Annotated in this window: 50 protein-coding genes and 2 tRNA genes (1 of these 52 cut by a window edge); 33 read left to right on the top strand and 19 right to left on the bottom strand. The window is 71.5% G+C overall.

What is annotated here, in order from left to right; translation table 11 throughout:
- The 3 genes from ACF062_RS13840 to ACF062_RS13830 all read right to left on the bottom strand — a co-directional run.
- On the bottom strand, positions 1-155 hold the 5' end (the start) of the coding sequence (locus ACF062_RS13840) for an alpha/beta hydrolase (protein WP_392137959.1). Its footprint begins 1,384 nt before the window's first position; 155 of the gene's 1,539 nt are visible here — the first part of the coding sequence; its start codon is at positions 153-155; the stop codon falls past the left edge of the window.
- 81 nt (positions 156-236) lie between these two features.
- Complete coding sequence (locus ACF062_RS13835) at positions 237-1,793, bottom strand: alpha/beta hydrolase (protein ID WP_392137957.1); 1,557 nt, start codon at positions 1,791-1,793, stop codon at positions 237-239.
- A 109-nt stretch (positions 1,794-1,902) separates the two neighbouring features.
- On the bottom strand, positions 1,903-4,662 hold the full coding sequence (locus tag ACF062_RS13830; RefSeq protein WP_392137955.1) for a lysylphosphatidylglycerol synthase domain-containing protein: 2,760 nt from the start codon (positions 4,660-4,662) through the stop codon (positions 1,903-1,905).
- A 173-nt stretch (positions 4,663-4,835) separates the two neighbouring features.
- Between ACF062_RS13830 and ACF062_RS13825 the strand changes: the two genes are divergently transcribed.
- The 6 genes from ACF062_RS13825 (at position 4,836) to nudC (ending at position 15,959) form a co-directional block, all read left to right on the top strand.
- Positions 4,836-5,270: an MGMT family protein gene (locus ACF062_RS13825; RefSeq protein WP_392137953.1), complete on the top strand. Its 435-nt coding sequence runs from the start codon at positions 4,836-4,838 to the stop codon at positions 5,268-5,270.
- 167 nt (positions 5,271-5,437) lie between these two features.
- A complete protein-coding gene (locus ACF062_RS13820) occupies positions 5,438-8,968 on the top strand; it encodes an ATP-dependent helicase (protein ID WP_392137951.1) in 3,531 nt (1,176 codons plus the stop codon).
- 96 nt (positions 8,969-9,064) lie between these two features.
- On the top strand, positions 9,065-9,763 hold the full coding sequence (locus tag ACF062_RS13815) for a hypothetical protein (RefSeq protein WP_320590021.1): 699 nt from the start codon (positions 9,065-9,067) through the stop codon (positions 9,761-9,763).
- Positions 9,764-9,846: 83 nt separating this feature from the next.
- On the top strand, positions 9,847-13,509 hold the full coding sequence (locus ACF062_RS13810; RefSeq protein ID WP_392137949.1) for an ATP-dependent DNA helicase: 3,663 nt from the start codon (positions 9,847-9,849) through the stop codon (positions 13,507-13,509).
- Positions 13,510-13,519: 10 nt separating this feature from the next.
- Entirely contained in the window at positions 13,520-14,929 is a 1,410-nt protein-coding gene (locus ACF062_RS13805; protein ID WP_392137948.1) for a dipeptidase, read from the top strand.
- 82 nt (positions 14,930-15,011) lie between these two features.
- Positions 15,012-15,959 carry an NAD(+) diphosphatase gene (gene nudC, locus ACF062_RS13800; RefSeq protein WP_223776640.1) on the top strand — a complete coding sequence of 316 codons (948 nt, stop codon included), beginning with the start codon at positions 15,012-15,014 and terminating at the stop codon, positions 15,957-15,959.
- Between the two features lie 5 nt (positions 15,960-15,964).
- Here the strand turns inward: nudC and ACF062_RS13795 are convergent, their stop codons facing one another.
- Positions 15,965-16,207 carry a mycoredoxin gene (locus ACF062_RS13795; RefSeq protein WP_223776641.1) on the bottom strand — a complete coding sequence of 81 codons (243 nt, stop codon included), beginning with the start codon at positions 16,205-16,207 and terminating at the stop codon, positions 15,965-15,967.
- A gap of 96 nt (positions 16,208-16,303) precedes the next feature.
- Between ACF062_RS13795 and ACF062_RS13790 the strand changes: the two genes are divergently transcribed.
- From ACF062_RS13790 to ACF062_RS13770, 5 genes are all read left to right on the top strand, one after another.
- On the top strand, positions 16,304-18,595 hold the full coding sequence (locus tag ACF062_RS13790) for an ATP-dependent DNA helicase UvrD2 (RefSeq protein WP_392138851.1): 2,292 nt from the start codon (positions 16,304-16,306) through the stop codon (positions 18,593-18,595).
- Between the two features lie 162 nt (positions 18,596-18,757).
- On the top strand, positions 18,758-19,099 hold the full coding sequence (locus tag ACF062_RS13785; RefSeq protein WP_223776642.1) for a hypothetical protein: 342 nt from the start codon (positions 18,758-18,760) through the stop codon (positions 19,097-19,099).
- 167 nt (positions 19,100-19,266) lie between these two features.
- A complete protein-coding gene (locus ACF062_RS13780) occupies positions 19,267-19,635 on the top strand; it encodes a WhiB family transcriptional regulator (protein WP_223776643.1) in 369 nt (122 codons plus the stop codon).
- Entirely contained in the window at positions 19,632-19,955 is a 324-nt protein-coding gene (locus ACF062_RS13775; RefSeq protein ID WP_223776644.1) for a hypothetical protein, read from the top strand. Before ACF062_RS13780 ends, ACF062_RS13775 begins: the two co-directional genes overlap by 4 nt.
- Positions 19,956-20,045: 90 nt before the next feature.
- Positions 20,046-20,237, top strand: a complete 192-nt coding sequence (locus ACF062_RS13770; protein WP_392137945.1) for a hypothetical protein — start codon at positions 20,046-20,048, stop codon at positions 20,235-20,237.
- 85 nt (positions 20,238-20,322) lie between these two features.
- Here the strand turns inward: ACF062_RS13770 and ACF062_RS13765 are convergent, their stop codons facing one another.
- Both ACF062_RS13765 and ACF062_RS13760 read right to left on the bottom strand, forming a co-directional pair.
- Positions 20,323-21,672, bottom strand: coding sequence for an AarF/ABC1/UbiB kinase family protein (locus ACF062_RS13765; protein ID WP_320590017.1), 1,350 nt, complete (start codon positions 21,670-21,672; stop codon positions 20,323-20,325).
- Between the two features lie 41 nt (positions 21,673-21,713).
- Positions 21,714-22,898, bottom strand: a complete 1,185-nt coding sequence (locus ACF062_RS13760) for a TOMM precursor leader peptide-binding protein (RefSeq protein WP_392137943.1) — start codon at positions 22,896-22,898, stop codon at positions 21,714-21,716.
- A gap of 280 nt (positions 22,899-23,178) precedes the next feature.
- Between ACF062_RS13760 and ACF062_RS13755 the strand changes: the two genes are divergently transcribed.
- The 4 genes from ACF062_RS13755 (at position 23,179) to ACF062_RS13740 (ending at position 27,126) form a co-directional block, all read left to right on the top strand.
- Entirely contained in the window at positions 23,179-23,802 is a 624-nt protein-coding gene (locus ACF062_RS13755) for a M48 family metallopeptidase (protein WP_392137941.1), read from the top strand.
- 117 nt (positions 23,803-23,919) lie between these two features.
- Positions 23,920-25,650: a TerD family protein gene (locus ACF062_RS13750; protein ID WP_392137939.1), complete on the top strand. Its 1,731-nt coding sequence runs from the start codon at positions 23,920-23,922 to the stop codon at positions 25,648-25,650.
- A 23-nt stretch (positions 25,651-25,673) separates the two neighbouring features.
- Positions 25,674-26,354: an AIM24 family protein gene (locus ACF062_RS13745; protein ID WP_223779183.1), complete on the top strand. Its 681-nt coding sequence runs from the start codon at positions 25,674-25,676 to the stop codon at positions 26,352-26,354.
- 16 nt (positions 26,355-26,370) lie between these two features.
- Entirely contained in the window at positions 26,371-27,126 is a 756-nt protein-coding gene (locus ACF062_RS13740; protein WP_223776649.1) for an AIM24 family protein, read from the top strand.
- Positions 27,127-27,212: 86 nt separating this feature from the next.
- Here ACF062_RS13740 and ACF062_RS13735 read toward each other — a convergent pair whose 3' ends face one another.
- A complete protein-coding gene (locus ACF062_RS13735; RefSeq protein ID WP_392137937.1) occupies positions 27,213-27,746 on the bottom strand; it encodes an NUDIX hydrolase in 534 nt (177 codons plus the stop codon).
- Positions 27,743-29,206: a zinc-dependent metalloprotease gene (locus ACF062_RS13730; protein WP_392137935.1), complete on the bottom strand. Its 1,464-nt coding sequence runs from the start codon at positions 29,204-29,206 to the stop codon at positions 27,743-27,745. Before ACF062_RS13730 ends, ACF062_RS13735 begins: the two co-directional genes overlap by 4 nt.
- 191 nt (positions 29,207-29,397) lie before the next feature.
- On the opposite strand from ACF062_RS13730, the gene ACF062_RS13725 reads away from it, so the two are divergent.
- The 4 genes from ACF062_RS13725 to ACF062_RS13710 all read left to right on the top strand — a co-directional run bounded on the left by ACF062_RS13725 (position 29,398) and on the right by ACF062_RS13710 (position 32,587).
- Positions 29,398-30,510, top strand: a complete 1,113-nt coding sequence (locus ACF062_RS13725; protein WP_223776652.1) for an SDR family oxidoreductase — start codon at positions 29,398-29,400, stop codon at positions 30,508-30,510.
- Between the two features lie 140 nt (positions 30,511-30,650).
- Complete coding sequence (locus ACF062_RS13720; protein WP_392137933.1) at positions 30,651-31,115, top strand: molybdenum cofactor biosynthesis protein MoaE; 465 nt, start codon at positions 30,651-30,653, stop codon at positions 31,113-31,115.
- A gap of 152 nt (positions 31,116-31,267) precedes the next feature.
- A complete protein-coding gene (locus tag ACF062_RS13715; RefSeq protein ID WP_223776654.1) occupies positions 31,268-31,438 on the top strand; it encodes a hypothetical protein in 171 nt (56 codons plus the stop codon).
- 60 nt (positions 31,439-31,498) lie between these two features.
- Positions 31,499-32,587 carry a PDZ domain-containing protein gene (locus ACF062_RS13710; protein WP_392137931.1) on the top strand — a complete coding sequence of 363 codons (1,089 nt, stop codon included), beginning with the start codon at positions 31,499-31,501 and terminating at the stop codon, positions 32,585-32,587.
- Positions 32,588-32,673: 86 nt separating this feature from the next.
- Here ACF062_RS13710 and ACF062_RS13705 read toward each other — a convergent pair whose 3' ends face one another.
- Positions 32,674-33,213, bottom strand: coding sequence for a PPA1309 family protein (locus ACF062_RS13705; protein ID WP_030780960.1), 540 nt, complete (start codon positions 33,211-33,213; stop codon positions 32,674-32,676).
- A gap of 137 nt (positions 33,214-33,350) precedes the next feature.
- Here ACF062_RS13705 and ACF062_RS13700 point away from each other — a divergent pair, with 137 nt between their 5' ends.
- The 4 genes from ACF062_RS13700 to ACF062_RS13685 all read left to right on the top strand — a co-directional run bounded on the left by ACF062_RS13700 (position 33,351) and on the right by ACF062_RS13685 (position 38,884).
- Positions 33,351-36,359, top strand: coding sequence for a UPF0182 family protein (locus ACF062_RS13700; protein WP_392138849.1), 3,009 nt, complete (start codon positions 33,351-33,353; stop codon positions 36,357-36,359).
- A gap of 51 nt (positions 36,360-36,410) precedes the next feature.
- Positions 36,411-36,484 (top strand) — tRNA-Met (locus ACF062_RS13695).
- A 230-nt stretch (positions 36,485-36,714) separates the two neighbouring features.
- Positions 36,715-38,565 carry a sel1 repeat family protein gene (locus ACF062_RS13690; protein ID WP_392137929.1) on the top strand — a complete coding sequence of 617 codons (1,851 nt, stop codon included), beginning with the start codon at positions 36,715-36,717 and terminating at the stop codon, positions 38,563-38,565.
- Between the two features lie 245 nt (positions 38,566-38,810).
- Positions 38,811-38,884: transfer RNA gene (locus tag ACF062_RS13685), tRNA-Met, on the top strand.
- Between the two features lie 53 nt (positions 38,885-38,937).
- On the opposite strand, the gene ACF062_RS13680 is transcribed toward ACF062_RS13685, so the two are convergent.
- From ACF062_RS13680 to ACF062_RS13665, 4 genes are all read right to left on the bottom strand, one after another.
- Entirely contained in the window at positions 38,938-40,071 is a 1,134-nt protein-coding gene (locus ACF062_RS13680) for an ABC transporter substrate-binding protein (protein WP_392137928.1), read from the bottom strand.
- Between the two features lie 112 nt (positions 40,072-40,183).
- Entirely contained in the window at positions 40,184-41,095 is a 912-nt protein-coding gene (locus ACF062_RS13675; protein ID WP_392137926.1) for an ABC transporter permease, read from the bottom strand.
- Complete coding sequence (locus tag ACF062_RS13670) at positions 41,092-41,868, bottom strand: ABC transporter ATP-binding protein (RefSeq protein WP_392138847.1); 777 nt, start codon at positions 41,866-41,868, stop codon at positions 41,092-41,094. Before ACF062_RS13670 ends, ACF062_RS13675 begins: the two co-directional genes overlap by 4 nt.
- Before the next feature lie 174 nt (positions 41,869-42,042).
- Positions 42,043-42,459: a Fur family transcriptional regulator gene (locus ACF062_RS13665; RefSeq protein WP_392137924.1), complete on the bottom strand. Its 417-nt coding sequence runs from the start codon at positions 42,457-42,459 to the stop codon at positions 42,043-42,045.
- Between the two features lie 93 nt (positions 42,460-42,552).
- Between ACF062_RS13665 and ACF062_RS13660 the strand changes: the two genes are divergently transcribed.
- Positions 42,553-44,058: a catalase gene (locus ACF062_RS13660; protein WP_392137922.1), complete on the top strand. Its 1,506-nt coding sequence runs from the start codon at positions 42,553-42,555 to the stop codon at positions 44,056-44,058.
- 76 nt (positions 44,059-44,134) lie between these two features.
- On the opposite strand, the gene ACF062_RS13655 is transcribed toward ACF062_RS13660, so the two are convergent.
- Both ACF062_RS13655 and hisN read right to left on the bottom strand, forming a co-directional pair.
- Entirely contained in the window at positions 44,135-44,539 is a 405-nt protein-coding gene (locus ACF062_RS13655) for a cyclic nucleotide-binding/CBS domain-containing protein (RefSeq protein ID WP_392137920.1), read from the bottom strand.
- Between the two features lie 163 nt (positions 44,540-44,702).
- Complete coding sequence (gene hisN, locus ACF062_RS13650; RefSeq protein ID WP_392137918.1) at positions 44,703-45,503, bottom strand: histidinol-phosphatase; 801 nt, start codon at positions 45,501-45,503, stop codon at positions 44,703-44,705.
- A 144-nt stretch (positions 45,504-45,647) separates the two neighbouring features.
- On the opposite strand from hisN, the gene ACF062_RS13645 reads away from it, so the two are divergent.
- Positions 45,648-46,253 (top strand): TetR/AcrR family transcriptional regulator, encoded by a 606-nt coding sequence (locus ACF062_RS13645; RefSeq protein ID WP_392137917.1) that lies wholly within the window; start codon positions 45,648-45,650, stop codon positions 46,251-46,253.
- Between the two features lie 20 nt (positions 46,254-46,273).
- Here ACF062_RS13645 and ACF062_RS13640 read toward each other — a convergent pair whose 3' ends face one another.
- The 4 genes from ACF062_RS13640 to ACF062_RS13625 form a co-directional block, all read right to left on the bottom strand.
- Positions 46,274-46,597, bottom strand: a complete 324-nt coding sequence (locus ACF062_RS13640) for a multidrug efflux SMR transporter (protein WP_127911081.1) — start codon at positions 46,595-46,597, stop codon at positions 46,274-46,276.
- 132 nt (positions 46,598-46,729) lie between these two features.
- A complete protein-coding gene (rsgA, locus tag ACF062_RS13635) occupies positions 46,730-47,740 on the bottom strand; it encodes a ribosome small subunit-dependent GTPase A (RefSeq protein ID WP_392137915.1) in 1,011 nt (336 codons plus the stop codon).
- Positions 47,741-47,756: 16 nt separating this feature from the next.
- Positions 47,757-49,106 carry a 3-phosphoshikimate 1-carboxyvinyltransferase gene (aroA, locus tag ACF062_RS13630; RefSeq protein ID WP_392137914.1) on the bottom strand — a complete coding sequence of 450 codons (1,350 nt, stop codon included), beginning with the start codon at positions 49,104-49,106 and terminating at the stop codon, positions 47,757-47,759.
- Positions 49,107-49,138: 32 nt separating this feature from the next.
- Entirely contained in the window at positions 49,139-49,861 is a 723-nt protein-coding gene (locus ACF062_RS13625) for a M50 family metallopeptidase (RefSeq protein WP_392137913.1), read from the bottom strand.
- Between the two features lie 49 nt (positions 49,862-49,910).
- On the opposite strand from ACF062_RS13625, the gene ACF062_RS13620 reads away from it, so the two are divergent.
- The 8 genes from ACF062_RS13620 (at position 49,911) to def (ending at position 57,321) form a co-directional block, all read left to right on the top strand.
- The gene (locus ACF062_RS13620; RefSeq protein ID WP_392137912.1) at positions 49,911-50,726 is read left to right on the top strand and encodes an SOS response-associated peptidase; all 816 of its coding nucleotides are present in this window, start codon (positions 49,911-49,913) and stop codon (positions 50,724-50,726) included.
- Between the two features lies 1 nt (position 50,727).
- On the top strand, positions 50,728-51,393 hold the full coding sequence (locus tag ACF062_RS13615) for an alpha/beta family hydrolase (protein ID WP_392137911.1): 666 nt from the start codon (positions 50,728-50,730) through the stop codon (positions 51,391-51,393).
- Between the two features lie 232 nt (positions 51,394-51,625).
- Complete coding sequence (gene sigR / locus ACF062_RS13610) at positions 51,626-52,300, top strand: RNA polymerase sigma factor SigR (protein ID WP_030780923.1); 675 nt, start codon at positions 51,626-51,628, stop codon at positions 52,298-52,300.
- Entirely contained in the window at positions 52,297-52,617 is a 321-nt protein-coding gene (gene rsrA, locus ACF062_RS13605; protein ID WP_223776668.1) for a mycothiol system anti-sigma-R factor, read from the top strand. The genes sigR and rsrA overlap by 4 nt, the downstream gene beginning before the upstream one ends.
- Before the next feature lie 202 nt (positions 52,618-52,819).
- Positions 52,820-54,175, top strand: a complete 1,356-nt coding sequence (locus ACF062_RS13600) for an HD-GYP domain-containing protein (protein ID WP_392137910.1) — start codon at positions 52,820-52,822, stop codon at positions 54,173-54,175.
- On the top strand, positions 54,172-55,461 hold the full coding sequence (locus ACF062_RS13595; RefSeq protein ID WP_392137909.1) for an HD-GYP domain-containing protein: 1,290 nt from the start codon (positions 54,172-54,174) through the stop codon (positions 55,459-55,461). Before ACF062_RS13600 ends, ACF062_RS13595 begins: the two co-directional genes overlap by 4 nt.
- 148 nt (positions 55,462-55,609) lie before the next feature.
- Positions 55,610-56,590, top strand: coding sequence for a hypothetical protein (locus ACF062_RS13590; RefSeq protein WP_205035344.1), 981 nt, complete (start codon positions 55,610-55,612; stop codon positions 56,588-56,590).
- An 80-nt stretch (positions 56,591-56,670) separates the two neighbouring features.
- Complete coding sequence (gene def, locus ACF062_RS13585; protein WP_392137908.1) at positions 56,671-57,321, top strand: peptide deformylase; 651 nt, start codon at positions 56,671-56,673, stop codon at positions 57,319-57,321.
- Positions 57,322-57,538: the final 217 nt, after the last annotated feature.

Here is a 57,538-nt window from a genome sequence, read left to right as displayed (position 1 = left end):
TGGGAGGCGAGGCCCTGGCCGCCGCCCTTCTCGTCCCCCTTGCCGTCCTTCCCGTCACTCTTGCCGTCGTCGGACGAACCGCCACAGCCGACGGCCAGGCCGGCCACCAGAACCCCTGCGGCGGCCAGTGCCGCGGATCGTACGTAACGCTGCATGAAGGCGCTTCCCCCCTTGGAAGACAGTCCAGCCATAGTAGGCGGGGCCACTGACAGTGACGTGGAGGGGCTGTGGCGGGGTCAGGAGCAGACCGTGCCCGACTTCGGGACCTTGCCGTCGAGGAGGTAGCCGTCCACCGCGTCGCGCACGCAGGTGTTCTTGCTGTCGTAGGCTCCGTGCCCCTGGCCCTTGTACGTCAACTCGACGCCGACGCCCTCGCCGAGCGCCCGCGCCATCTTGCGCGCCCCCTCGTACGGCGTGGCCGGGTCACCGGTGTTGCCGATGACGACGATGGGCGGCGCGCCCTCGGCGCTGACGTCCGGGTGGTCGGCCTGGCCCTCGACCGCCCAGTCGGTGCAGCCGAGCATGCCCCACGCCAGGTACTCGCCGAACAGCGGCGAGGCCTTGCGGAAGGCGGGCAGCTTCTCCTCGACGTGCTGCGTGGAGTAACGCGCTTTGTCGTCGGCGCAGTTGATGGCGACGTTGGCGGCCTGGATGTTGCTGTACTCGCCGTCCTCGTTGCGCCCGTTCATGGAGTCGGAGAGCAGCATGAGGATCTTGCCGTCACCGTCGTAGGCCTCTTCGAGGCCCTGGGTGAGGTACGGCCAGAAGTCCTTGGAGTAGAGGGACTGCGCGATGCCGTTGGTGGCCGCGGTCTGGGTCAGCTGGCGCGGCGGGATGCCGGGGATCGGCTTGGCGTCCAGGTCCTTGAGAAGCTTCGCGATTCTGTCCTTGACGTCCTGCTCGGTGTCGCCGACGGGACAGTCCGCGACCTGGGAGGTGCAGTCCTTGGCGAAGTTGTCGAGCGCGAGCTGGAAGCCCTCGGCCTGGCCGAGCGAGCCCTGCTCGGCGGTCTGGGTGGGGTCGACGACGGCGTCGAAGACGGCTCGGCCCACTCGCTCGGGGAACAAGTGTGCGAAGACGCCGCCGAGTTCGGTGCCGTACGAGATGCCGAAGTAGTGCAGCTTGTCGTCGCCGAGGACCTGGCGCATCAGGTCCATGTCGCGGGCCGCGTCGGTGGTGCGGACGTGCGGGAGCGTCCTGCCGGAGTTCTTCTCGCAGGCGTCGTTGAACGCCTTGACGTTGTCGATCAGCTTCTTCGTCTCGGCGTCGTCGTCGGGCGTCGAGTCCTGCTGGAAGTACGCGTCCAGCTGTTCGGCGTCCTGGCACTCGATGCCGGCGCTACGGCCGACCCCGCGCGGGTCGAAGCTCACCAGGTCGTAGCGGGTGCGCAGCTTGGCGTACTCCGGGCCGAAGGCGGGCAGTGTGGTGACGCCGGAGCCGCCGGGGCCGCCGAAGTTGAAGACGAGGGACCCGATGCGTTTCCCCTTGTCACCGCTCGCGGCCGCCTTGATCAACGCGATGTCGATCGTCTCGCCCGTCGGCTTCGCCCAGTCGAGGGGCGCCTTCATGGTGGCGCACTGCCATCCGGCGCCGCCGGGCAGCGGTGAGGGGGCCTCGCCGCCGCCCTGGGAGTCGGCGGGCGCGGGGCAGTCCTTCCAGCTCAGCTTCTGAGCCGGCAGGTGGTCGTCCTTGGAGTCCTTGGAGTCGCTGCCGCCGCACGCCGTGAGCGTGGCGGACAGGAGCAGGGTGGCGGCGGCCAGGGCGGCGGCGCGTGGCTGGGACTGTGAGGGCATGTGCCCATCCTGCGGGGGGTCCTGACGGGACGCTCGGGGCGCGGGCCGTGTGGGTGAGGCCCGGGTGCGGCCCCAGCCCTCCGCGACCCCAACGGGCCCCGGCGGAGCGCTAGAGCAGCCCCTTCCTTGTGAGGTGGTTGAAGAACAGCCACCCAGGGAGCACCGGAAGCCACAGCGTGAGCAGCCGGTAGAGCAGCACCGCGGGCGCCGCCACGTCCTTCGGGACGCCGACCGCGATCAGGCCGAAGGTCAGCGTCGCCTCGACCGCGCCCACACCGCCCGGCGTCGGCGCCGCCGAGCCCAGTGCGTTGCCCGCGAGGAAGACCACCGCGACGCTGGCGAGGCTCAGCGTCGCCATCTCCTCATTGCCGAAGGCCCGTACCGAAGCGTCCAGGCAGAGCACGAACATGAGCGTCAGCAGCAGCATGCCGCCGATGCCGGTGAGCAGCTTCTGCGGCCGCTGCAACACGTCCAGCATGCGCGGCACGACACCCGCGAAAAGCGACCGCACGCGCGTGACGACGAATTTCCGCAGGAACGGGATCGCCGTGACCACAAGCACGAGCACCGCGACCGACAGGAGACCGGCGATGACCGTGCGGGAAGGCGTGAACGACGGCGTCTTCTCCGTCCCCGTCAGATAGCCGAAGACGAGCAGCAGCAGGATGTGCGAGCCGAGCCCGAAGAGCTGCGAGGCCCCGACGCTCGCCACCGCGAGCCCGGAGCGCACCCCGGACCGCTGGAGGAACCGCGTGTTCAGCGCGACACCGCCGACCGCGGCGGGCGCCACGATCTTCACGAACGACCCGGCGACCTGCGCCGCCACCGCCCGCAGGAACGGCACCCGCTCCGGTACGAAGCCCAGCAGGCTCATCGCCGCGGCGAAGTAGCTCAGCGCCGAGAACCCGACGGCGGCGGCCACCCAGCCCCACTCGGCCTCCTGGAAGAGCGTGCCGAACTCGACGTGCGTGAGCTGCGACAGCAGGAAGTACGCGCCGATGGCACCGGCGATGAAACTGATCAGCGTGCGGGGCCTGATCCGCTCCAGCTGCGCCGGCTCGACCGGCGCCGTCGGGCGGATCAGCAGCACCTGGTGGCGGATCTGGGTGAGCAGATCCTCCTCGCGCGCCTGCTCCAGAGCCTCGTCTATGGCCTGCTTCTCGGCCTGCCGCTCCTGCTTGGCGGCCTGCTTCTCCTGCTTCTGGGCCTGCTTGTCCGTACGGGGCTCCTCGGGCACCTCCGCGCGTACGGCCTGCCTGGACCTGCGGGAGGCCTCCAGGACCGCCTCACGCTCGCGCTGCGACCGTTCCCGGGCCAGCTTGCGCAGCGTGCCGCGGGTGGACCGGGTGAGGGCGATCGGCTGGAGCAGCGGCAGACAGTCGGCCACCGCGTCCGGGCCGAGGATCTCGACGGCGCAGGCGACCGCGCGCTCGGCACCCACGCGCAGTCCGAGCGCGGTCAGGAGCTGGGCGATGTCCATCCGAAGGACCAGGTCGCCCGCGGCGATCTCGCCGCCGCGCAGGTCCGTGAGGATCACCGTGCCGGAACGATCCACCAGGACGGCGTCACCCGCGAGCCTGCGGTGCGCGATCCGCCGGGACTGGAGCGCCCGCACCTGCCGCCAGGTGTCGCGCAGCAGCTCGTCGGTGATGGCGTCGTCCGGCAGGGAGTCCAGGGAGCGGCCGCCGGTGTGCTCATAGACGAGCATCACCGCGTCGGGACCGAGCTCGGAGGTGGCGATCAGCTTGGGCGCGTTGGCCCCGGCGGCGATCGCCGCGTACGCGAGGAGGGCCTCCTGCTCCAGGGCCTGACGCAGGGACTGGAGGCTGCGCCGCTGCGTGATGCCGCGCAGCGTCAGCCGGCGCCAGACGCGGTAGAAGAAGCCCTGCGCCTGCTGTTCGCGGTCGATGACCGTGACGTCCAGAGGTGGACCGTCCTCCAGAGTGACGAAATAGCGGCGTCCGCGGTCGCCGTGCTCGCTGTCCGGGGACTCCTCGCGGGAGGCGCTCACGGGGCGGAAACCGACGTGCCGCAGGCCCGCCAGGAGCGTCTGCCCGGTGGGCCGTACGTTCGGCGAGCCGACGGCGTAGAGCGTTCCGTACGCCACGGCCCAGCCGATGAGCACCGTCAGGAGGATCGAGAACGGTGTCGTGTAGCCGGTGACCAGCATCGTGAACGCGTCGAGCAGCAGCACCACGAAGAGGACCAGGCGCCAGCGCGGTCTGCGGGACATGCCGACGGCCGTCATGTACGCGATGACGGGCGCGAGGTAGCCGTGCACCGGATCGGTGAACGCGTGCAGGTCCGCGGGGGACGGCTTGGTCAGCGCGTCCTGGATGGAGTCGGGGGCGCCCTTGGCGACCCACAGATCGGTGGCCAGCGTCACACCGTGCGCGAGGACGGCCGCGAGGACGCCGTCGGCGATGCGCAGGCCGTCCCGTTTGATCAGCCGTTCGATCGCGAAGGCGACGGGGACGAGGAGCACCCCGATGCTGGCGACCAGGCCCGCCACCTTGATCAGCAGGTCGGGCGCCTGGTCCGTGCCCTTGTCGATGTCCTGTTCGAGCCCGGACGTCGTGCCGTGCGCGAAGGCGGCGATCGCGAGGAGCACGACGATCGCGAGGATGCCGACGAGCAGCCGCATGAGGTCGGAAGGCCGGTGCACGCGCGCGGAGAGGAGCGGTTCGTCCCGCTCGAGCTGGTCGGTGTGGGCTCCGCTGCCCTCGGCGCAGTCGTCGCTGTCGCCGTCGTTCTCGGTGTTCAGGGCAGGCTCACCGGCGTCCGGGTGCGACTCGGAAGCAGAGCTGCCCGCCTTGTCATCGGGATGCACGCCCTGCTGCTCCGTGGTCTCTTCTTGATCTCGTATCACCAGTCACCGCCCGCACGATGGTGGCATGCCGGATCGCTACAGGGGGGCAGCAGGGGGCAACGCAAGGATGCGAAGTGGTCACGAAACGACACTTTGTGCCGCGCCGGCCGCCCAGCGGGACGCTCTGTGGCGGGCCTGTCACGGTGTCGGTGGCGTACGGCAGGATGGTCCGGATGAGCGAGGAGAGGCGAGAGCGACGCGCGCCGGACGAGACTGACGGCGACGCGTCGCCGCCGGAGTACCCCGAGTACGCGGAGCGGGTCCTGGAGGTCGCGGAAATGATCCCCCCGGGGCGCGTGATGACGTACGGGGACGTCGCCGAGTGGCTGGAGGAGGGCGGCCCGCGCCAGGTGGGCCGGGTCATGGCCCTCTACGGAGGCGCTGTCCCGTGGTGGCGTGTCGTCCGCTCGGACGGTGTCCTGCTGCCGGGCCACGAACTGCGGGCCCTGGAGCGGTACCGCGAGGAGGGCACCCCCTTGCGCCAGGCTTCGCGCGCCGCCCAGGGCCACGTGCCGAAGCTCGACATGCGGCGGGCGCGGTGGGACGGCGGCGCGGGAGGCGACGCCGCGGGAGACGCCCGCCCGCAGGCTCCGGAGGCTCACACCTGACAGCTTCCGGCATCCGGCGGCCCGATGGGGGACCGGTGGCCCGTACGGGGGAAGCCACGCGTCCACCTCGCCCACTGGCGTAGCGTCGACAGCACACATCCCCATCACCCCGCGGCTCCCGCGCGGCCACTTCTCGACCAGCACACCCACCAGGACCGGCGACCCACGTGAGTTCCCCCTCTTCTGCCCGGCACGTTCGGCACCCGTCGCACCACCAGGTACGACAGGGGACTCCGGGTGCCTACCGACTGGTGCGTACGCCGCCGGCCCCGTTGGAGCCCCTTCGCTTGGACGCAGGTCAGCGCGCGGTGGTTGACCACAAGGGCGGCCCACTCCTCGTTCTGGCGGGTCCCGGCACCGGCAAGACGACCACCCTTGTGGAGGCCGTCGCCGAACGCGTCGCCCGCGGCGCGGACCCCGCGCGGCTGCTGGTCCTCACCTTCAGCCGCAAGGCCGCGGTCGAGCTGCGCGACCGCATGGCGCTGCGCATAGGGGCGGCGCGCGCCCCGCAGGCCACGACGTTCCACTCCTTCTGCTACGCCCTCGTCAGGGCCCACCAGGACGCCGACCTGTTCGTCGAGCCGCTGCGGCTCCTGTCGGGTCCTGAGCAGGACGTGGCGGTACGTGAGCTGCTCGCGGGCCAGATCGACCTCGCGAAGGAAGGCCGTGGGCACGTCCGCTGGCCGGACGAACTGCGGGCCTGTCTCACCACCCGCGGCTTCGCCGACGAGGTGCGCGCGGTGCTCGCCCGCAGCCGCGAGCTGGGCCTCGGCCCGGCCGCCCTCGACGCCTTCGCCCGCCGCAGCGGTCGCCCGGACTGGGGGGCGGCCGCGGCCTTCCTCGCCGAGTACCTGGACGTACTCGACCTGCAAGGAGTCCTCGACTACGCGGAACTGGTGCACCGCGCGGTCCTGCTCGCGCGCCGCCCCGAGGTGGCGCGCGCCCTGGGCGCGCAGTACGACGCCGTCTTCGTGGACGAGTACCAGGACACCGACCCGGCGCAGGTACGGCTCCTGCACGCGCTCGCCGGAGGCGGCCGGACACTGGTCGCCTTCGGAGACCCCGATCAGTCGATCTACACCTTCCGGGGTGCCGACGTGAACGGCATCCTGGAGTTCCCGTACGACTTCCCGCGCGCGGACGGCACCCCGGCGCCGGTCGAGGTCCTGACGACGTCCCGCAGGTCCGGCGCGCAGTTGCTCGCCGCCACCCGGCTGCTCACCCGGCGCATGCCGCTGACCAGGCTGCCCGCGGAGAAGGTGCGGGCCCACCGCGAGCTGACGCCGGTCAGGGACGGCGGCCGGGTCGAGGTGTACACGTACCCGACGGCCGGCACGGAGCTGGACAACGTCGCGGACATCCTGCGCCGCGCGCACCTGGAGGACGGGGTGCCCTGGGGCGACATGGCGGTCCTGGTCCGCGCCGGTGCCCGCACGATCCCCGCGGTCCGCCGCAGCCTCAGTGCGGCGGGCGTCCCCCTGGAGATCGACGGCGACGACATCGCACTGCGCCATGAGCCGGCGGTGACGCCGCTTCTGACGGCGCTGCGGGTGGTGGCCATGGCGGTGATCTCGGAGGCGGCTCCGGACTCCGAAGCGGTGGACCCTGGGGCGGCTCCGGACTCCGAAGCGGTGGACCCTGGGGCGGCTCCGGACTCCGAAGCGGCGGTCCCGGGGCCGGCTCCGCATTCGGAAGCAGCGGCTCCGGAAGTGGATGCCGACCCCGAAGCGGCCCCGGGACCCGAAGCGGCCGCGGGACCCGAAGAGGGAGCGGCCTCCGAAGAGGGCGCGGCCTCGGTCGCCCGCACCGCCCCCTCCTGGCTCGACACCGAGACCGCGCTGACCCTGCTGACCTCGCCCCTGGCCGGGATGGACGCCGCCGATCTGCGCCGCCTCGGCCGTGCCCTGCGCGAGGAGGAGCGCGCGGCGGGCAACCACCTGCCGCCGCCATCCGACGAGCTGCTGGCCCGCGCCCTCGCCGAGCCGGAGCGGCTCGTGGCGCACGACCCGACGTATGCCAGGGGCGCCCAGCGGCTCGGCGCGCTGCTCCGCAAGGCCCGTGAGCGCCTCGCGGGTGGCGGCACGGCCGAGGAGGCGCTGTGGGAGCTGTGGGACGGCACGCCGTGGCCCGGGCGCCTGGAGCGCGCGGCGCGGCGCGGTGGCGCGGCGGGACGCAACGCCGACCGCGACCTCGACGCGGTGTGCGCCCTGTTCGCCGCCGCGGCGCGCGCGGAGGAGCGTACGGGCGGCCGCGGCGCCCTCAACTTCCTCGAGGAGACCGAGGCGCAGGACATCGCCGCCGACACGCTCACGCGCCGCGTGGCACGCCCCGACGCCGTGCGCCTGATGACGGCGCACCGCGCCAAGGGCCTCGAGTGGCGCCTCGTCGTGGTCGCGGGCGTCCAGGAAGGCCTCTGGCCCGATCTGCGCCGCCGGGGTTCCCTCCTGGAGGCCGACCGCATCGGCCGCGACGGCCTCGCCGAACCGCTCACCCCCGGAGCACTCCTCTCCGAAGAACGCCGGTTGTTCTACGTGGCCGCCACGCGCGCGCGTGAACGCCTCGTCGTGACCGCGGTGAAGGCGCCCGCGGACGACGGTGACCAGCCCTCCCGCTTCCTCACGGAACTCGGCGTGGAACCCAAGGACGTGACGGGCCGCCCGCGCCGCCCCTTGTCCGTCGCGGCGCTCGTCGCCGAGCTGCGCGCCACCACCGTCGACCCGCGCGTCTCGGAGACCCTGCGGGAGGCGGCGGCCCAGCGGCTGGCCCGCCTCGCCGCGCTCAACGACGGGGACGGCCGCCCGCTCGTGCCGTCCGCGCACCCGTACCGCTGGTGGGGCATGTACGAGCCGACGGCGAGCGAAGTGCCCCTGAGGGACCGCGACAAGCCCGTCGTGCTCTCCGGAAGCGCCCTCGACCAGCTCGCCAACACGTGCTCCCTGCAATGGTTCCTGGGCAGGGAGGTGAAGGCGGACGCCCCCGCGACCGCCGCCCAGGGCTTCGGCAACGTGGTGCACGTCCTGGCCGACGAGGTCGCCTCCGGGCGCACACCCGCCGACCTGGACGTCCTCATGGCACGCCTTGACTCGGTGTGGGACGCCCTCGCCTTCGACGCCCCGTGGAAGTCGGCTCAGGAGAAGGAGCACGCGCGCGTGGCGCTCGAACGCTTCCTCCAGTGGCACGTCGACTCCAACGGCGCCCGCGGCAGCCGCACCCCCGTCGCGAGCGAACACGGCTTCGACGTGACGCTCGAAGCGGGCCCCTACGAAGTACGCGTACGAGGTTCGATGGACCGCGTCGAACAGGACGCGGAAGGCCGCGCCTACGTAGTGGACTTCAAGACCGGCAAGCAGGCCCCGAGCACCGCGGAGGTCGCCCGCCACCCGCAGCTCGCCGTCTACCAGCTCGCGGTCCGCGAGGGCGCCGCGGACGAGGCCTTCGGAGGGGTGCGTCCCGAGCCGGGCGGTGCCGAACTGGTGCAACTGCGTCAGGGCGCGGCCAAGAAGAACGGCGGTGACGCCCTGCCCAAGGTGCAGGCCCAGGAGCCCCTTTCCGGGGAGTGGATCGGCGACCTCCTCGCGACAGCCGCGGGCAAGGTGCTCGACGAACGCTTCACCCCGACCACCGGACAGCACTGCACGCACTGCGCGTTCCGCGCCTCGTGCAGCGCGCGCCCGGAGGGCCGGCACGTCGTGGAGTAGCCCCGGGGGTCACAGCACCCACATGGCCGAATTAAAGTCACGGTAAGAACTTGCTGTGCGCCGACCGCGGCGCACCTTTTTGAGGAGTACGCGTATATGGCAGCCAACCGGAAGCTCCTGGCAGTGGCCGTTGCCTGTGCCGCCGCCGTCATCGGCGTAACGGGCTGCAGCAGCGACGGCGACAAGGACCCCTTCGACGGCATGAGCGCCGACAAGATCGCCGAGAAGGCATCCAAGGCCTCTAAGGACGCCGGGTCCTACCGGATGAAGGGCCAGATGAAGCAGAAGGGCGAGGTGAGCGACATCGAGTTCTCGGTCGCCAAGTCCGGCGACTGCAAGGGCACGATGGGCTCGGCCAAGATGGGGAAGGCCGAGTTCCTGTCCGCCGGCGAGTTCTCGTACTCCAAGGGTGACGACAAGTTCTGGGAGGCCCAGGGCGGTGGCTCCACGGCCGAGCTCCTCAAGGGCCGCTGGGTGAAGCAGCCCAACAAGGGCGGCAAGGCCATCTGCAACCCGGACGACATGTTCAGCAACAAGAACCTCAAGAAGCTGAAGCGCAAGGACGACGCCGAGGTCGGCGGCGCGAAGGCGGCCGTCCTGACCCGCACGAAGGACGGCGAGACCACCACCTTCTACGTCGCGATGGAGGGCAAGCCGTACTTCCTGAAGGTCGTGAACAAGGGCAGCGACGGCCCCGGCACCGTGACGTTCAGCGACTACGGCAAGACCGTCGACGTCAAGGCCCCGCCGGCCAGTGAGGTCGTCGACCCGGAGAAGCTGGCCTCGGGCTCCTGATCCCAGGCTTCCCCTGAGGCAGCGGTGGCCACGGACAACCGCACCCGCCCCGGTTGTCAGTGACCACCGCTAGCCTCTCTGACGTGCCACCTCGTATCACCGACCCCGAGCAGCTCAAGGAGCTCCTCGGGATCCCGTTCACTCCGGAGCAGACGGCCTGCATCACCGCGCCGCCTGCCCCGCAGGTGATCGTCGCCGGAGCCGGCTCCGGCAAGACGACGGTGATGGCGGCGCGCGTGGTCTGGCTGGTCGGCACCGGCCAGGTCGCCCCCGAGCAGGTCCTCGGCCTGACGTTCACCAACAAGGCGGCGGGCGAGCTCGCCGAGCGCGTGCGCCAAGCCTTGATCAAGGCGGGCGTCACCGACCCCGAAGCCGTCGACCCGGACAATCCTCCGGGTGAGCCGGTCATCTCGACGTACCACGCCTTCGCGGGCCGCCTCCTGACCGACCACGGCCTGCGTATCGGCCTGGAGCCGACCTCCCGCCTCCTCGCCGACGCCACCCGCTTCCAGCTCGCCGCGCGCGTGCTGCGCGAGGCCCCCGGGCCCTATCCCGCGCTGACCCGGTCCTTCCCCGACCTCGTCAGTGACCTCCTCGCCCTCGACAGCGAGCTCGCCGAGCACCTCGTACGCCCCGACAGGCTCCGCGCGTACGACACCGAGCTGCTGCGCGCCCTGGACGGCGCGAAGCTCACCAACGCCGACCTGCGCAAGGTTCCGGAGACGGCGGCGGCCCGGCTGGAGCTGGCCGAGCTCGTCGAGCGGTACCGCGCGGCCAAGCGCTCCCGTGACCTCCTCGACTTCGGCGACCAGATCGCCCTGTCCGCGACGCTCGCCCGCACCCGCGCGGAGGTCGGCGAGATCCTCCGGGACGAGTTCCGCGTCGTGCTCCTCGACGAGTACCAGGACACGTCGGTGGCGCAGCGCATCCTCCTGTCCGGCCTGTTCGGCGGCGGCACGGGCCACCCGGTGACCGCGGTCGGCGACCCCTGCCAGGCGATCTACGGCTGGCGTGGCGCCTCGGTGGCCAACCTCGACGACTTCCCGGAGCACTTCGCGTACGCCGACGGGCGCCCCGCCAGGCGCCACGCGCTCAGCGAGAACCGCCGCAGCGGGGGCCGCCTCCTGGACCTCGCCAACGGCCTCGCGGAGCCCCTGCGCGCGATGCACGCGGGCGTGGAGGCCCTGCGCCCCGCGCCGGGCGCCGAGCGCGACGGCATGGTCCGCTGCGCCCTGCTGCGCACGCACACCGAGGAGATCGACTGGCTGGGCGACTCGATCGCCCACCTCGTGCGCACCGGCAAGGCGCCCGGCGAGATCGCCGTCCTGTGCCGCACGGCCACGGACTTCGCCGAGATCCAGGGCGCGCTCGTCGCCCGCGACATCCCCGTGGAGGTCGTCGGTCTCTCCGGGCTCCTCCACCTCCCGGAGGTCGCCGACCTCGTCGCCGTCTGCGAGGTCCTCCAGGACCCGGGGGCGAACGCCTCGCTGGTGCGGCTGCTGACGGGACCGCGCTGGCGGATCGGCGCCCGCGACCTCGCTCTCCTGGGCCGCCGGGCCCGCCTGCTCGTCCGGCCCGGGCACACCGCCCCCGACGACCCGGACCGCCGCCTCGCCGAAGCCGTCGAGGGAGTCGACCCGGCCGAGGTGATATCCCTCGCGGACGCCCTCGACACGTTCCTGGAGTCGCCCCTCGACCCGGGCGACGCCTCCGGGGACGACGGCCTGCCCTTCTCGGCGGACGCCAGGGTGCGCTTCGCCCGGCTCGCCGCCGAACTGCGCGACCTGCGCCGTTCGCTGTCCGACCCGCTGATGGACGTACTGCACCGCGTGCTCGCGGTCACCGGCCTGGAGGTGGAGCTCTCCGCGTCGCCCGGCGCCCTGGCGGCCCGCCGCCGCGAGACCCTCTCGAACTTCCTGGACGTCGCCGCCTCCTTCGCCGCGAACGACAACGGCGCGACACTGCTGGCCTTCCTCGGCTTCCTGCGCACCGCCGCGCAGTACGAGAAGGGCCTCGACAACGCCCTGCCCGGCGGCGAGAACACCGTCAAGGTGCTCACCGCCCACAAGTCCAAGGGCCTGGAGTGGGACGTCATCGCCGTCCCCGGGCTGGTCAACGGCACCTTCCCGAGCGCGCAGGGCCGCGAGAAGTGGACCGCCCAGGCCAAGGTCGTCCCGCACGAACTGCGCGGCGACGCGGCCACCCTGCCCGACATCGACGCGTGGGACGCCAAGGGCATGAAGGCCTTCCACGAAGCCATGAAGGACCACCAGCGCACCGAGGAGCTCCGCCTCGGCTACGTGACCTTCACCCGCCCCCGCTCCCTGCTCCTTGGCTCCGGCCACTGGTGGGGTCCCTCGCAGAAGAAGCCGCGCGGCCCCTCGGACTTCCTGTGGGCCCTGCACGACCACTGCGCGGCGGGCCACGGCGAGATCGAGGCGTGGGCGGACGAACCGGCCGAGGACGAGGAGAATCCCGCCCTGAGCGAGGCGGGCACCGAGCACGCGTGGCCGCTCCCGCTGGACGACGCCTCCCTGGTCCGTCGTCGTGCCGCCGCCCGCACCGTCCTCGACCACCTGGAGCGCCTCACCGGGGACCCGGAGACCGCCCACTCCCACGAGGCGGCGCACCCTTCGGCGTACGACGACGTCCCCCCGGCCGACGACCCGGAGTGGCCGCCCCCTCCGGAGGACGAAGAAGCGCGGGACGAAGAAGCGCCCTACGGAGACAGCGGATTCCCGGACGGCGATCTCCCCGACGCCGCTTTCGCCGACCCGGACGCCGAACTGGACCTGGCCGAGTGGGACTCCCTGCCGACGGAACGCCCGACGATCCCGCACCCCGCCGGCGCCCTGGAAGACCCGGCGACCCCGGAGCCACAGGACACCGCCCACGCGCGTGTGCCGCTCCCCGCCCAGCCCTCGCAAGCCCGCCCGCACCCGGCCGACCCCGACCACGGCGACGGTCAGGACGGCGGCCGGGTCACGCGTACCCGCCTCACCCCGGAAGAGGCCCGCACCCTCGCCTCCTGGGACCGTGACCTCGACGCCCTCACCGGAGAGCTCCTGCGCGCCCGCGAGGCCGTCAGGGACATCCCCGTACCGCCCTCGCTCACCGCGTCCGAGCTGATGCACCTGGCCGCCGACCCCGACGGCTTCGCCAAGGAGCTCGCCCGGCCCATGCCCCGCCCGCCGCAGCCCGCGGCCCGTCGCGGCACCCGCTTCCACGCCTGGGTCGAGTCCCGCTTCGAAGAACTCACGCTGCCGATGCTCGCCCCGGAGGACCTGCCGGGCGGCGGCCCCGGCGAGGCGGAGATCGCCGACGAGCGGGACCTGGAAGCACTCAAGGAAGCCTTCGAGCGCACCGAGTACGCCCGGCGCACGCCCCACCGCGTCGAGGTGCCCTTCCAGTTCGTCATCGCCAACCGGGTGATCCGGGGCCGCATCGACGCCGTCTACAAAGAAGGCGACGGCGACGACACGACGTACGAGATCGTCGACTGGAAGACCAGCCGCACCCGCACCGCCGATCCCCTCCAGCTCGCCGTCTACCGCCTCGCCTGGGCCGAGCAGCAGGGCGTCCCGCCGGAGTCGGTGAGAGCCGCCTTCCTGTACGTGCGCAGCGGGGAGGTCGCCCGCCCCAGGAACCTCCCGGGCCGCGCCGATCTCGAGCGGCTGCTGCTCGAAGAACCGGCCGGTGTCCCGGGCGGCGAACCGCCTCACGAGCCGACCCCGGATGGCGGATAGGCTCGTGACCATGAGCGAGACACCGGACAGCGCCGTCCGCACGTACATCGAGAACCACCGGGCCGCCTTCCTCGACGACCTCGCCGAGTGGCTGCGCATCCCGTCCGTGTCGGCCCAGCCCGACCACGCCGGGGACGTGCGCCGCAGCGCCGAGTGGCTCGCCGCCCGCCTCAAGGAGACCGGCTTCCCGACGGCGGAGGTCTGGGACACCGCGGGAGCGCCCGCCGTCTTCGCCGAGTGGCCCTCGGACGACCCGCAGGCGCCCACCGTGCTCGTCTACGGCCACCACGACGTCCAGCCCGCGGCCCGCGAGGACGGCTGGCACACCGACCCCTTCGAGCCCGTCGTCCAGGGAAACCGCCTCCACGCGCGCGGGGCGGCCGACGACAAGGGCCAGGTCTTCTTCCACACCCTCGGCGTCCGCGCCCACCTGGCCGCGACGGGCCGCACCACCCCGGCCGTGAATCTGAAGCTGCTCGTCGAGGGCGAGGAGGAGTCCGGCTCCCCGCACTTCCGGGAGCTCGTCGAGGCCCACAAGGACCGCATCGCCGCCGACGCGGTGATCGTCTCCGACACCGGCATGTGGTCGGAGGACACCCCGACCGTCTGTACCGGCATGCGCGGCCTCGCCGAGTGCGAGATCGAGCTGCACGGCCCCGACCAGGACATCCACTCCGGCTCCTTCGGGGGCGCCGTGCCCAACCCCGCCACCGAGGTCGCCCGCCTGGTCGCCGCCCTCCACGACGAGCACGCGCGCGTGGCGATCCCCGGCTTCTACGAAGGCATCACGGAACTCACCGACGCGGAGCGCGCGCTCTTCGCCGAGCTGCCCTTCGACGAGGAGCGCTGGCTGCGTACGGCCAAGTCGCACGGCGCCCACGGAGAGGCCGGGTACACCACCCTGGAGCGCATCTGGGCCCGCCCCACGGCCGAGGTCAACGGCATCGGCGGCGGCTATCAGGGAGCGGGCAGCAAGACGATCATCCCGTCGTCCGCCCTCGTGAAGCTCTCCTTCCGTCTGGTCGCGGGCCAGGACCCGGACCGGCTGGAGGAGGCCGTGCGCGCCTGGGCGGCGGCCACCGTGCCCGCCGGGATCCGGCACACCGTCACCTTCAGCCCCGGCACCCGTCCGTGCCTGACCCCGCTGGACCACCCGGCCCTGAAGTCCGTGGTCCGCGCGATGGGCCGCGCCTTCGAGCAGCCGATCCTGTTCACGCGCGAGGGCGGCTCGGGGCCGGCCGCCGACCTCCAGGACGTCCTCGCCGCGCCCGTGCTCTTCCTCGGCATCTCCGTCCCGTCCGACGGGTGGCACGCGCCGAACGAGAAGGTCGAGATCGACCTGCTCCTCAAGGGCGTCGAGACGACCGCCTACCTGTGGGGCGACTTCGCGGAGAACTGGCGCGGCGCCCGTGCCCGTTGACCGTCCCCGCAACGCCGAGCCCGTCCCGCCGCACGCCCTGCCGAACTGACCATCCATTCCATCGGGGGAGTTGGAAGCACCTGTGACCACCTGGACCGACCGCACCGCAGACCGCCCCGTCTCGCTGACCGCGCCGAGCGGCATCGACCGCGCGGCGCACCACCGCATGGACGAGGCGTGGCTCGCCGCCGCCTGGAGCCACCCGACGACCCGGGTCTTCGTGGTGTCCGGCGGTCAGGTGCTCATCGACGAGACCCCCGAGGGCCGCACCGAGCTGCTGATGACCCCGGCCTTCGAGGCGCCGCTCACCGAGGAACACCGCTACTTCCTGGGCACGGACGACGACGGCGTCAGCTACTTCGCGCTTCAGAAGGACACACTGCCGGGCCGCATGGACCAGTCGGCTCGCCCCGCGGGGCTGCGCGAGGCGGGCCTGCTGCTCTCGCCCCGGGACGCGGGCCTGATGGTGCACGCCGTCGCCCTGGAGAACTGGCAGCGTCTGCACCGCTTCTGCTCGCGCTGCGGCGAGCGCACCGTCATCGCCGCGGCGGGCCACATCCGCCGCTGCCAGGCGTGCGGCGCCGAGCACTACCCGCGCACGGACCCCGCCGTGATCATGGCGGTCCGGGACAGCGAGGACCGCATCCTCCTCGGCCGCCAGGTGCACTGGCCCGAGGGGCGCTTCTCGACCCTCGCCGGCTTCGTCGAGCCGGGGGAGTCCATCGAGCAGTCGGTGCGCCGCGAGGTCTTCGAGGAGGCGGGCGTCACGGTCGGCGACGTGGAGTACGTCGCGAGCCAGCCCTGGCCGTTCCCCTCCAGCCTGATGCTGGGCTTCATGGCCGACGCGATCTCTTCGGAGATCAACGTCGACGGTGAGGAGATTCACGAGGCCCGCTGGTTCTCCCGGGAAGAGCTGCGGGCCGCATTCGAGTCCGGGGAGGTCCTGCCTCCCTATGGCATCTCGATTGCGGCCCGGCTGATCGAGCTCTGGTACGGCAAGCCCCTGCCGAAGCCGGGGACCGTGGGCTGAGTCGCTCAGGCACCAAGCTTCTGCTTGACCTGCGCCAGCGAGGGGTTCGTGAGCGTCGAACCGTCCGGGAAGAGAACGGTGGGAACCGTCTGGTTTCCGCCGTTCGCCTTCTCGACGAAGGCCGCCGAGTCCGGGTCCTGCTCGATGTTGATCTCGGTGTACGCGATGCCCTCGCGGTCCATCTGGCCCTTGAGTCGGCGGCAGTAGCCGCACCACGTGGTGCTGTACATCGTCACAGTGCCCGGCATGTCTCTTGTGCTCCTTCGTCGCTCGGGGTGCGTCATCGCGATGACGCGGGGGTCCGTCATCATCGCAATGAATCGAACGTACGAGACCCGGCCCCCATTCCCGCATTAATACGACTGCCGGGGCTCCCCTGTGGACAACCGGCTCATCCGCCTCTGGCGACCTGGCAGCATGGCGGGGTGACATCAGCAACGCACTCCACCCTCTTCCCGCAGGTCCCGGACTCTGCCGACGCGGTGCTCGCCGGGCTCGACCCCGAGCAGCGCGAGGTGGCCACCGCCCTGCACGGGCCGGTGTGCGTCCTCGCGGGCGCCGGCACGGGCAAGACGCGGGCGATCACCCACCGGATCGCCTATGGGGTGCGCGCCGGGATTCTCCAGCCCGCCAGCGTGCTGGCCGTCACGTTCACCAACCGCGCCGCAGGCGAGATGCGCGGGCGCCTGCGCCAGCTCGGCGCCTCCGGCGTCCAGGCCCGCACGTTCCACTCCGCGGCCCTGCGTCAGCTCCAGTTCTTCTGGCCGAAAGCAGTCGGTGGGTCCCTGCCCAGGATCGTCGACCGCAAGATCAAGCTCGTCGCGGACGCGGCCGCCGCCTGCCGCATCCGACTGGACCGCAATGAGCTGCGGGACCTGACCAGCGAGATCGAGTGGTCCAAGGTCACCCAGACCGTCCCCTCGGACTACGCCGCGGCGGCCGCCAAGTCCGGCCGCGACGTCCCGCGCGACCCCGCCGAGATCGCCCAGCTCTACGCGGCGTATGAGGACCTCAAGCGTGACCGCGCGGTCATCGACTTCGAGGACGTCCTGCTCCTCGCCGTCGGCATCCTCCAGGACCGGCACGACATCGCCGAGCAGGTCCGCGCCCAGTACCAGCACTTCGTGGTGGACGAGTACCAGGACGTGAGCCCCCTCCAGCAGCGCCTCCTGGAGCTGTGGCTCGGCGACCGCGACAGCCTCTGCGTCGTCGGCGACGCCAGCCAGACGATCTACTCCTTCACCGGCGCGACCCCGGACCACCTGCTGAACTTCCGCACCCGCCACCCGGGGGCGACGGTCGTCAAACTGGTCCGCGACTACCGCTCCACGCCCCAGGTCGTCCACCTGGCCAACGGCCTCCTCTCCCAGGCCCGCGGCCGCGCCGCCGACCACCGGCTGGAACTGATCTCCCAGCGCGACCCCGGAAGGGAGCCGGTCTATACGGAGTACGCGGACGAACCGGCCGAAGCCGAAGGCGCGGCCCGCCGCATCCGCGCCCTGCTCGCCGACGGCGTCCCCGCCAGCGAGATCGCCGTCCTCTTCCGGACGAACTCCCAGTCGGAGATCTACGAACAGGCGCTCGCCGACGCGGGCGTGCCCTACCAGCTGCGCGGCGCCGAGCGGTTCTTCGAGCGCACCGAGGTCCGGGAAGCGGGCGCGGCCCTGCGCGGCGCCGCCCGCTTCGGGGGCAACGACGCGCTCCTGGACGACGTGGTCGACCTGCCCTCCCAGGTGCGGGCCGTGCTCTCGACCAAGGGCTGGACCTCGCAGCCCCCGGCGGGTTCCGGCGCGGCCCGTGACCGCTGGGAATCCCTGGCCGCGCTGGTGCGCCTCGCCGAGGACTTCGTGCGGGCCAAGCCGGAGGCGACGCTCGCCGACCTCGTGGCCGAGCTCGACGAGCGGGCCAACGCCCAGCACGCCCCCACCGTCGAAGGCGTCACCCTGGCCTCCCTGCACGCGGCCAAGGGACTGGAGTGGGACGCCGTGTTCCTCGTCGGTCTCGCCGAGGGCATGATGCCGATCACCTACGCCAAGACCGATGAGCAGATCGAGGAGGAGCGCCGTCTCCTCTATGTGGGAGTGACCCGCGCCCGCGTCCACCTCTCCCTCTCCTGGGCCCTGTCCCGCTCGCCGGGCGGGCGTCCGAACCGCCGCCCCAGCCGCTTCCTTGACGGCCTGCGCCCGGGCTCCGGAGCGGGCGCGGCGGGCCGGGCCGCGGGCGGCGGTCCCGGCGGTGTCGAGCGCGGCAGCGCCGGTGAGGCAGCGGCCCCGGCAGTCGGCCGCCGCCAGCGCAAGATCCGCACCCCGGCCCGCTGCCGCGTCTGCGGCCGGACCCTCACCGACGCCGGCGAGATGAAGCTCATGCGGTGCGAGGACTGCCCGTCCGACATGGACGAAGGACTCTACGAGCGGTTGCGGGAGTGGCGGTCGGACCAGGCGAGGCAGCTGGGACAGCCCGCGTACTGCGTTTTCACGGACAAGACCTTGATCGCCATCGCGGAGGCCGTGCCTGACGACGAGGGCGAGCTGGCGCGGATCCCGGGCGTCGGCGTCCGCAAGTTTCACCGCTTCGGCGCCGAGGTGCTTGCCATCTGCGCAGGTCAGGAGCGTGTAAGGGGCGCCGAGGAAGAATGATTCAAACTCGTCGAAAAAATAGTTTGCGCATGCGCAAGGAAGACCCATAGGTTCTTAAGCACGGAACAGCGGCTTCTCCGAAGCCCTGGGCCGTGCTGTACTTGTCAGTCCGCAGGATCGGTTCCGGTCGATCCCCTAGACGCCGAGAGGAGGCGAATTCCAGTGATCAGCATCAACGAGAGCTTCATCAGCACCGCCAAAATGACCGATCGCTCGGTCGTCGCTTCCTGCCTGCTCGGCTTCTCGAACCAGGGCACCGGTCTGTCCGGCGGCATCCCCGCCGTTCTTCCGCTGTCCTCCTCCCTGCCTCTCGCCGGTCTCTCCATTCGCGAGGCCAATGAGGGCAATGAGCGACCGACCAAGGCACCGGAAGCAGCAGTAGCGGAGGCGCAGGCCCAGGCCTATGCCTTTGCGGCGGCCGGTGCCGGATTCCGGAAGCAGACGACGCAGCACCACACGATGTGGGCCTTCCGTGGGCTCGAACCCTGGAGTGATCCAGTCTGATCTCGATCAGACAGGCGCCTTCAGGGCCGCGGAACCCCACCCGGGATCCGCGGCCCTTCTGTTTTCCCCGAAACAGGGAGACAGAGCGAAGGGCCAAGAGCAAGACCCGGTACCAGCCGCCAACCGGCCGACCCAGGCCGGCACGACCAGACGAGGAAAACACCACCGTGCAACTCGAAGCGCACGCCCCGTCCGTACCGCCTTCACAGGTGATCTCCCCGCCCACTCCCACGGAGGACCCGACCTTGACTCCCCTCACCGCGCTCACCGCGCTCGACGACGCCATCGAGAACCTCGGCGTACCCGTCCCCTGCCGCGCCTACGACCCCGAGGTCTTCTTCGCCGAGTCCCCGGCCGACGTCGAGTACGCGAAGTCCCTCTGCCGTACCTGCCCCCTGATGGAGGCCTGCCTCGCCGGCGCCAAGGAGCGGCGTGAGCCGTGGGGCGTCTGGGGCGGCGAGCTGTTCGTCCAGGGCGTGGTCGTTGCCCGCAAGCGGCCCCGTGGCCGCCCGCGCAAGAACCCGGTCGTCGCATGAGCACCGCCGGAACCATCGACCGCCCCCTGACGCACGACCCCAAGAAGCAGGCCCCGATGAAGGCAGCCACCCGCGAGCCCACAGGCTCCGCGACCCGAGACTTCACCACCGCCGGCGCGCACACCTCGCGCCAGAACAGGACCCGAGAGATGCAACTCATCCCAGAAGCCATGGCTCGTGCGCATATGCACGAACGACTGCGTGAAGCCGAGGCGCAACGCCCGGCCGATCGCCTGATGGCGGCCCGCCGCATGCAGCGCCGCGCGGAGCGCGCCTCGCGGCGTGCCCGGCGCGCGCTCGCCATGGCGGTCATGCAGTAAGAGGCAGCAAGAGCGGGGCCGGTCCGAACGGACCGGCCCCGTTGTGCGTTGTGCTCCGCGAACCCTTCCGCCCGGCGATATGGTCGCCCGGTGGACGAGCAGAAGCCTCAGCACACCGCCACGGAGAACCGGGTGTGCGCCCGCTGCGGCACGGCCGCCGAAGGCACACCGCCGACCTGGACCTGCTCCGTGGAGAACGGCGTCCGCCGCTACTACTGCGAAGCTTGCGCGCGGGAGAACATCAGAGCCATCGAGGGCCGCCTCGACTCCGACTGGTGGTAGCCGTAGCCGTAGCCCCCGAGAAGCTTGAGGCGTCCAGTGCCGGTGCCTCCGATGCCTCCGATGTGTCAGGCTTCAGGGCTCGGTCTCAGGCGCCAGCCACGGCCTCGCCCTCCTCGATGACGAAACCGGGCAGCCACTCCTCCAGCTCGGCCCGCATCCGCACCGTGGCGTTCAGCTGGCACAGCACCCCGATCGTGCTCAGCGTCACACGGTGTATCAGGAGATACGACGGCGGGAGGTTCAACCGCTTGCCCAACTGGTAGGCGGGGGACCGGGGGTCGGCCACCCGGGCCGCCTGGCTGCGCATCCAGCCGCGGGTGAACGTGAACTCCTCCACCAGCATCGGCTCGATGATCGGCAGGAGATAGTCGAGCACCGCGTCAGGTTCGAGGTCGACGGTCTCCTTGACGAAGCCTTCCTCGCACAACATGTCGTAGACCGCGTCGGCCTCGCCGTCCAGCGTCATCCGCAGCGATTCACCGATGGTCGTGGGCAGGCCGCCCGGCAGCCGGTCCACCGTGCCGAAGTCCAGGACACCGAGGCGCCAGCCACCCTTCTCGTCGGGCAGCAGCCGGAAGTTGCCCGGGTGCGGATCGGCGTGCAGGAGTCCCGTGCGTGCCGGGCCGGAGAAGAGGAAGCGGGCCAGCAGCTGACCCGCCCGGTCGCGCTGCTCCTGAGTGCCGTCGGCGATCACCTCCGACAGCGGGGTGCCGTCGATCCACTCCGTGACCAGGACCTGCTCGCCCTGGTGCACCACCTCGGGCACCACCACGTCGGGGTCGTCGGCGAACTCCGACGCGTGCGCCTGCTGCGCCTGCGCCTCCAGGCCGTAGTCGAGCTCTTCCGACACCCGGTCGCGCAGTTCCGCGATGAGCGGCTTGATGTCCATCCCAGGAATCAGCGGCCCCAGAAGGCGGGCAAACCGGCTGAGTTGGGTCAGGTCGGACAGCAGCGCCTCGCCCGCTCCCGGATACTGCACCTTGACCGCGACCTCGCGTCCGTCCGCCCAGACCGCCCGGTGCACCTGGCCGATCGACGCGGCGGCAGCGGGCTTGTCCTCGAACTCCAGGAACAGGTCGCGCCAGTCCTCACCGAGCCGCTCCACGAGCACCGAGTGCACGGTGCTCGTCGGCATCGGTGGCGCCGCCTCCTGCAACTTCGTGAGCGCCGCGCGATAGGGCCCGGCGACCTCCTCCGGCAGCGCCGACTCGAAGACGGACAGGGCCTGCCCGAACTTCATGGCGCCGCCCTTGAGCTCGCCGAGAACCTTGAACAGCTGCTCCGCCGTGCGCTGTTGCAACTCGCGCCCGACGATCTCCGCCGACTTGCCCCCGATCCGCTTCCCGAGCCCCCAGGTCGCGCGTCCCGCGAAGCCGAGTGGCAGCGCGGCCAGTTTGGCGGTTCGGGTGACCGCCTTCCGGGGAAGATCAGACATGCGCCCCTCCAAGTCCCAGACAGCCACGCCTTCTCAGGCGGTTACCCGGCCATTGTTGCGTGCCGCTCCTTCTCCGTGGTGAGCCGATCCCCCTTAACGTCCGCGCCCGCCCCGCACGGGCATGCGGGATGCGGCCAAACCGGACGCGCGTGCCAGTCGAATCCCGGGACGGACGCCTCCCAGCGGACTCCCGTGGCAGCCGTGGACGCCCCGTCCAGGAAGGCGAGCGCATGCCCCGCGACCAGCCCGGCGACCGAGGTCGACAGGGCGAGGTCGCACGCGGGCACGTGCCGCGAACGCCCCGAGCGCCACTGCGCCAGCATCCGGGCCCAGGTGGGATCGCGGTCCGCGCGCTGCCGGAAGAGGCAGCCCGCGCAGGCGGTCGAGCCGGGCAGGACCAAAGGGCCGACCACGCCCGTCCCTTCGATCACCCCGGCGTAGAGATGAGGGATGCCGGCCGCGAGGAGGTCCTCGGCGTGGACGGGGTCGGGGGCGTACGCGTCCAGGCCTTCACGCGGGGCGACGACCACGAGCGACAGCCCGGCCCGGTCCTCGGCCGTCGGGGCCTGCCAGAGCGACGGCCCAGCTGACGGTGACCCGGGCGACGCGGCGCGGTTCGTGCGCGGGGGCCGGTCCGGCGCCGACTGCCGCACCAGTCGGCGCGCGGTCGTGTCCCGGCGCTCCCCGATCGCCTCCGCAGGCAGCCCGCCGGGCGCGACGTCCCAAGGCTCCACCTGCCCGCCGTCCATGACCTCGACCCGCCCCACCCCGGCCCCCGCCAGGACCGAGGCCACGACGGCGCCCACCCGCCCCGCTCCCTGGACGCGGACGCGCATGGCCCGGCGCGCCGCCAGCCTCTCGATCGCCTCACCAGGCTCGGAGGTGAGAAGCGACACCGAGGCCAGGTCGGACCGCAGCCGGTCCATGGCTCCGCTCCGCTTGCGCAGGGCGTCGGCCGCGGCACCGCCACCCGTCGCGTCGTCGAGCAGGCCGGCCCGCGACAGCTCGCCAAGGAGCCTGTCCACGTGACCGTCCGGCAGACCCATCCGCCGGGCCTCCTCGCGCAGGAGCGGCAAGCCCCGGGTGCCGTCCAACAGGGAGAGGAAGCTGCCGGTCGCGGTGTCCATCGGGCCGAGCGCCATGGCGTGCGCGGGCGCGACCCCGAACTGCACGGTGCTCAGGTCCCGCCAGCCGCGCCGCAGCGCGGGCTTCAAGGTCGGATGCATGGTGGTCCCCCGTCGTCCGCCCGGCGCGGTCCCGTCCGCCGCGCCGATCGACTGCCAGAATGCCCGCCCCGCCACTTGTCCGCGTCGCGTTGTCCACAGGCACGGGGTACTTGTCGTACTAATCAGCCGCACGGATCGCGTCGATCAGCCGACGGGTCGTTTCGATCAGTTGTACTGGTCGAACCAATCGGTCGTATGCGTCGAACGACCGGGCGGCGGATCGCCGCCGAACCGTCCCGGAGGCGGGACTTCCCCCACGCCCAGCGGGTAACGTCGGGGCGTGCCCGCCGACCCGTCCTCTCGCGTCGCTGGGGAGACCTCAGCGCGTCGCGCCGGAACTCCACAGCGCAGCACGACCAGTCCGCCGCCGCCCGGCGCGGGCCCCAGCGCGGTCGAGGTCAGACGCAGCGCCCGCCGGCGCAGAACGGTCTCGGCGTACCGCGAGGGCGACCGCACGGTCGTCCTCATCCCCGCCCGCATGTCCGAGGCGGAGGAGCAGCGCTGGGTCAACGTGATGCTCGACAAGCTCGCGGCGCAGGAGAGCAAGCGGCTCCTCGGTGACGCGGAGCTCTGCGAGCGGGCCAGGCAGCTCTCCGACCAGTACTTCGACGGCCGCGCGAGGCCCGCCTCCGTTCGCTGGGTCACGAACCAGAACACCCGCTGGGGCTCCTGCACGCCGTCGGAGGGCAGCATCCGCCTTTCGCACCGGCTGCAGGGCATGCCCGAGTACGTCGTGGACTACGTCCTCGTCCACGAGCTCGCCCACCTCCTGGTCCCCGGGCACGGGCCGCGTTTCTGGCGCTTGCTGGAGGCCTATCCGCGTACGGAGCGGGCCAGGGGCTACCTCGAAGGTGTGGTCGCCGCCGGCCGGCTGCCGCAGCTGCCGGCCGCCCGCGAGGAGTGAACGTCCGCCGCGTCCGACGGTTGTGTAGCGGGTCTGTACCGGCTTCGTCCGCTGTCAGACTTTGCGGTTAGCCTGGCGCGACGCATTCACATTCGGGATGGGGGACGGTCGTTACGTATGGCCAGGGAATTCCAGCGCGGCCACAAGGCCAAGATCAGTGACCTCACCGCGGGGACGGATCTGTACGTAGGCGTACAGATCTCGGCACCCGGGCTGACCTTCGACATCAGCTGCTTCGGCCTCGACGCGAGCGAGCGACTGTCGGACGACCGTTACTTCATCTTCTTCAACCAGCCGAAGTCGCCCGAGGAGTCGATCCAGCTCCTGGGCGCGCAGGCGGGTGACACCGAGTCCTTCCGCGTCACGCTCGACCGCATACCGCCGCAGATCCAGCGGCTCTCGTTCACGGCGACGATCGACGGCGCCGGGCAGATGTCGCAGGTCGCCTCCGGATACATCCGCATCGTCGCGGGCGGCGAGGAAGTGGCGCGTTACGCCTTCACCGGCGCGGAGTTCTCCACGGAGCGCGCAGTCATGCTGGGCGACTTCTATCTGAAGGACGTCTGGCGGTTCGCCGCGATCGGCCAGGGCTTCGACGGCGGACTCGACGCGCTGCTGAGGAACTTCGGCGGCGAGGTCGCCGAGGAGGAGCCCGCCCCCGCGCAGCCGCAGGCCGCGGCGCCCTCCTTCGCGCCCCCGGCGCAGGCCGCGGCCCCGCCCGCGTTCGGCGCCCCGGCGGCTGCCGCGCCGCCCCAGGCACCCGCGCCTGCCCCCGCCCCCGCCCCCGCGCAGAGCTTCGCGCCGCCACAGGGTGCCACCCCGCCCCCGGCGCCCGCCCCGGCCGAGCCGTCGGCACACGCAGCGCAGACCATCGTGGCGCCGGTGCACCAGCCGCCCGGCGGCACGATGCCGCCCCCGCCGGCCCCCGCGCCGTACGGCCGGCCCGATCAGCAGCCCCCGCAGCAGCCGCAGTACGGCCAGGTGCCCGGCCAGCAGGCCCCCGGCCCGACCGCGCCCTTGCCGCCGGGCTATGGCCAGCAGCCCCAGGCCCCGATGCCTCCGGGGTACGGCCAGCAGCCGCAGGCCCCGATGCCGCCCGGTTACGGCCAGCAACCGCAGGGCGGCCAGTTCCCCGGCCAGCCCCCCGCCCCGCAAGGCGCCATGCCCCAGGGCGCGGCCCCCCAGGGCGCCGGTGTCGCCGCCGCTCTCCAGAAGTACCGCGAGGCCCCCACCGGCCAGCGCTGGACGCAGCAGAACGAGAAGCTGGTCCGCGTCGACCTGGGCGTGGCCGACCAGCCGATCCTGGCCCGCCAGGGCTCGATGGTGCTCTACCAGGGCAAGGTCGAGTTCAGCTACAAGGGCGCGGGCTTCGCCGGCCGCATCGTCGGCAATGCCACCGGCCAGGAGATGCAGCTGATGCGCTGCTCCGGCCGCGGTCAGGTCTTCCTCGCCGAGGAGGGCACGCACCTGCACCCCATCGAACTCCAGGGCGACGCGATCTGCGTCTCCGCGGAGAACGTCCTCGCCTTCGACGAGTCCCTCCAGCACGAGGTGCGCAGGATCGAGGGCCACGGCATTCCCGGCGGCGCGCTGTTCGTCATGCAGTTCCAGGGCAACGGCACGGTCATCGTGAAGACCCACGGCGTGCCCGTGGTGCTGCCGGTCACGCCGACGACGTTCGCCGACTGCCATGCCGTGGTCGCCTGGTCGGCCGCCGCGCAGGCGATCGTTTCCAGCCAGGTCAGGATGCGCAGCAACGCGTACGCGGGCTCCACGGGAGAGAGCGTGAACCTCCAGTTCCGTGGCGCGCCCGGCAATTTCATCGTCGTCCAGCCGTACGAGGTCTGAGGGAGCCCGTCATGAATCAGCACATGAATCAGCAGCTCGCGGGCTTCGCTCCCGCACCCGTCGCCGCCCGCATGGAGAACCACGGCCACCACATGGTCAAGGTCGCCATGCAGACCGGCAACGACCTTCTCGCGCGCGTGGGCTCGATGGTCGCCTACGAAGGGTTCGTGCAGTACGAGCCGAACCCGCCCGCCGTCCGCCAGGTCGCGCGCGAGTGGATGACCGGCGAGGGCGCGCCGTTGATGAAGTGCTCCGGAGACGGCCTGCTCTACCTCGCCGACTACGGAGCAGATGTCGTCGTCATCAACCTGGCGGGTGAGTCCCTCTCGGTGAACGGCACCAACCTGCTCGCCTTCGACACGTCCCTCCAGTGGGGCGTCGAGCGGGTCAAGGGCATGGCCAAGTTCGCCGGCCAGGGCCTGTGGAACATCACGATCTCCGGCCAGGGGTGGGTCGCCCTGACCTCCCGCGGCACTCCCATCGTCGTCGACTGCGGTCGCGGCGAGGACGAGACGTACGTCGACCCGGACGCTCTGATCGCCTGGTCCCCGAACCTCAAGGTGAAGGGCAAGCGCAGTTTCAAGGCCGGCTCTCTCATCGGGCGCGGCAGCGGCGAGGCCTACCAGATGGGCTTCTCCGGAGAGGGCATCGTCGTCGTACAGCCCAGTGAGGACAGCACCGACCGTCTCCGAGCACGGGGCTGAGGGGGAGCAACACACCATGCAGAGCCCACTTTTCGCGCACGCAGAACAGCAGACCCAGGAGCGTTACTCCGTCCAGAACCCGCAGCTGCTGCGGGTCGCCCTTGAGGGGCACGACGACGTCCTGGCCCGCAAGGGCGCCATGGTCGCCTACCAGGGGCTGATCGAGTTCGACGCCGAGTACCAGAGCCAGGGCAACCAGCGCGCCCGCGCGCAGACCGGTGAGGGCCTGGACCTGATGCGCTGCCACGGCCAGGGCACCGTCTACTTGGCGAACCTCGCCCAGTACGTCCACGTCGTGGACGTCGACCAGGACGGTCTGACCGTGGACAGCAGCTATGTCCTCGCGATGGACTCGTCGCTGACCCACCAGGTCATCGCCGTGGACAGCCAGTACGGCATCTCCGGCTCGGGCAAGTACCAGCTCAACATCTCCGGGCGGGGCAAGGTCGCCCTGATGACGTCCGGTCAGCCGCTGATGCTCCAGGTCACGCCCGACCGGTACGTCAACGCGGACGCGGACGCCATCGTCGCCTGGTCCAACGGCCTGCGTGTGCAGATGCAGGCCCAGACCCACTCCTCGGGCGTCTGGCGGCGCCGAGGCAATACCGGTGAGGGCTGGGAGCTCAGCTTCATGGGTCAGGGCTACGCGCTCGTCCAGCCGAGCGAGCTGCTGCCGCCGCAGAACGCGGTCATAGGGCGGGGCGCCGGGGCGCAGTTCGGCGTGGGACAGCAGGGTGCCCGTGGGCAGAACCAGGGCAACGTCTGGAGCTGAGCGCTCCGGAGGACTTCAGAACGCGGGGAACTGCGGGCCGGCTGTGGCTGGTCGCGCAGTTCCCCGCGCCCCTTCGGGGCGCCTTCTCAGAGACGCGCCCTCGTCGCCTCCACCAGGCGTACGACCGACTCATCGGCCACGCCCGCCACCTCGTCGTACGCGAACCAGCGCAGGTCCAGGGACTCGTCGCTGATCGCCTCCACGGCGTCGGCCGGGGCCATCGCCGCGTACTGCACGTCCAGATGCTGCGTGCACGGCCCCGGAATCGGGTGCTGGTCCAGGCGGACGGGGCCGCCCGGGAGCAGCGTCAGGCCCGGCACACCGGACTCCTCTGTGGCCTCGCGCAACGCGGCCACGGCGAGCGACGTGTCCGCAGGCTCGCAGTGGCCACCCATCTGAAGCCACATCCGCAGCTTCTTGTGCAGGGTGAGCAGGACCCGCCCGCGCGACGGGTCGACCACCAGGGCGCTCGCCGTCACATGGCCCGCGGTGCAGGCCTTCCACATGCCGTCCTCGCCGTACGTGGACAGGTGGTCCAGATACGTCTGGCGCAGTTCGGCCTGGTCGGCCCGCCCCTCGTACTCCTTGAGAACGAGTACGGCGTCGTCGTGAAGGCTCACTTACCGCCGTCCTCGGGGGACTCGTCGTCGCCCTCGTCCTTCGTGAGGTCCGGCTTCGGCGCGGAGGAGCCGCCGCCCGCCGCCTCGCCGAGCATCTTGTCCAGCTCGGAGAAGTCCATCTGCTCGCGGTGGACGAAGCCGTCCGGGTCGTCCAGGTCGGACGCCGTCGGCAGCATGTCCGGGTGCTCCCACAGGCCGTCGCGGCCGTCGACACCGCGCGCGTCCGTGAGCGAGGCCCACAGGCGCGAGGCGTCCCGCAGGCGGCGCGGGCGCAGCTCAAGGCCGATCAGCGTGGCGAAAGTCTGCTCCGCGGGGCCGCCCGAGGCACGGCGGCGGCGCAACGTCTCCCGGAGGGCGTCGGCGGACGACAGGCGGGGCTTGGCCGCGGCGTGCACCACGGCGTCCACCCAGCCCTCGACGAGCGCCAGAGCGGTCTCCAGGCGCGCCAGGGCGGCCTTCTGGGCCGGGCTGTCCTCCGGCTGGAACATGCCCTGCTGGAGGGCCTCCTGCAACTGCTCGGGGTTCTGCGGGTCGAGCTGGCCGACGACGTCCTCCAGCTTGGCCGTGTCGACCTTGATCCCGCGGGCGTACCCCTCGACGGCGCCGAACAGGTGCGAGCGCAGCCACGGGACGTGCGAGAAGAGCCGCTGGTGGGCGGCCTCGCGCAGCGCCAGATAGAGCCGCACCTCGTCCTTGTCGACGCCGAGGTCCTTGCCGAACGTCTCGATGTTCACCGGGAGCAGCGCGGCCTTCCCGGAGGGGCCGAGCGGCAGACCGATGTCGGTGGAGCCGACGACCTCACCGGCGAGCACGCCGACGGCCTGCCCGATCTGCTGACCGAACATGGCGCCGCCCATGGAGCGCATCATGCCGATCAGCGGGCCGGCCATGGCCTGCATCTCCTCGGGCAGGACGTCGCCCATGGCGAGGCCCACCCGCTCGGCCACCGGGTCGACGAGCTCCTTCCACACCGGCAGGGTCGCCTCGACCCACTCGGCGCGGCTCCACGCCACGGCCGTGCCGGACCCGGACGGCAGTGACGTCGCGTCGTCAAGCCACAGGTCGGCCAGGCGCACGGCCTCCTCGACGGCGGAGCGCTCAGCGGGGCCGACACTGGCGTCCTTGGTGCCGTCCGCCGTGCCCTGGGCGACGGTCTGGCGGGCGATGTCCTTGGCCATGTCCCAGTTCACCGGACCGCCCTCGTACGAGAGCATCTGGCCGAGCTGCTGGAAGGCGGCCCCCAGGTCGTTCGGGTTCATGGAGCCGAACATGGCGGCGAACGGGTTGTCCCCGCCGCCCGGGCCGCCCGCGCCGGGGAACCCGAAACCGAACGGGTTTCCGGGGCCGCCGGCACCCTGGCCCCCGCCCTGGCCCTGTCCGGGGGATTCCTTCTTCTTGCCCTCGTCGCCGTCTTCCGGCTCCTCCGGCGGAAGGCCGAATCCGAATGGGGTGTCACTCACGGGATTCCTCGGCTCGTCAGGCCGCCGGTATCGTTCCGGCGGCGGCTGCCCTACAACACCACCCAGCGTAGACACCGTGACGGGTTCGGGCCTCGGTGCTTCGCCGACTGATGGCCTGCGGCAGGATGGATGCCACCTGGTACGTACGCGTCATTCGCGTACGTACTGAAGACAACCGCTGGAGACGCCCGGTGAGTTCCCCAGATCCACAGGTTCGCGCAGCGCGAAACCCGTCAACCCCGGCGCCCGCCCGTGGGCCCGTAGTAGCCGTCACCGGCGCCGCCTCCGGCGTGGGTGCGCTGCTGACCGAGCGCCTTGCCGCCTCGGAGGAGATCAAGCAGGTCATCGCCATCGACGAGCGCCGAGGCGAGTGCTCGCAGGTCCAGTGGCACATCCTGGACGTGCGGGACCCGGCGATCGCCGAGAAGCTGCGGGGCGCGGACGTCGTCGTGCACCTGGCGCTCGATCTCGACCTGGAGACCGATGGCGCGGCCCGCACCGCGTACAACGTACGCGGCACCCAGACCGTCCTGACCGCTGCCGCCGCCGCAGGCGTCCACCGCGTCGTCCTGTGCACCTCGGCGATGGTCTACGGAGCGCTGCCCGAGAACGAACTGCCCCTCTCCGAAGACGCCGAGTTGCGGGCGACCGCGGAGGCAACGGGGGTCGGTGACCTTCTGGAGGTCGAGCGGCTCGCCCGCCGGGCGCCCCGCGCGCACCCCGGGCTCAACGTCACCGTCGTGCGGCCCGCGACCCTGGTGGGCGGTACCGACACGGCCCTGACGCGCTACTTCGAGTCGCCTCGCCTGCTCGTCGTGGCGGGCTCCCGGCCGGCCTGGCAGTTCTGTCACGTCGAGGATCTGTGCAGTGCCCTGGAGTACGCCGTCCTGGAGAAGGTCGACGGAGAGCTCGCCGTCGGCTGCGACGGCTGGCTGGAGCAGGAGGAGGTCGAGGAGCTCAGCGGGATCCGCCGGATGGAGCTGCCCTCGACCGTGGCGCTCGGTGCGGCGGCCCGGCTGCACCGCATCGGGCTCACGCCGTCCCCGGCCGGTGACCTCGCCTACACGATGTACCCCTGGGTGGTCAGCGTCAGCCGCTTGCACGATGCCGGGTGGCGGCCGCAGTGGACCAACGAGGAGGTCCTCGCGGAGCTGCTCGAAGAGGTGTCCGGGCGGCGGACCGTGGCCGGGCGGCGGCTTGGACGCAAGGATGCGACGGCTGCGGGGGCCGCGGGGGCGACGGTGGCTTTGCTCGGGGCGGCGGCTGTGGTGCGCAGGGCGCGGAAGGCGCGGCGGCGGATCTGAGCGGTTCCGGGCGCCTTGGGGGTGCCGCCCTGCTGTGGGCGCCCAGCGAGGTGGCGCCGTGTGGAATGCCTGTTCGGTGGTAGGACCGCTGTAGGGACGTCCTATTCCGTGTGGGGCTTGCCGTGCGGCACCATGGCCGCATGGCTAGCACCACGATGGACCACCCCGGCGAGCGGGGCGCACAGGACCCGATCCGCCTCCTCGCGATCCGCGACACCCCGCTCTCCCTGGACGAGGTCTTCCGTGCCGTCGGCGACGACGCGGCGGGCGGCACGGCGCTCTTCGTGGGGACCGTGCGCAATCACGACGGTGGCGCGGACGTCGACGAGCTGGGCTATTCGACGCACCCCACGGCCGAGGCCGAGATGCGCCGTGTGGCCGAGAAGGTCGTCGCCGAGTTCCCGGTGCGCGCCCTGGCCGCCGTGCACCGCGTGGGTGATCTCGTGGTCGGCGACCTCGCGGTGGTCGTGGCGGTCTCCTGCCCGCACCGTGGCGAGGCCTTCGCCGCCTGCCGCAAGCTGATCGACGACCTCAAGCACGAAGTGCCGATCTGGAAGCACCAGCGGTTCTCCGACGGCAAGGAGGAGTGGGTCGGCGCCTGTTGACAGCGGCCGAGGGGGCAGGACCGGCGTCGTGCCCGGTGGTGACCCGTGCGGCTCCAGTTGCGTAACTCGACCCCTGCCGTGAGCGTTGACCATGTGGCTGATTAATCTGCTGATCAGTCAGTTGTGGTCGCTCATGGGGTCGGGAGTTCGACATGGCATCACTTGCCTGGTTGCTGATTCCGCTTCTGGCGGCCGTCGGGGCGGGACTGTGGGGCGGCTGGGCCGCCCGTAACCGCAAGTCCGGCAGGACCGGCGATCACACGGAACTGAACGGCTACGCCGCCTTCCGCGAGGCGATGGAGAAGTCCCGCTCCGGTACGTGATGTCCCCGTACGGACCGGCCCCACAGGTGCGTCCACAGGCCCTTCCCGTACTGTCGTTCCATGCCACGCCGCACTGCGACGATGCTCGCCTCCACCCTGATGCTGATCGCGCTGCTCTGCGCCGGAGTGCTCATCAAAGTGCCCTACTCGGAGATGTCCCCGGGCCCCACGGTGAACACCCTCGGTGATCACGACGGCGAGCCGGTGCTGCAGATCTCCGGCCACAAGACGTATCCCACGACCGGCAACCTCAACATGACGACGGTCAGGGTGACCAGCGCCGACTACAACATGAACCTCGCGGAGGCCGTCTACGGCTGGCTGGCCCACGACAACATCGTGGTGCCGCACGACACGCTCTACCCGGACGGCAAGACCGAACAGCAGTCCACGCAGGAGAACGCCGAGGAGTTCAGTCAGTCCCAGGAGAGCGCCAAGGTGGCGGCGCTCAGGGAGCTCAAGCTTCCGGTGGAGTCCCAGGTCATCGTCTCCACCGTCATCAAGGGCGACCCGGCCGAGGGCAAGCTGCACGCGGGCGACGTCATCAAGAAGGTCGACGGGAAGCCCGTCAAGGAGATGACGGACGTCGCCGAACTCGTCACCGAGCGCAAGCCCGGCGACAGCGTCACGTTCACGATCGTCCCGGTCAAGGAAGCGGCCGCCGCCGAGAAGTCGGGCAAGGAGCCGACGAGGACCGAGGAGATCAAGATCACGACGAAGAAGGCGGAGGACGGCGACCGGGCGATCGTCGGGATCAAGGCGGGCACCGACCACACCTTCCCGTTCACGATCGACATCAAGCTGGCCGACGTGGGCGGCCCCAGCGCCGGACTGATGTTCGCCCTCGGCATCGTCGACAAGCTGACCCCGAAGGACCTCACCGGCGGCAATTTCGTGGCCGGCACCGGCACCATCGACGAGAAGGGCAAGGTCGGCCCGATCGGCGGCATCGAGATGAAGACCGTCGGCGCGCGCGAGAAGGGCGCCGAGTACTTCCTGACGCCGAAGGACAACTGCTCGGCGGCCGCGAGCGACGTCCCGGACGGCCTCACCCTGGTCAAGGTCGACACCATCGACGACGCGGTGCAGTCCCTGGAGAAGATCCGCAAGGGCGACACCGACGCCCTGCCGAGCTGCGCCGCGAAGTAGCGGCTCGGCCCACGAGACCAGGCAGCCGTACGCGGGCGGGGGAGCCCCGGAGGCCGGCCCCACCCGCGTACGTACGGAAGCGGGGGCTAAGCGAAAGTCGCCGCCAGTGCGTCCGCGAGGCCGGGCACCAGGTCGGAGCCCGTGAGGACCTCGGTCGGCGAGTCCTTCTCGCGCAGCCGCAGCGCCGACTCTCGCGCGCCGTCACGGAGCACCGCCACCGTCATGCGGACCTCCTGGCGGTCGGGGTGCTTCGCCACCCACTGCGCCAGCTGGGCCTCGCTGAGGCCCTCGGGTACGGACGTCTCGGCGGACGGCGGCAGCATCAGGCGCTCCACCGTGAGGGCGCAGCCCGTCACGGCGTCCGGCCAGGCAATGGTGCCGAGGAACTCGTCCAGCGGCTTGTCCGCGGGGATCTCCTCCTGCTCGATGGGGGTGAGACCGGCGTGTTCCACGCCGTCGTCAAGGCCGAGCTGGGAGGCGAGGCCGGGTTCTTGGGTGCGCAGTCGCGCCGTGTCGACGAGCGCGAAGAGGCGGGCGGGCCGGTCCCAGCCCAGGCCGGACACGTACTCATCGATCTCGAGCACGGCCCGGGTGAGGGGGCTCGCTGCCATGGGAGTGTTGGACATGGTCACAATCCTGCCTCGTTAGTCCCGAGAATCGGGAACCGAGTAAAGCGTGAGTAAGTTGCATAGGTGTGGCTCCACGATCTCGGGGGCCTGACGTATCGACAGCGAACTTCGAGGTGCGCACCTTGGCTTTCCAGATGCCGGACCGCGGCGGAGGCCCGACGGGGCCACGGATCAGAGTGGGCCGACCCTCCCGTCGCGTCCGGACCCTGCTCATGACGTTGGGCGTGTTGGCCGTGCTGGCCATGGCCTTCGTCATGTTCTCCGGGTTCTGGACGGACTGGTTGTGGTACCGCTCGGTCAATTACTCATCGGTCTTCAAGACGACCCTGTGGACCAAGATCGGCCTGTTCTTCGTCTTCGGCCTCCTCATGGCGGCCGCGGTCGGCGTGAACATCTGGCTGGCGCACCGGCTGCGCCCGCCGCTCAGTGCCATGTCGATGGAGCAGCAGAGCCTCGACCGGTACCGCATGGGCATCGCCCCCTACAAGAAGTGGCTGCTGATCGGGATCACCGCGCTGGTGGGACTGATCGCGGGCGCCTCCGCGGCGGGACAGTGGCGCACCTGGCTCATGTGGGTCAACGGCGTGCCCTTCGGCCAGAAGGACCCGCAGTTCCACATGGACGTGGCGTTCTTCGCGTTCGACCTGCCCTGGTACCGCTTCCTGCTGGGCTTCGGCTTCGCGGCGGCGGTGCTCTCCCTGGTGGCCGCCGCCCTGACGCACTACCTGTACGGCGGGCTGCGGATCACCAGCCCCGGCGCGCGCGCGACCGCGGCTGCGACCGGCCACCTCTCGGTGCTGCTCGGCGTCTTCGTCTCGCTCAAGGCAATCGCGTACTGGCTCGACCGGTACGGCCTCGCGGTGAAGTCCAGTGACTTCAAGGCGACGGGCAACTGGACCGGTCTGCGGTACGTCGACGCCAACGCCTACCTGCCGGCGAAGACGATCCTCTTCTGCATCGCCGTCATCTGTGCCCTGCTCTTCTTCGCGACGCTGTGGCGGCGCACCTGGCAGCTGCCGGTCATCGGCTTCGGCCTGATGGTCCTCTCGGCGATCCTCATCGGCGGGCTCTACCCCGCGATCGTCCAGAAGTTCCAGGTCCAGCCGAACGAGCAGGCCAAGGAAGCGCCCTACATCGAGAAGAACATCGAGGCCACCCGCGACGCCTACGGCATCAGCGGTGTGAAGCCCGAGGACTACCGGGGCGCGGGCAAGGTCGACGAGGACCGCCAGAAGAAGCGCGAGGACGCCGACACGGCGGCCAACTACCGGCTGAACGACCCGAACATCGTCTCGCCGACGTTCCAGCAGCTGGAGCAGGAGCGCAGTTACTACCAGTTCCCGACGACACTGGACGTGGACCGCTACAACGGCCAGGACACCATCGTCGGTCTGCGCGAGCTGAACGTGAACAAGCTCGACAAGCGGAACTGGATCAACGACCACTTCGCGTACACCCACGGCTATGGCGTCGTCGCCGCCAAGGGCACGGAGACCAAGCAGGGTTCCAAGGGCGCCCCGGCGTTCACCGAGTCCGGTCTGCCGACCAAGGGGAACCTCGGCGAGTACGAGCAGCGGATCTACTACGGCGAGAAGACGACGCAGTACTCGATCGTGGGCGGGCCCCAGAAGGAGCTCGACTACGAGGAGGACGGCGGCGGTCAGAAGACCTACAGCTACAAGGGCGACAGCGGGGTCAACCTCTCCAATCCGATCAACCGCGCCGCGTACGCGGTGTCCTTCGGAGAGCCGCAGATCCTGTACTCCGGCGCGATCGGCGAGGGCTCGCGGATCCTCTACAACCGCACCCCCAAGGAGCGCGTCGAGGCGGTGGCCCCCTGGCTGACGATCGACGGCGACATCTACCCGACGGTGGTCGACGGACGCATCCAGTGGGTGGTCGACGCCTACACCACCACCAACGGCTATCCGTACGCCTCGCGCACCACGCTCGGTGACACCACGGCGGACTCCTTGTCGCAGGCGGACAGCCAGCGCACGGTGATCGCCCAGCAGAACCAGGTCAACTACATCCGGAACTCGGTGAAGGCGACCGTCGACGCGTACACCGGCGACGTCAAGCTCTACACCTGGGACGAGAAGGACCCGGTCCTGAAGACCTGGAAGAAGGCGTTCCCGGGCACCGTCAAGGACAAGAGCGAGATCCCGGCGGCACTCAACGACCACCTGCGCTACCCGCAGGACATGTTCAAGGTGCAGCGCGAGCTCCTGACGCTGTACCACGTCACGGATCCCGGCCAGTTCTACAACGCGAGTGACGCCTGGCAGGTGCCGAACGACCCGACGAAGAAGGACGACAGCGCGGTCCCGCCGTACTACCTGTCCTTGAAGGCGCCGGGCCAGGACCAGCAGCAGTTCGCGCTGACGACGACGTTCACCCCGAGTGAGCGGCCCAATCTGCGGGCCTTCATGACGGTCGACGCCGACGCCAGAAGCAAGAACTACGGCCAGATGAAGCTGCTGAGAGTGACCGGCGACGTCGACGGCCCTGAACAGGTGCAGAACAAGCTGAACTCCATGAAGGAGGTCGGCACCTTCGTCCGGGACATGAAGGGCGCCGATTCCGACGTCCTCTACGGCAATCTGCTGACCGTGCCACTGGACGACGGCTTCCTCTACGTCGAGCCCGTCTACGTACAGGGCCGCAAGTCGGCGTATCCGCTGCTGAAGAAGGTGGCCGTGTCGTACGGCACGGAGACCGTCTTCGCGGACTCCCTGGGCGAGGGCCTCGATCAGGTCTTCGGCGCGGCGGGCGGCACGAAGCCGCCGGCCCAGGACCAGGACGGGGATGCGGACACGGACGAGCCGACCAAGCCGCCCAGGACGAACGACCCGACGGTCCAGGCCGCCCTCGATGACGCCCAGAAGGCGTTCGAGGACGGCGAGAAGGCCATGAAGGAAGGCGACTGGAAGAAGTACGGCGAGGCTCAGGACCGCCTCCAGGAAGCACTGGAGCGGGCCGAGGAGGCGTCGGCCAAGGCGGCGGAGAAGAGCGCCGACAAGAACGCCGACAAGGCTGCCGACAAGAACGCCGACGGCGGTAAGACCGACAAGGCCGCTGACAAGAACGCTGACGACGGCGCCGACAAGGGCGGCGATCAGGAAGCGGGCAGCGGCGGCTGAGGAGCTGGTCAGAGGGGCACCCCGCGCCGTGGTACGGTTTGAACACAACGGCGCGGGGTGGAGCAGCTCGGTAGCTCGCTGGGCTCATAACCCAGAGGTCGCAGGTTCAAATCCTGTCCCCGCTACTGCAAGGTGAAGGCCCGGATCCTTATGGATCCGGGCCTTCGTCGTGTGCCGTGGGCCGATGCCGTCTTGTGCGGGTGTCCTATGCCAAGTCATGTGAACGGCGCGGTGACGGGGGAGAGTTGGGGGATCTGTGTTTCACTTATCTCTCTGTGGGCATGTCGACAAAACGCTGAAGTGACCTCACTGGCTGCGGTATATCAGGTATACCCAGGTTGCAGGTGGTGCGACGATGGACGTTATGGGGGACAAGGCAACTCTGTTGGATACAGGGCGGTTTGTGCAGGCGGTCGACCGGGAGGAAGATCCCGGGACGGCCGCCGAAGAGATGCGCCATCGGCTGGCCGCCGAGGCCGGGGATGTCGACGCGATGAGCGTCCTGGGAAGCCTTCTGCTGCGCCGCGGTGACCTCGACGGGGCCGAATCCCTGCTGCGCGCGGCGACCGCCGAGGGCGACCGCGCCGCCGCCAACAACCTCGGCGTCCTCCTTCACCAGCGCGGATACGCGGACGAGGCGGCCGGCTGGTGGCGGGTCGCCGCCGTCGCCGGTTCCGCCGCGGCCGCGCACGCGCTCGGCCGCCACCACCGCGAGCGCGGCGACGAGCCCGCCGCCGAGTACTGGCTGCGCCAGTCCGCCGAGCAGGGCCACACCCTCGGGGCGTACGCGCTCGCCGACCTCCTGGAGCACCGCGGTGACGTCGGCGCCGAGCGCTGGATGCGGGTCGCCGCCGAGCGCGGCCACCGCGAGGCCGCGTACCGCCTGGCCCGTGCGCTCGACCGCCGGGCGGCCGCGGAGCGCGGTGAGCCCGCGGAGTGCGGCGAGCCCCTGCCGGTCCGCCGTGCCGCGCGCGCCGCGGGGAAGGATGTGCGCACCCCCGCCGGCGAGGCCGAGCAGTGGTACCGCCAGGCCGCCGCGCGCGGGCACCGGCGGGCCGCGCTGCACCTCGGCGCGATCCTGGAGCACCGCGGCGAGCTGAAGGAGGCCGGGCGCTGGTACCTCAACTCCGCCAAGGACGGTGAGCCCCGGGCGGCCTGCGCCCTCGGGTTCCTGCTGCGGGACGCGGGGGACGAGGAGAGCGCCGCCGTGTGGTGGCTCAAGGCCGCTCAGGACGGCGACGGCAACGCCGCGAACGCGCTGGGCGCGCTGCACGCCGAGCGCGGGGAGACGCAGACCGCCGAGCGGTGGTACCGCGCCGCCATGGACGCGGGCGATGTGAACGGCGCGTACAACCTCGGGCTGCTCTGCGCCGAGCAGGGCCGCACCGCGCAGGCCGACCAGTGGTACCGCCGCGCCGCGTACGCCGGGCACCGCGAGGCAGCCAACGCGCTCGCCGTGCTGCTGCTCCAGGGCGGGGACGCGGCCGGGGCCGAGCCGTGGTTCTCCAAGGCCGCCGAGGCGGGCAGCGTCGACGCGGCGTTCAACCTCGGCATCCTCTACGCGAGCAGGGGCGACGAGGCCTCCGCCCTGCGCTGGTACGAGCGCGCGGCGGCCGACGGGCACACCGACGCGGCCCTCCAGGTCGGCACCGCGCGGCTGCGCGAGGGCGACGAGCAGGAGGCCGAGCGGCATCTGCGGTGCGCGGCCGGGGGCGGCAGCGCGGAAGCGGCGTACCGTCTCGGGACGCTGCTCGACGCGCGGCGCCCCGCGGCGGCGCCGCCCGCCCTCGGTGAGCCCGCGGCGGAGAAGACCGAGTGCGAGGAGTGGTACGAGCGCGCGGCCGAGCAGGGGCACCGCCGGGCCCAGGTCCGCGTGGGCATGCTGGCCGCCGGGCGGGGCGACGTCGTCGAGGCCGCGCGGTGGTACCGCAAGGCCGCCGAGGCCGGCAGCCGCAACGGCGCGTTCAACCTCGGGCTGCTGCTCGCCCGCGAGGGGAGTGAGCCCGAAGCCGCGCTCTGGTGGACGCGGGCCGCCGACGCGGGACACGGCAGGGCGGCCCTGCGGCTCGCCCTCCTCTACGCCCGGCGCGGGCAGCTGGCGCAGGGCCAGCGGTGGGCGTCGCGAGCGGTCGACCTCGGACCCGCGGAGGTCTCCGAGCGGGCTGGGCGCCTGCGCGAGGCGCTTCGGCAGGAGCTTTCCGCGTAGCTTTCCCGCCGGTGTCGCGGAGCCTCTGGCCTTGGGGCCTGGGGCGGAAGGGCTCTGGCAGGTGGTTTCCGAGTAGTTGCCCCGCCGGTGTCGCGGAGTCTCTGGCCTGGCGGCCTGTGGCGGAAGGGTTGCGGCTGGTGTTTTCCGCGTAGTTGCCCCCGGTGTCGCGGAACCTCCGGCCCGCGGGCCCGTCGCGGAACGGATTTGCGCTGGTCGTGGCCCTGACGTACTGTTGTGTTCACCGACGCGGGGTGGAGCAGCTCGGTAGCTCGCTGGGCTCATAACCCAGAGGTCGCAGGTTCAAATCCTGTCCCCGCTACTGAAACCGAAGGCCCGGAGTCCGATTGGACTCCGGGCCTTCGGCATGCGCCCTCACTTATGGCCGACCGCCTCCTCGTACAGCTCGCGGGCTACCACCTTCTCCTCCGGGACCTTGTCGCCCTCGGAGACGCCCGCCGCGCGGTAGGCGTCCTGGAGGCGGTCCGTCGTGCCCGCGCGGATCTCCCAGTCCATGCGCAGGGACGGCGTGGCGAGCAGAACATCCTCGTCCGTCTTGAGCAGCTCGGCCAGCTCCCCGACGAAGGCCTTGTCGGCCTTGTAGTCGCCGGCGAAGTACGTGTTCACCGTCCTGATGTACGCGCGCAGCAGGGCGACGCCCGCGTCCGGGTCCTTCTTGAGGAGGTTCGGCCCGAAGAGGAGGCCGCCCAGCGGTTCGCCCTGGGGCTGGCCGCCGAGGAACGCGTACCGTTTGTCGCCGTCGACCTTGCGCCACACCGGGTCGAGCAGCCAGGCCGAGTCGGTGCCGCCCTGCCGGAGGGCGGTGAGGACGTCCGCCGAGCCCACTTGCTGGAACCGGATCTCATCCAGGCCGCCGCCGTGCTTCTTCAGGGCCTTGCTCATGGGGTACGCGATGACGGACCCCTTGCCGATCATCGTGCCCAGCTTGCGGCCCGCCATCGGGACGTGGGCGGCGCTCTCGCCCTTCTTGAGCTTCACCCACAGCCCGCTCTTGGAACGGGGGTCGGGGGAGAAGTTGCCGGCCGTCCACTTGATGTCGAAGCCACTGGTGATGCCGTTCATCACGGCGGCCTCGGGGGCCGCCCACTGGGCGTCGAGGTCGCCCTTGGCGAGGAGGGGGAGCGCGTCGGGCGTGGGCAGGACCTTCAGCTCGACGTCCAGGCCCTCCTTCTCGAACTCGCCCTTGTCCACCGCCATCTGGAGCGGCGCGACGTACTCGGCGCTCAGCGTGCCGGTCGCGATCGTGAGGCGGCGCTCCTCGGGCAGCGGCTTGGGCGCGGGTGTGCCCGGGGCGCAGCGTGCGGGCTCGCGCTCGGGCGCCAGGTCGGCGGGATCGGTCCAGCTGCCCTTGCCGCAGCCGGAGACCGGGGTGACGGTGCGGGGCTTCGCAGGGGCGGACGCTCCCGTGTCATCCTCCTTCGCGCAGGCCGACGCGGCGAGCAGGGCGCCGGTGAGGAGCAGCGTGAGCGCGGTGGTGCGAGGGCGCATGGCGCCTCCGGGTACTCGTCCCACGGGCGCAGGGATCTATGGACGTACGGATGGGACGTACGGACGTACGGACGTAGGGACGTAGGGACGTAGGGACGTACTGACGTCGTTGTCATGACTGGCTCCGGCCCCGGTCGCGCGGGGCCCACGGCGTGAGCAACCGGCCCACGACGCGCACCAGCTCGGAGAAGACCACGCCGAGCACGGCGACGCAGACGATGCCGACGAACATCACGTCGTTCTGGAAGAGCGCGCGGGAGTCGAAGATGAGGTGGCCGAGGCCGTCGGCCGCCGCGATCTGCTCCGAGGCGACGATCACGAGGACCGCGACCCCGGCGGCGATCCGGGCGCCGACCAGCACCGCGGGGAGCGACGCGGGCAGCAGGACGTGGCGGAACATCTGCCACGGCGAGGCGCCGAAGACGCGGCCCGCGTCGCGGTGCCCGGACGGCACGGCGAGGACCGCCGCCATCGTCGAGATCCAGACGAAGAAGAAGACGGTGGCCGCCACCAGGGCGATCTGCGGCCCCTCGCCGAGGCCGAACATGTTCAGGAAGACGGGCAGGAGCGCGAGCTTCGGTACGACGTACAGGGCGTCCAGGGTCGGTTCGAGGGCGGCGCGCACCAGGGAGAGGGAGCCCATCAGCAGGCCGAGCGCATAGCCCGCGACCGTGCCGACGGCGTACCCGGCGAGTACGCGCTTGAGTGTCGCCCACACGTCCGGCCACAGGTCGCCGTCCGCCGCGCGCCGCCAGCCGTCCTCGATGATCGTCTGGGGTGCGGGGTAGACGCGGTCGTCGATCCAGCCGCTGACAGCCGCGAGCTGCCAGAGCAGGACCAGGGCGAGCGGTACGCCGACGGCGAGCGCGAGTTCGAGGGCGCGTCGTCTGCGGTGGGTGCGCACGGGGCGCAGTTCGTGCGGGCCCGGCCTTCTGACCAGTACGCCTTCCTCGTCCCGCCCTTCCTGCTCTGCCTGCTCGACCCGTGGGGTCTTGCCGGTGCGGTCGCCGATGAGGCGGCTCATGCCGCCGCCTCCGTGCCGACCTCGTCCCGCAGCAGTCGCCACAACTCGCTCTTCAGCGCGGTGAACTCGCCGGTCGCGCGGACCTCGCCGGTGCGGGGGCGGGGGAACGGCGGGCGGCGCTCGGCGATGACGCGGCCGGGCCGGGCCGACATCACCAGGACGCGGTCGCCGAGGACGATCGCCTCTTCGAGGCTGTGCGTGATGAAGAGGGTGGTCGTGCGGGTGGCCTGGGTGAGGGCGAGTAGCTCGTCCTGGAGGATCGTGCGCAGCTGGGCGTCGAGCGCCGCGAAGGGCTCGTCCATCAGCAGGATCTCGGGCTCCACGGCCAGGGCGCGGGCGATGGCGACGCGTTGGCGCATGCCGCCGGAGAGGGCGGCCGGGTAGGCGTCCGCGAAGTCGGCGAGGCCCATGCGGCTCAGCCAGTGCGTGGCTCTGGCGTCGGCCTCTTCGCGGGGGACGCGTTGGATGTCCAGGCCGAATCTGACGTTGGCCCGGACGGTCTTCCAGTCGTAGATGCCATAGTCCTGGAAGATCATCGCCACCGGGCGCCGTGCCCTGGTGCGGATGGTCAGCTTGCCGGCGCTGGGGCGCAGGATGCCGGCGGCGATGCGCAAGAGGGTCGATTTGCCGCAGCCGGAGGGGCCCACCACGCAGGTGAACTCGCCGGGGGCGATCTTCAGGTCCACGGGTCCGAGCGCGTGCACCGCCTTGGCGGCGCGGCCGAAGGTCCTGGTCAGTGCGTGTGCTTCCAGTTTGGGGTGCGGGTCTCCCACGGGGCTCAACGGGGTCTCCTCGCGGAGTGCGGGCGGATGGTCCGGGCGCCGCCGACCATATGACGCACCGTCATTTTCCGGAAGGTCCCGGCCGGGATCGGCCGCCGTGGAGCCGCACGCCGAAGGGCCCGGCGCCTTTCGGTGCCGGGCCCTTCGGGGACGTACGGAAAAGCGCTAGGCCGCCGCGCAGCTCGGGCAGACGCCGCGGTAGGTGACCTCGACGCCCTCGACCGTGAAGCCGAAGCGCTCGGAGTCGGGGAGGCTGGTCAGCGGGTTGCCCGTGGGGTGCACGTCACGGATCGCTCCGCAGCGGGCGCAGACCAGGTGGTGGTGGGGGCGGTGGGCGTTCGGGTCGTACCGCTTCGCGCGGCGGTCCGTCGAGACTTCGAGGACCTCGCCGAGGCTCACCAGCTCGCCCAGGGTGTTGTAGACGGTCGCCCTGGAGATCTCGGGCAGCTTGTCCGCGGCGCGGGCGTGCACCTCGTCCGCCGTGAGGTGGACGTGGTCCCCGTCGAGGACCTCGGCCACGACGCGCCGCTGTGCGGTCATGCGCCAGCCGCGTCCGCGCAGTCGTTCCAACAGGTCACTCATGAAAACCAGCCTAACAGGCAGGGGAGCCAGTCCCGAACGGGTGTGACTTTGGATGATTGCTTGACTTAGACAGTGTCCATTGTAGGATCAGGTATGGCATTGGCCAAGGGACAGGACCAGCAGGTTTTGAATACGCAGGAGGCGCACGTGACGCAGGGACCGCTCACCACGGAGGCCGGCGCGCCGGTAGCCGACAACCAGAACAGCGAGACCGCGGGCGTCGGCGGGCCGGTCCTTGTGCAGGACCAGCTGCTGCTGGAGAAGCTCGCCCACTTCAACCGCGAGCGGATCCCGGAGCGCGTCGTGCACGCACGCGGCGCGGGGGCCTACGGCACCTTCACGCTCACCCGTGACGTCTCGCAGTGGACGCGGGCGAACTTCCTCTCCGAGGTCGGCAAGCAGACCGAGACGTTCCTGCGGTTCTCCACTGTGGCGGGCAACCTCGGCGCGGCCGACGCGGTGCGCGACCCGCGCGGCTGGGCGCTGAAGTTCTACACCGAAGAGGGCAACTACGACCTCGTCGGCAACAACACCCCGGTCTTCTTCATCCGGGACGCCATCAAGTTCCCCGACTTCATCCACACGCAGAAGCGGGACCCCTACACGGGCTCGCAGGAGGCGGACAACGTCTGGGACTTCTGGGGGCTGAGCCCGGAGAGCACCCACCAGGTGACCTGGCTCTTCGGTGACCGCGGCATCCCGGCGTCGTACCGCCACATGGACGGCTTCGGCTCGCACACGTTCCAGTGGAACAACGAGGCCGGCGAGGTCTTCTGGGTCAAGTACCACTTCAAGACCGACCAGGGCATCAAGAACCTCACCCAGGCCGAGGCCAACAAGCTCGCCGGTGAGGACCCCGACTCCCACCAGCGCGACCTGCGCGAGGCCATCGAGCGGGGCGAGTACCCGACCTGGACCGTGGGTGTGCAGGTCATGCCGGCGGCCGAGGCGGCGACGTACCGCTTCAACCCGTTCGACCTCACCAAGGTGTGGCCGCACGCGGACTACCCGGTCATCGAGATCGGCAAGCTGGAGCTCAACCGCAACCCGGAGAACGTCTTCGCCGAGGTCGAGCAGGCGATCTTCAGCCCCGCCCACTTCGTGCCGGGCATCGGTCCCTCCCCGGACAAGATGCTCCAGGGCCGCCTCTTCGCGTACGGCGACGCCCACCGCTACCGCGTCGGCATCAACGCCGACCACCTGCCGGTGAACCGCCCCCACGCCACCGAGGCGCGCACCCACTCCCGTGACGGCTTCCTGTACGACGGCCGCCACAAGGGCGCGAAGAACTACGAGCCGAACAGCTTCGGCGGCCCGTTCCAGACGGACCGGCCGCTGTGGCAGTCCGTTCCCGTCACGGGCGGCACCGGCAACCACGAGACGCCGCGGCACGCCGAGGACGACGACTTCGTGCAGGCGGGCAACCTCTACCGCCTGATGTCCGAGGACGAGAAGAACCGCCTGATCGAGAACCTGTCGGGCTTCATCGCCAAGGTCTCGCGCGATGAGATCGCCGAGCGCGCGATCAACAACTTCCGCCAGGCGGACGGTGACTTCGGCAAGCGGCTGGAGGCCGCGGTCCAGGCCCTGCGCGGCTGACCAGTGCCTCTTGCCGAAGAGTGACGGCGGGCCGGATTCCCTCGGGGGTCCGGCCCGCCGCCGTTTCCCGGTCCCCTCAGACGGCCAGCTCCTGTGCCGCCGCGCGCCGGACCGGTGCCCAGCAGCGGATGATGTCGCGGACCGAGACGATGCCCGTGGGCTCGCCCCCGTCCATCACGATCAGGTGCCGGAAGCCGCCGTGCGCCATGGCGTCCGCCGCGTCCTCCAGGGTCCACGCCGGGGTGGCGAAGACGACGTCGGTCGTGGTGTGGGTGCCTGCGATCTCGGTGTCCGGACTCTGGCCGCGGCCTACGGAGTTGAGGACGTCGCGCTCGGTCAGGATCCCGAGCCCGCAGGTGTCGGGGTCGAGGACGACGGCGGCGCCGATGCGGCGCTCGGACATCAGCCTGGCCGCCTGGCGCAGGGTATGGGTGGGGCCGATGGTAAGGACCACCGTGCTCATGGCGTCGCGGACGAGCATGGGCGTGAGCCACCTCCTTGGTGAAACGGAGACCTCCCGGTGGGCGAAGGATTGCCTCCGCCACCGACTTGGAGAACGGTTTCACAAGTTCACAAGTGGGGGGACTCTCAATGTCGCAGCCGGAGCGGCGGCCAACAAGGGGGCGTACGCGGCCGGTTCGGGGTCAGTAACGCTGATTGAGGTAGCCGAGCAGCTCGTCGTGGAGCAGGCCGTTCGACGCCGCCGCGTTCCCGCTGTGCGGGCCCGGCCTGCCGTCGAGGCCGGTGAAGCTGCCGCCCGCCTCCGTGACCACGATCGCGGGCGCCGCCATGTCCCAGAGCGAGAGCTCGGGCTCCGCGCAGATGTCGACCGCGCCCTCGGCCACCATCATGTACGGCCAGAAGTCGCCGTAGCCACGGGTGCGCCAGACCGCGCGGCTCAGGTCCATGAAGCCGTCAAGGCGGCCCTGCTCCTCCCAGCCCGTGAGCGAGGAGTACGCCAGCGACGCGTCCGCGAGCCGGGAGACCTTCGAGACGTGCAGCCGGGTCGCCGAGGTCAGGCTGCGCCCCGTGTAGGCACCGCCGCCCTTCGCCGCCCACCAGCGGCGGCCGAGCGCGGGGGCGGAGACGACGCCGACCACCGGCTGGTAGCCCCCCTCGACCGCTTCCATCAGGGAGATGAGCGTGGCCCAGACCGGAACACCGCGTACGTAGTTCTTGGTGCCGTCGATCGGGTCGATCACCCAGCGGCGCGGCCCCGTGCCCTCGACGCCGTACTCCTCGCCGAGGATCGCGTCCCGCGGCCTCGCGCGCTGGAGCTGGGAGCGGATCAGCTCCTCGGCCGCCTTGTCGGCCTCGCTCACCGGCGTCATGTCCGGCTTGGTCTCGACCTTGAGGTCGAGGGCCTTGAACCGGTCCATGGTCTGGGCGTCGGCGGCGTCCGCGAGGACATGGGCGAGACGCAGATCATCGTGGTAGTCGGGCATGGGTGAACAGTATCGATCTCGATCCGCCCGAGCCACAGCGCCATATCGCACCGGGGTGCGCGGGCTCACGCCGGAGCTATTGACAGTGCCTCCGAGCGCGTCAACTCTGGCAACCGAAAGCCGCATCGGCCCGGGGAGGCGACGATGCCCGCAGCACGGGAATCCTTACTGGACGCGGCCTACACGGCGCTCGCCCGGCGCCCCTGGCCGGGTGTGCGCATGGTCGATGTCGCGGCCGTCGCCGGGGTGTCCCGGCAGACCCTCTACAACGAGTTCGGCAGCAAGGAAGGCCTCGCCCGCGCCCTGCTGCGCCGCGAGACCGACGGCTATCTGCACGGAGTCGAACGCGCGCTCGCCGAGGAGCGCGAACCGGCCGAGCGGCTGGCCGCCGTGGCCGCCTGGACGGTGGGCGCGGCGCGCGGCAACGCCCTCGTACGGGCCGCGCTCACCGGCTGCTGGAGCGAGCGGCTGCCCGCGCCGAGCAGGGCCGCCGGCGCTCCGTCGTCGGTGCCCGCGCAGCGCCGCGCGGACGCCGGGGTGCCCTCGTCGGCGGAGCTGCTCGGGATGGTGCGGGACCGGGCGGTGGCCGCGCTCGGCGGCCGGGGCCGGGGGCGGGACCCGGAGCTGGCCCTCGCCTGCGAGAGCGCCGTCCGCCTCGCCCTGTCGTACGTCGTCGCGCCCGCCCGGGACGACGACGACCCCGCGGAGCTGGTCCGGGGGGCCATAGGGCGCTGGGTGGCGGGCAGATAGGCGCGCGGCGGCGGTGGTGCTCAGTGCGCGGAGCCGGACAGCTGGAGTCCCACCACGCCGATGATCACGAACGAGATCGAGACGATCTTGAGCGTGGAGACGAGGTCGCCGAGGAAGATCATGCCGTAGATCGCGGTGCCCGCCGCGCCGATCCCGGTCCAGACCGCGTACGCGGGCCCGACGTCCAGCTTCTTCAGCGCCAGGGTGAGCAGACCGAAGCTGCCGAGCGCGAAACAGGCGAACGCGATCGTCGGCCAGAGCCGGGTGAAGCCGTGGGAGAGCTTCAGGCAGACGGCGAAGCCGGTTTCAAGAATCCCCGCCACGATGACCAGCAGCCACGCCATGTGTCCCTGCCTCCCGCACTCGTCCACGTTCCGCGACCGCTTCGCCCCGCTCACTCCGGCTTGGTGCGATTATGCATTTACCTGCGTCGCGGGGGGCGCAAACAACGGGGAGGTCACGCGAGCAAGGGGCGGTCAGTCGTCCTCGCGCCGCTCGCGCGTGGCCAGCAGCCGGCGCAGGGAGTACAGGCGCTGCGGGTCCGCGTGCCCGTCGGCGACCCAGGCGTCCAGCGCGCAGTCCTTCTCGTCGTGACTGCAGCCGCGCGGGCAGTCCGCCGTCCCCGGCTCCAGGTCGGGGAAGGCGAGGATGACGCGCGAAGGATCGACGTGGTTGAGGCCGAACGACCTCACGCCCGGGGTGTCGATCACCCAGCCGCCCACATCCGCCAGCGGGAGCGCCAGCGCGGAGGTCGTGGTGTGCCTGCCGCGCCCCGTGACCGCGTTGACGTGCCCCGTGGTGCGGCGCCGCTCCTCGGGGACCAGCGCGTTCACCAGCGTCGTCTTGCCCACCCCGGAGTGCCCGACGAAGGCGGTGACCTTGCCGTCGAGCAGCTCGTGCACCCGCGCCAGCTCCGCGCCGTCGGTGAACTCCTCGCGGCTGGTGACCACGTAGGGGATGTCGAGGGTGGCGTACGTCTCCAGGATCTTGTCGGCCGACGCCAGGTCCGACTTGGTCAGCACGAGGATCGGTTCGAGGCCGCCGTCGTACGCCGCCACGACGCACCGGTCGATCAGCCGCGGGCGCGGCTCCGGGTCGGCGAGGGCGGTGACGATGGCGAGCTGGTCGGCATTGGCGACGACCACCCGCTCGTAGGGGTCGTCGTCGTCGGCGGTGCGCCGCAGGACGGAGGTGCGCTCGCCGATCCGCACGATGCGGGCGAGGGTGTCCTTCTTGCCGGACAGGTCACCGACCACCGCGACCCTGTCGCCCACCACGGCGGCCTTGCGGCCCAGTTCGCGGGCCTTCATGGCCATCACGATCCGGTCGTCGACCAGGACCGTCAGCCGCCCGCGGTCGACGGTGAGGACCATGCCCTCGGCGGCGTCCTCGTGCTTGGGCCTGATGTGGGTACGGGGGCGGTTGCCCTTGCGGTTGGGGCGGACGCGGATGTCGTCCTCGTCGGGGTTCTTGCCGTAGCGGCGCATGTTCTCGTTCCGCCCGTCAGTTCCCGAGCATCCCGGTCCAGAGTTCGGGGAAGTCCGGGAGGGTCTTCGCCGTCGTCGCGACGTTCTCGATCTGTACGCCGGCCACCGCGAGGCCGATGATCGCGCCCGCGGTCGCCATGCGGTGGTCGTCGTAGGTGTGGAAGACACCGCCGTGCAGCGGGCGCGGGCGGATGTGCAGACCGTCGGCGGTCTCGGTGACGTCACCGCCGAGTTCGTTGATCTCCTTGGTGAGCGCGGCAAGGCGGTCCGTCTCGTGCAGCCGCAGGTGCGCGACGCCGCGCAGCGTCGAGGGGGAGTCCGCGAGGGCCGCGACCGCCGCGATGCCGGGGGTCAGCTCCCCGACCTCGCTCAGGTCCACGTCGAGGCCGTGGATCGAGCCGGAGCCGGTGAAGACCAGGCCCTGCTCGGTCAGCTCGCAGGAGCCGCCCATCTCCGTGAAGATCTCGCGGAGCGCGTCGCCGGGCTGCGTGGTGTACGCGGGCCAGTCGGGGACGGTGACCGTGCCGCCGGTGACCAGGGCCGCGGCGAGGAACGGCTGGGCGTTGGAGAGGTCGGGCTCGACGGTCAGGTCACGGCCGAGCAGCGCGCCGGGGGTGACCCGCCAGACGTTGGGCTCGCCGCCCGCCTCGGGGGTGTCCACCTGCGCCCCGGCCGAGCGCAGCATGTCGACCGTCATCCGGATGTGCGGCATGGAGGGCAGCGGGCCGCCCACGTGCCGGACCTCCACGCCCTGGTTGAAGCGCGGGCCCGACAGCAGCAGGGCGCTCACGAACTGGGAGGAGGACGAGGCGTCGATCTCGACCGGTCCGCCGTCCAGGGCCCCGGCGCCGTGCACGGTCAGCGGCAGCGCGCCCGGGCTCCCGAGCGAGGTGTCGTCGATGCGGGCGCCGAGCGCGCGCAGGGCGTCGATCACACCGGTCAGCGGACGCTCGTACGAACGGGGATCGCCGTCGAAGCGGATCGGGCCGTCGGCGAGGGCGGCGACCGGGGGCAGGAAGCGCATGACCGTGCCGGCGTTGCCGACGTCGACCGTGGCCGGGCCGTGCAGACCCGAGGGGATCACGCGCCATGCCTCGCCGGTGCCCTCGGGGCCGCCCGAGACGGAGGAGCTGGACGACACCGTCTCCTCGATGCCGACGCCCATCGCGCGCAGGGCGCCCGCCATCAGCAGCGTGTCGCGGGAGCGCAGCGGGCGGCGCAGCCAGCCCGGCTCGGCGGCGAGGGAGGCGAGGACGAGCGCGCGGTTGGTGACCGACTTCGAACCGGGGACGTGGACCGTCGCGGTGACGGCTCCGCTTGCGTGCGGGGCGGGCCAGAGGGCGGTGTGCGCCGGGGTTTCGGTCATGCCCTCACTTTAGTGGCTGCCGCGGACCCCGCTCAGACGGCGAGGAGCCAGCGTGCCCCGCCCATCAGGGAGCAGAGCGACACGGCGTGGAAGAGGAAGAGCCACAGCCCGGCGGGGACGTGGGTGAGCCGCGAGAGCTGGTCGGCGTCCGAGTCGCCCGCGCCCCCGTGCCGGCGCTTGGCCTGGAGTTCGAAGGCGGGGCGAACACCGCCCAGGAGCAGGAACCACACCACCGCGTACGCGAACGCCGCCTGCACGTCCGTCTCCGCCAGCCAGGACACCAGGAGGAAGGTGCCGCCGGTCAGGAGGACCGTCAGGGCGCCGTACGCGTTGCGGATCATGACCAGCATCGCGACGAGCAGCGCGGTGGCGATCCACAGCAGGGCCGTGATACGCCCCGAGGAGAGCAGGGCCGCGCCGCCGAGGCCGAGCAGCGGGGGCGCGGTGTAGCCGGCCGCCGCGGTCAGGATCATGCCGGGCCCGGTGGGCCTGCCGCGCGAGACGGTCAGGCCCGAGGTGTCGGAGTGCAGGCGTATGCCGTCGAGGCGGCGCCCGGTGAGCAGCGCGACCAGGCCGTGGCCGCCCTCGTGGGCGATGGTGATGGCGTTGCGGGCCAGGCGCCACACGCCGTGCGGGACGACGACGGCGAGGGCTACGACGCCGGCCGCGATCACCAGCCACTGCTCGGGCGCGGGCTGTGTGCCGAAGACGCGGTCCCAGAGGTCGGCCAGGCTGGCGTTGGCGGTGCTTTCCATTGTCGGGACTGGCTCCTCTGGGGGACGGGGTCGTGGCAGTCTGGCACGTATGTGCGGACGGTATGCATCCAGTCGTGGACCCGGGGACCTCGCGGAGGTCTTCGGGATCGAGAAGTGGGAGCCGGAAGAGGCCCTCGCCCCGGATTTCAACGTGGCGCCCACCAAAGAGGTCTACGCGATCCTCGACCGTCCCCTGAAAGACGCCGAGGACCCGGCTCCGGTTCGCCAGCTGCGCACCCTCAAGTGGGGCCTCGTGCCGTCCTGGTCCAAGACGCCCGAGGGCGGCGCCCGGATGATCAACGCCCGTGCCGAGACCGTGCACGAGAAGCCCTCCTACCGCCGCGCCTTCGCCTCGCGCCGCTGCGTCCTGCCCGCCGACGGCTATTACGAGTGGGTGACCGCGCCCGAGGAACGGCAGCTGGAGGTCGAGGGCAAGAAGAAGCGGCCCCGCAAACAGCCGTACTTCGTGACGCCGGCCGACGGCTCCGTCTTCGCCATGGCGGGCCTCTATGAGTTCTGGCGGGACAAGACCCTGCCCGACGAGCACCCCCTCGCCTGGTGGGTGACCTGCACGGTGATCACCACCGAGGCCGAGACCGCCCCGCTCGCCGTCGCCCCCGCCGAGGGCCCGCGCGCGCTCGCCGACATCCACCCCCGGATGCCGCTGATGCTCACCCCCGACCGCTGGGACGCCTGGCTCGACCCGTCCCGCACGGACGTCGAGGGCCTGCGCCCGCTCCTGGAGCCGCCCCCGGCCGGGCTGATGCGGGCGTACCCCGTGTCGACGGCCGTCAGCAACGTACGCAACAACGGCCCGGAGCTGCTCAAGGAGCTGGACGGCCCCGAAGAGGGCACACTCTTCTGACGTGACGCACGAAACACACACGCCGCAGAGCGAGGCCACCCAGCTCGTCGAGACCGACGCCGGTACGGCGCGCATCACCTGGCACCCGGCGGACAAGAAGGCACGCCTCCTGCTGGCCGTCAGCCACGGGGCGGGCGGCGGCATCGAGGCCCGCGACCTCCAGGCCCTCGCCGCCACGCTGCCCGCGCACGGCGTGAGCGTCGCCCTCGTCGAGCAGCCCTGGCGGGTCGCGGGCAAGAAGCTGGCGCCCGCGCCGAAGACACTGGACGTCGGCTGGCGGGGCATCTGGCCCGCGCTGGAGAAGAAGGGGCTCCCGGTGATCTCCGGAGGCCGCAGCGCGGGCGCGCGCGTGGCCTGCCGCACCGCCACGGAGCTGGGCGCCGCCGCGGTCCTCGCGCTCTCCTTCCCCCTGCACCCCCCGGGCAAGCCCGAGAAGTCCCGCGCCGACGAGCTGCTCGGCGCCGGAGTGCCGACCCTCGTCGTACAGGGCGGCAACGACCCCTTCGGGAAGCCCGCCGAGTTCCCCGAGGGGACGTACGAACTGATCGAAGTGCCCTTCGGCGATCACGGGTTCAAGGCGCCGAAGAAGGCGGACCTGACGCAGGACGAGGCCGTGGCGGTCATCACGGACGGCGTCACACGGTGGGCGGGAATGTTGGGCGCGTGACCCCTGTTGTCGCGAACAGACGGTGCACACCGTCGCAGACGTGTTCGTACGAGAGGGAGTCCGCCGCATGGGTTCGACCATCTGCCCGAACCGCTCCAGCGCCTCTGACCTGGAGTGGACGGTCTTGAGCGCACCCAAAACCGCAACTATTCGGGCGGCGCGCGGAGTGGATCGTCGTCTATCCTCCGATTCGAGTGGGGCTGCATTCGGCCTCGCCACGTCGTTGGAGGAGGTGGGTCCGGTCACTGGGACCGACGCAGGGACCGAGCACGGCCAGGCGGAGCGCCCGGAAGAGGGTTCTGAGACGGCCGCGGAGCGCACGGCCCGCTTCGAGCGGGACGCGCTGACGTTCCTCGACCAGATGTACTCGGCGGCGCTGCGCATGACGCGCAACCCGGCGGACGCGGAGGACCTGGTCCAGGAGACCTACGCGAAGGCGTACGCGTCGTTCCACCAGTTCCGCGAGGGCACCAACCTCAAGGCGTGGCTGTACCGGATCCTCACGAACACGTTCATCAACTCCTACCGCAAGAAGCAGCGCGAGCCCCAGCGCAGTGCCGCCGAGGAGATCGAGGACTGGCAGCTCGCGCGCGCCGAGTCGCACATGTCCACCGGTCTGCGCTCCGCCGAGTCGCAGGCGCTGGACCACCTGCCCGACTCGGACGTGAAGCAGGCGCTCCAGGCCATCCCCGAGGAATTCCGCATCGCCGTCTATCTGGCCGATGTCGAGGGCTTTGCCTACAAGGAGATCGCGGACATTATGGGGACACCCATCGGTACGGTGATGTCCCGGCTGCACCGGGGCCGCCGCCAACTGCGCGGCATGCTGGAGGACTACGCCCGTGAGCGCGGGCTCGTCCCGGCGGGTGCCGGGGAGTCGAACGGAACGAAAGGCTCGGGCTCATGAGCTGCGGAGAGCCGCACGAGACTGACTGCAGTGAAGTCCTGGACCACCTCTATGAGTTCCTGGACCACGAGATGCCGGACAGCGACTGCACCAAGTTCGAGACGCACTTCGAGGAGTGCTCGCCGTGCCTGGAGAAATACGGCCTTGAGCAGGCCGTGAAGAAGCTGGTGAAGCGCTGCTGCGGGCAGGACGACGTGCCCACCGACCTGCGGGCCAAGGTCATGGGACGCATCGACCTCATCCGCTCCGGGCAGTCGGTGCCCGACCAGGACGTCACGCAGGACGCCGCGCCGGGTGTGACGCCCTCGGAGGCGTGAATCGCCTGAACCTCCCGGCGGTACCCGGTAGTTGAGAGTGGGAGCAGGTCGCGCATGATGGCGGCCTGCTCTTCTTTATGGCCCCGTTCCTCCCTCCTGTCACTCGAATGTGCTAATTCGCCGCCGTCGGGTACTGACCGCCGAGCCGCCGCCCTAGTCTCCGGACCTGGGTCTTGCGAGCTGGAACGGGGAGGAGAACTCCATGCGGTCGGTGCCGGCGCGGGCCCGCCTGTACATCCTCTGCGTCGCTCTGGGCGGCGCCGCCTGTGTCGCGCCCGCGCTGAGCGCACGCACCCCCTGGCCGGCCGTCGCGCTCCTCGCGGTGCTCTGCGCCGGGTGCGAGCGGACCGCCCTGCCCCACGGCCGCACGCGCGGCCTCGGCACCTTCTTCCCCGTGCTGCTCGCCGGGGTCTTCCTGCTGCAGCCCTCGGCCGCCGCCCTCGTCGCCGTGCCGGGCGCGCTGCTCGCCGGCGTCGACCGGCGCCCCCGCCGGGTACGCCGCCTCTGGCGCGCCGCCCAGCTCGCCGTGGCCTCCTGGACGGCGGCGCGGGTGTATGGGGCGCTCGGCGGGCCCGCCGCCGGTGCCGGCCCCGACTTCCCGTACGTCCTCGGGCCCGCGGGAGCCGCCGTGGCGGCCTTCTGCGCCGTGCTCACCGTGCTGGACGGCGGGGTCCTCGCGACCGCCGAGCGGGTTCCCCTGCGGAGCGCGTGGCGGGGGCTCTTCGCGCGCTCGCTCGCACCGGTTGCGGTGCACGGCCTGGCCGGGCTGATGATGGCGATCCTGTGGACCAGCCCCTACGGGCCCCCGGCCGCGCTGCTCGTGCTGCTGCCGATGGGCGTCTCCTGCTGGGTCTTCGCGCAGTACCACCACGAGCGCGCCGCCCACCAGGCCACCATCCGGGCGCTCGTGCAGGCCGTCGACCTCAAGGACAAGTACACCCGCGGCCACAGCGAGCGGGTCGGGCGCGCCTCGGTGATGATCGCGCGCGAGCTGGGCATGGACGACGAGCGCGTCGAGGTCCTGCGGTTCGCGGGCATCCTGCACGACGTCGGCAAACTCGGCGTACCCACCCGCCTGCTGCGGAAGGACGGTCCCCTGACCCAGGAGGAGCGGCGCGTCATCGAGCTCCACCCCGAGTACGGACACGAGATGGTGCGCGGCATCGGGTTCCTCGGCGAGGCGCGGGCGGCGATCCTCCACCACCACGAGCGGATCGACGGCAGCGGTTACCCCTACGGGCTCGCCGGGCGGCAGATCCCCGAGTGCGCCCGGGTGGTGGCCGTCGCCGACGCCTTCGACGCGATGACGTCCACGCGGTCCTACCGGCGGGCCCGGCCGGTGCCCGCCGCCCTGGAGGAGCTGGCCCGGTGCGCGGGGGCGCAGTTCGACCCCGCCATGGTCGCCGCGCTGACACGCGCCCTGGACCGGGACGGGTGGCACCCCGAGGTCACCTCGGACGTCCCGCGCCGGGTCCCGGAGCACGGCGCCGACCACGGCGGAAACGTACCGCCTGCGCGCGCGGCCGCACCCGCGGCGCGCGGGCCGGCCGCCCGGTGACCGCCCCCGGCGGCGCGCACCCGCCCACCCGTGTGGAACGCCTGCCCACCACGGCGGCCCACGGCCTGGCCGGCCTGCTCGCCCTCGCCTCTCTGGGCTGGACCCTGTGGCACGGCGTCGCGGAAGGGCGGGTCGCCCTCGCCTTCGGGGTGCTCATCGGCCTCGGGGAACTGGCCCGGTGGGGCAGCGGCGGCGACCGGGAGCCCGCGCCGCTCGGGGCCGCCGGAGCCCTGGCCTACGCGCTGCTCGGGCAGAACGCGGGCCAGGCCACGCACCACGGGGTGCTCCAGGTGATCGCCGTGGTCGTCGCGGCCGCCCTCGTGGGAGCCGTGCCACATGTGGCGCTCGGCCGGGGGCCCACCCTCGACCACATGGCGCGGCGCGTGCTGACCGTCGCGTTCGCCGCCGCCTGCTTCCAGCCCCTCTACAACGCGGGCAGGCTGGAGGAGTGGGTCGGCCACGGCCCCTGGTTCGCGCTCGTCATCGTCGCCGTGCTCGTCCTCACCGCGCTCTGCGACGCCGTCCTCGCCGCCGCGATGGCGCACGCCCGCACCCGCTGGCCGTTCGGGCCGCTGCTCCGCGACGAGCTGCGGGCCATGCTCGGCATCGGTTCGGCCGTCTGCGCCACGGGGGCCGTGATGGCGCTCGCCGTGGCCGTGGCGGGGCTCTGGGCGCTGCCCGTCTTCAGCCTTCCGCTGCTGCTCACCCAGCTCTCCTTCCGGCGCTACGCGGCGGTGCGGGCCACCTACCGGCAGACCATCGCGTCGCTGGCCAGGGCCACGGAGATCGCCGGATACACCCCACAGGGCCACGCCCACCGCGTCGCCGGGCTCAGCCGGGCCGTCGGGCGCGACCTCGGGCTGACGGGGCCGGACCTGACCGTCCTGGAGTACGCGGCGCTGATGCACGACATCGGCCAGCTCTCCCTCGTGGATCCCGTGCCCGAGGGTGCCACGGCCACCCTGCCCGAGGCGCAGCAGCGCCGGATAGCCCTGCTCGGCGGTGCCGTCGTACGGCAGACGGGGGTGGACTCCGCGGTCGCCGTGGTCGTGGAGTGCCAGGCCGACCCCTACCGCGACCAGCCACTCACCGCGCGAATTGTGCGCACCGCGAACGCGTACGACGAGATGGCGCGGGGAGAAGGACCCTCGGGGGCGCTCGGCGGCCCGCTCAACGCCTTGGAGAGGCTGCGGCTGGCCACCGGCCACGACTATCAGCCGGAGGTCGTGGAGTCCCTGGCGAGGGTGGTGTCGAGGGGCGGTCTTAGCTCACCCCCGGCTGGGTAACCCATGGGTAATGAGCGGCCGTCCGACCGTACGTGGTTGGATGCGAAGAAGAGGAAGAAGAGGGTGCGCGGGGGCGTTCGACCCGACGCCGCGCCTTCGCGGACGGGACTTCCGACAAATCGTGACAGGCGGGAATCAGGCGGGAATCGTGAGGATCTTCGGCAAGGGACGGCACCGGCCCTCCGCCTCATGGCGGCAGGCGACCGACCGCGCCTTCACGCTGATCGGCGACGGCCGGTACGAGGACGCGGGAGCGCTGCTCACACGCGCGGCGGACCTCGAACCGTGGCTGTCCGAGTCCTGGTTCAACCTCGCGCTGCTGCACAAGTTCCGGCACGACTGGGAGCAGGCGCGGGCCGCGGGGCTGCGCGCCGTAGCACTCCTGGACCGCTCCGCGGGCGCCCCGGACTGGTGGAACGTCGGCATCGCGGCGACCGCGCTCCAGGACTGGCCGCTGGCCCGCCGCGCCTGGCAGGCGTACGGCCTGCGGGTGCCCGGCGGGGTGGCCGCGTCCGGCGAGCCCTCGGGCATGGAGCTCGGCAGCGCGGCCGTGCGGCTCTCCCCGGAGGGCGAGGCCGAGGTGGTGTGGGGCCGCAGGCTGGACCCCGCGCGCATCGAGGTGCTGTCCATCCCGCTGCCCTCCTCCGGGCGGCGCTGGGGCGAGGTCGTGCTGCACGACGGCGTCCCGCACGGCGAGCGGACGACGGCGGCGGGACACTCGTACCCCGTCTTCGACGAGATCGAGCTCTGGGCGCCCTCACCCGTGCCGACCTGGGTGGTCCTCCTGGAGGCGGCCACCGAGGACGACCGGGACGCCCTGGAGCAGCTCGCGGCCGACGCGGGATTCGCCGCCGAGGACTGGTCGTCCTCCGTACGGCTGCTGTGCCGCATGTGCTCGGAGTCCCGGATGCCGAGTGACGAGGGCGACGGCGAGCACCTGGACCCGCACGACCACAGCGAGCCGGGCCACCCGGGGCCGCTCGGCCACCGCAGCCCCGGCGCGGTCTGGGTGCCGGAGCGGGAGTGCGGCATCGCGGCGCCCGCCGCTCTGGTGCGCGGCCTCCTGGACAGCTGGGTGGCGGACAGCCCCGACTCGCGCGACTGGCGGGATCTCGAAGAGGTCTGCTGACCCGAAGAGGCGGGCCGGGACTTCGCCGTAGGCTGTACCGGCACAACTCTTGAGGGTTTCACGGAAGGCTTACGGCGGACATGGCGCAGGACACTGAGCAGCAGGCCTCGGGCGGGGTGCTCCCCGTCGACGACGAGGGCTTCGTCATCGACACGGAGGACTGCGAGGAGCGCGAGACGGCCTACCGCGAGCGCGGCACGTCGCGGCCGATCACGGTCGTCGGCAATCCGGTCCTGCACAAGGAGTGCAAGGACGTCACGGCCTTCGACGACGACCTCGCCAAGCTGATCGACGACATGTTCGCGACCCAGCGCGTCGCGCAGGGCGTGGGCGTGGCAGCCAACCAGGTCGGCGTCGACCTGAAGGTCTTCGTCTACGACTGCATGGACGACGAGGGCGTGCGCCACGTCGGTGTGGTCTGCAACCCGGTCCTGACCGAGCTGCCCGCCGAGCGGCGCCGCCTCGACGACTCGGGCGAGGGCTGCCTCTCCGTGCCCACCGCCTACGCCCCGCTGGCCCGCCCGGACTACGCCGAGGTCACCGGCCAGGACGAGAAGGGCAACCCCATCAAGGTGCGCGGCACCGGCTACTTCGCCCGCTGCCTCCAGCACGAGACGGACCACCTGTACGGCTACCTGTACATCGACCGCCTCTCCAAGAGGGAGCGCAAGGACGCGCTGCGCCAGATGGCAGAGGGCACGCCGCGCTACCCCGTGGTGCCCAATGAGTGACGTGCGCGACGCCTGAGCGGCGCGGGAGCCACGTGACACGAGCGGCCCCTGGTCAGGAACCCCCTGACCAGGGGCCGTTGGCATGATCCGCTCACCTGTGCGAGCAGAACCGGCTGCCGAAGATCCATAATCAGTCACGTACGGGGAGGTTCTCGGCACCGGGGGGTAGTGAATGGCGCAAATCTGTTCCCTGAACGGTCAGTTGTGGTGCTGAATG

The sequence above is a fragment of the Streptomyces sp. NPDC015345 genome, from assembly GCF_043078805.1.
Lineage (GTDB): Bacteria > Actinomycetota > Actinomycetes > Streptomycetales > Streptomycetaceae > Streptomyces.
This window is presented reverse-complemented; position numbering and strand designations above follow the sequence as displayed.

Coding starts and splice junctions, on each gene's coding strand:
- ACF062_RS13835 (WP_392137957.1), bottom strand. CDS start 1,793: ATGCCCTCACAGTCCCAGCCACGCGCCGCCGCCCTGGCCGCCGCCACC.
- ACF062_RS13825 (WP_392137953.1), top strand. CDS start 4,836: ATGAGCGAGGAGAGGCGAGAGCGACGCGCGCCGGACGAGACTGACGGC.
- ACF062_RS13815 (WP_320590021.1), top strand. CDS start 9,065: ATGGCAGCCAACCGGAAGCTCCTGGCAGTGGCCGTTGCCTGTGCCGCC.
- ACF062_RS13805 (WP_392137948.1), top strand. CDS start 13,520: ATGAGCGAGACACCGGACAGCGCCGTCCGCACGTACATCGAGAACCAC.
- ACF062_RS13795 (WP_223776641.1), bottom strand. CDS start 16,207: ATGCCGGGCACTGTGACGATGTACAGCACCACGTGGTGCGGCTACTGC.
- ACF062_RS13775 (WP_223776644.1), top strand. CDS start 19,632: ATGAGCACCGCCGGAACCATCGACCGCCCCCTGACGCACGACCCCAAG.
- ACF062_RS13765 (WP_320590017.1), bottom strand. CDS start 21,672: ATGTCTGATCTTCCCCGGAAGGCGGTCACCCGAACCGCCAAACTGGCC.
- ACF062_RS13760 (WP_392137943.1), bottom strand. CDS start 22,898: ATGCATCCGACCTTGAAGCCCGCGCTGCGGCGCGGCTGGCGGGACCTG.
- ACF062_RS13750 (WP_392137939.1), top strand. CDS start 23,920: ATGGCCAGGGAATTCCAGCGCGGCCACAAGGCCAAGATCAGTGACCTC.
- ACF062_RS13745 (WP_223779183.1), top strand. CDS start 25,674: ATGAATCAGCAGCTCGCGGGCTTCGCTCCCGCACCCGTCGCCGCCCGC.
- ACF062_RS13740 (WP_223776649.1), top strand. CDS start 26,371: ATGCAGAGCCCACTTTTCGCGCACGCAGAACAGCAGACCCAGGAGCGT.
- ACF062_RS13720 (WP_392137933.1), top strand. CDS start 30,651: ATGGCTAGCACCACGATGGACCACCCCGGCGAGCGGGGCGCACAGGAC.
- ACF062_RS13715 (WP_223776654.1), top strand. CDS start 31,268: ATGGCATCACTTGCCTGGTTGCTGATTCCGCTTCTGGCGGCCGTCGGG.
- ACF062_RS13710 (WP_392137931.1), top strand. CDS start 31,499: ATGCCACGCCGCACTGCGACGATGCTCGCCTCCACCCTGATGCTGATC.
- ACF062_RS13705 (WP_030780960.1), bottom strand. CDS start 33,213: ATGTCCAACACTCCCATGGCAGCGAGCCCCCTCACCCGGGCCGTGCTC.
- ACF062_RS13700 (WP_392138849.1), top strand. CDS start 33,351: ATGCCGGACCGCGGCGGAGGCCCGACGGGGCCACGGATCAGAGTGGGC.
- ACF062_RS13690 (WP_392137929.1), top strand. CDS start 36,715: ATGGACGTTATGGGGGACAAGGCAACTCTGTTGGATACAGGGCGGTTT.
- ACF062_RS13680 (WP_392137928.1), bottom strand. CDS start 40,071: ATGCGCCCTCGCACCACCGCGCTCACGCTGCTCCTCACCGGCGCCCTG.
- ACF062_RS13675 (WP_392137926.1), bottom strand. CDS start 41,095: ATGAGCCGCCTCATCGGCGACCGCACCGGCAAGACCCCACGGGTCGAG.
- ACF062_RS13665 (WP_392137924.1), bottom strand. CDS start 42,459: ATGAGTGACCTGTTGGAACGACTGCGCGGACGCGGCTGGCGCATGACC.
- ACF062_RS13660 (WP_392137922.1), top strand. CDS start 42,553: ATGGCATTGGCCAAGGGACAGGACCAGCAGGTTTTGAATACGCAGGAG.
- ACF062_RS13655 (WP_392137920.1), bottom strand. CDS start 44,539: ATGCTCGTCCGCGACGCCATGAGCACGGTGGTCCTTACCATCGGCCCC.
- hisN (WP_392137918.1), bottom strand. CDS start 45,503: ATGCCCGACTACCACGATGATCTGCGTCTCGCCCATGTCCTCGCGGAC.
- ACF062_RS13645 (WP_392137917.1), top strand. CDS start 45,648: ATGCCCGCAGCACGGGAATCCTTACTGGACGCGGCCTACACGGCGCTC.
- ACF062_RS13640 (WP_127911081.1), bottom strand. CDS start 46,597: ATGGCGTGGCTGCTGGTCATCGTGGCGGGGATTCTTGAAACCGGCTTC.
- rsgA (WP_392137915.1), bottom strand. CDS start 47,740: ATGCGCCGCTACGGCAAGAACCCCGACGAGGACGACATCCGCGTCCGC.
- aroA (WP_392137914.1), bottom strand. CDS start 49,106: ATGACCGAAACCCCGGCGCACACCGCCCTCTGGCCCGCCCCGCACGCA.
- ACF062_RS13625 (WP_392137913.1), bottom strand. CDS start 49,861: ATGGAAAGCACCGCCAACGCCAGCCTGGCCGACCTCTGGGACCGCGTC.
- ACF062_RS13620 (WP_392137912.1), top strand. CDS start 49,911: ATGTGCGGACGGTATGCATCCAGTCGTGGACCCGGGGACCTCGCGGAG.
- rsrA (WP_223776668.1), top strand. CDS start 52,297: ATGAGCTGCGGAGAGCCGCACGAGACTGACTGCAGTGAAGTCCTGGAC.
- ACF062_RS13600 (WP_392137910.1), top strand. CDS start 52,820: ATGCGGTCGGTGCCGGCGCGGGCCCGCCTGTACATCCTCTGCGTCGCT.
- def (WP_392137908.1), top strand. CDS start 56,671: ATGGCGCAGGACACTGAGCAGCAGGCCTCGGGCGGGGTGCTCCCCGTC.